Below are 57671 nucleotides of genomic sequence, written 5' to 3'. Positions count from 1 at the left end.
TCCAATTTCGATAGTCATGTTAAACTCCATTTCTTATATTTAGTATCAAATATTTATATAGATATAATTCCAATTAGTGATGTTGTAATATGTTGTAATTTTAGGATTATAAAATTGATGCAAAACTTAAAAAAATAAAAGAATGTTACTCATTTATATGAGATAGGAATTATAATAAAGTTATTATAAATTTAAAATTATAAAAATTGATGAAACACAATTAATAATAAAGTAGAGTATAATTAATACTCATAGTACACCTTTTGGTGAAATTTATGTGCGGGATAATAGGATGTATATTAAATAATGAAAAGGCTGCGCCTGTACTTTTAGAATGTGTAAAGAGGCTTGAATATAGAGGCTACGATTCTATAGGTATTGCAACATCTGGAAGCGATATAACTATTAAAAAAGACAAGGGAAAAATCGATGATGTCCAGGCAAATCTAAAGTTAACTGACCTTCCTGGAGAAATGGGAATAGCTCATGTCAGGTGGGCTACCCACGGGTTACCTACAAAAGAAAATGCCCACCCACATACTGACTGTAAAAATAGAATAGCTGTAGTCCACAATGGAATAATTGAAAATTACAAAGAATTAAAAAGCCAGTTAGAAAAAGAAGGACATATATTTAAGTCTGAAACCGATACTGAAGTTATACCACACCTTATAGAAAAATATATGGAACAGGGAAACAATTTAGAGGATGCAACAAGGCTTGCAATTGGAGATCTTAAAGGTTCATATGCTCTGGCAGCTATATCCCGTGATGAACCAAATAAAGTTGTAGGTGCAAGAAAAGAAAGTCCTCTTATAGTAGGAAAGGGCACAGGTGAGTACTTTATAGCATCAGACGTCCCTGCAATATTAAAACATACAAATAAAGTTATTTATCTTGAAGATAACGAAATGGTTATCTTAAGTGATGATGGGATTACAATAAAAGATCCTGAAGGCAAAGTAATTGAAAAAGAAATTTTCGTCATTGATTGGACCCCGGATATGGCTGAAAAAGGTGGTTACGATCACTTCATGTTGAAAGAAATTCACGAGCAACCAAAAGCAGTTAAAAATACTATTCGTGAAGCATCTGAAATTAAAAAAATTGTCCAGAGTTTCCCTAAATTTAATAGAATATGTTTTGTAGCTTGCGGAACATCATACCATGCATCTTTAATTGGTAAATATCTATTCGAAAATCTGGTTGGAATTTCAACAGATGTTACTTTAGCTTCTGAATTCGAATATTCTGCAGAAACACTGGATGAAAATACACTTGTAATCGTTATAACACAATCTGGAGAAACTGCAGATACACTTAAAGCTTTAAGACTTGTCAATCACAAAGCCAAAACACTTGCCATTGTAAATGTGGTCGGAAGTACAGTAACCAGAGAAGCAGAATATGTCGTATACACGAGAGCAGGTCCTGAAATTGGCGTAGCAGCAACTAAAACATATATAAGTCAACTCACATCCATCTATCTTCTTGCAATCTGCATGAGCGGGCGGATGGAACTTTTAGAAAAGTTAGAAAGTATTCCAGATCATATGGAATCAATACTTGAGAATGAAGACTTCATTAAGAAAATAGCATGCAAATATAAAGATGCTAGAGATTTCTTCTTTATCGGACGAGGATTTTCATATCCAACTGCTCTAGAAGGGGCTTTAAAGCTTAAAGAGATAACTTATATACATGCAGAAGGTTACGCTTCTGGTGAATTGAAACATGGCCCACTCGCACTTATTGATGATGGTGTTCCTGTTGTTGCAGTAGTACCTCCAGGTAAAAGCCATGATAAAACATTAAGTAATGTTGAAGAAGTAAATGCAAGAGGTGCTCGTGTTATTGGTCTTGGATCATCAAAAGACGAAGATTTAAGATCAGAGACCAGGGATATGATTGAATTTGACGATGGGATTGATGAGATATTTTCAGCTGTACCTTATGTCATTCCTCTACAACTTTTATCATATTACATCAGCGTGATGAAGGGTATAGACCCAGATAAGCCTAAAAACCTGGCTAAATGTGTGACAGTAGAATAATCTCTACTTTAAAATATCTTTTTTAATTAAAAATTAATTTCACTTTTTAATTCTTTTTAACTGCATTTTAAACCTTATTTTCACGTGTTTAAAATGCCTAATTCAAACTTTATAGAAAACACAGGGAAGTAAAATATTGATATTAAATCTTTATTAGGTAGATCAAATGTTATTAGATACTATTAAAGAAAATATAGCAGAGTTTATCCAAAATAGCGAACAGAATTTTGTTGAAAAGCTGGATATGATGCAGATATGGGATCAACCACTGATTGGTGTGGCAAGCGCATCTGATCCACTTTGGGAAAAATTAAAAGAACATGGTGTAATTGGACCAGAGCATTTAACACCCGAGGAATGGTTACCGGGAGCAAAATCTGTTATTTCTTATTTTTTACCTTTTACAGAACATATACGCAGTTCCAATAGACAAAAAGGTCTGCCATCTATAGAATGGCTTTATGGGCGCTGTGAAGGCGAAGTGGTTAACAATAATTTAAGGAAGTTAATCATTGAATTGATTGAATCAGCTGATGGAAAAGCAGTTGCTCCAGCCTTAGACAAACGTTTTAAAGTTGCTAATCATGTAAGTAACTGGTCAGAGCGTCATGCTGCTTTTATTGCAGGTCTTGGGACATTTAGTTTGAATTATTCTCTAATTACCAATTTGGGAGCAGCAGGCCGTTTTGGCAGCGTCATTACAGACATTGAATTTGAACCTAGCATCAGACCATATAAAGAAATAGATGAGTACTGTAGCAAATGTGGCGAGTGCATCCCTCGATGTCCCCCTACTGCCATCGATGAAAATGGTAAAGATGCCGAATCTTGTTCTAAATTCCTGGATAAGACCCTTAAATTAAATAAACCACGGTATGGATGTGGAAAATGCCAGACAGCAGTTCCCTGCGAATACCAGAATCCAACGCGGGTTTAATGAGGATATAATTTCTAAAAGATATAACCCCTATTTTTACTTTTAGGAGGAAAAAATTTAAATGTACGACGTAATGGTAATAGGTGCAGGCCCTGCTGGTTGTATGACAGCGAAAAGGTTGGCCGATGCAGATTATAATGTTCTGCTGGTTGAAAGAATGAAGATACCTCGAGAAAAATCATGTTCGGGCATCTTAATTAAGAAATCTATCAACCTAATTGAAAATGAATTCGGAAAAATACCTCATTCAGTTTTATGTAAACCTCATATAAGCAAAGGCATTATCATTACCAATGAAAAGAATCAAACATTTAAATTTGAAAGCGATGGTTTGAATGTATGGAGAAGTTTATTTGATGAATGGCTTGCTTTAAAGGCTCAAAGTGCAGGTGCTGAGCTTAGACAATCAACTTCGGCCCTTTCTTGCAAAGAGAAACATGACCACGTATCAGTAAAACTTCATGACAGCGAAATATATGAAGAAAGAGCCAGAATTATTGTAGCATGTGACGGGGCAGGCAGTATTGTTAAAAGGAATTTATTTAAAAAGTCAAAAAACTATGTTTTTACTTATCAAACATTTTGTAAAGGCACTATCGATTTAGACCCTGATTTTTTCCATGCTTTTCTGGATCCTCAACTTTCTCAATATGATGCATGGTTTAATGTCAAGGATGATTTTTTAATTTTTGGAGTAGGTATCAAAGAACCATCTACAATGAAAATGTACCATTCAAGATTTTTTTCATTCCTTAATTCAAAGTTTAATGTCAAAATAGAATCGTGCGTTAAAGACGAAGTTGGAATAATGCCCGGTGTTATGCCCGGATGTCCGCTTGATCTAGGAACAGGCAGAATTTTATTTGCCGGAGAAGCAGCAAATTTCCTTAATCCTATTGGAGAAGGAATATCAAGTGCATTAACCAGCGGATATGGTGCAGCAGAAGCTGTTAAATCTGTGTATAAAACTAATAATTTCAGTGTTAAATCTTTAATAAATACCTACAAATGCAACATATTACCTGAAAAAGAATACATGACACGGCAATGGACTATCCTGGCCGGCATGTCATCTAAATTTTCTTATATGAAATAAAAGATAATGAAAATAAATTTTATTTTAAAATAAGTTTATCTATTGGAAACTTGAACCCATTCCAAGATCCACTACGTAGTGTTCTTCTGCAAAATATCCTCTTTCTCCTAATTCCTTAATAAATTCCACCAGATTTTCAAGGTCATTTGCCTCGGCTGATTCAAGTTTAATATTATTTTCATCCACAGATAACTTTTTTTCAGGGGTTTTAAAGTCTCCAGCAACCTGTAACCATAAACTTTTGGGAACTCTCTCATTGAAAAGTTGTATATTACCCGCTCCATCTTTAGCTGCTTTTACATCAATATTTGAGCTTTTCAATTCTTCAAAATTTGCAATTTTTGTTTCTAAGCTTTTATGCATATCTTCCGCTTCTTTAACGCCTCTCTCCTTTAATTCTGTTGTGTAATTATTAATTAAACTTATAAGGTCATTTCGACTTTCTATTAATTCTTTTTCAGCATTATGCCTCTCAATTGCATAGCTAATAGCTCTAGAAAGCAATCTGGCACTCACCTCACCTTTCATCAGGTAATCCTGTGCGCCTTCCCTTACAGCCCTAACTGCAACTTCCTCATCATCTAAACCACTTAAAATAACAATTGGTAGTTCAGGTTCATATTCATGTGCTCTTTCAAATGTTTCAAGACCTATACTATCAGGTAAACTAAGGTCTAAAAGTAGAACATCAAATGAATCATCATCTAAAAGTTTAAGCCCTTCATCAAGTCTTTTAGCCCATGATACTTCATATTTTGTTGTTTTTATATCCTTAAACATCTCGCTTATAAATCTTGCATCCGCGTCGTTATCTTCTATTAACAACACTTTAACGAGTCTATCTGCCAATGTATTCACCTTTTCATTTCTTCATAAATTAAATCATCATTTATCGGAGCATTTAAAAATTTTACAATTTTTATTCTAGTACTATTTTGTATTTTCATATTATTCAAATTTACTAAATTTACTAATATGAATACAATACATTTAAAATCCCAAAAGAAACAAAATATTATGTCAGCTCTGGCTACCTTTTAGGTAAGCTGTTTAAGACATCTAGAGACAGCATCCTATTTTTATACTCAAGCAGTATGAGAGAGGAATCATCCCATTAAATGTTGCAGTTACATATTTTTCTTCCAGTTCAATTATCGCATCTACAGTACTGTTAATTGTGATGCCATTTTTAGTTACAGGGGTTTACTACAATCTGCGTAAATGATTTTAGTTAACTATTCTAATTTTAACCATTTGATTTTAACTCTCATGTCCCGAAGACTGTGTAAATAGCATATTAACTCTTAAATACTTCATATTAGCAAGTCCAACACTATCCTTTAACACAAAAGTATAATTCGTACACATGATCATAGATATGAATGTAAATTAGACTATTACTCTCCTGTAAATCGAATTTATTAAATCCAACTTTTTGATACAAATTTTAATTTAATTCGCCACGTTTAGATTAATTAGATAGTTTTATAAATCTCAAAATAAATTTAATATTAACAGTGTAAAAATATTCCAATGAGGAGTTTCTATGAATCCAAGAAAAGCAGGGAAGCTTTTTATAGTTTTAATGATATCTTTAATTGCATTTGGGTTTGGATCGTGCGCAAACGCGTTAAATTCAGGTAATGACGTCACATCAGGCATATTACCATCTATGATTGCTTCAAATAATAATGAACAAATCTCAACTATAGGTGATCCTTCCTTTGAACCAGCTCATCTCATGAAACAATATTACAATATCACTAATTCCACCAATTCAACTCCAGTAAATAATACCAGTAATTCAACCAATTCAACTAAAAATTCATCTAGAAATAACACATGGTGGAATTAATTAAACTTTAGATAGAATTTGTTTTAAATGCAATTATAATCTGTTAACCTCATCCAATGAGTTACAGACATTATTTAAATATTTTGATGCTAAATATACATTTTTAGAATTCACAGAATTTATAAATAATAAAGACCGATCTTTTTATGATCCCATTATTATAAGAATTCTATTTTTAATGCTCATGTCCAGGAGATTGTAAAATCAGAGATTTTGTATGGAGGTAACGCAAATTTCCGAACCGCAAATCTGAAAACCAGAGAAAAATGTTAGCAAAATCTCTCAAACCCTTCAAGTTTGGAGCTCTCAAAAATCTGTGATTTTTGACAGATTTTTGTAAGCCGATGAAAATCTACGATTTTTCAGGCAAGCAAAAATATAATTTTTGCTAGTTTCATATATGAATTAAACTATATTTATATCCAAAATACAATTTAACATGAAGTATATTTAATGCGCATGTCATAGACATGAGTATTTCTTAAATTGGTAGATAATCATGATAATTTTACGGCGTAATAAGAAAATTGTGGAGTTATTTCCCATTGGAAGCTCAAAAGGGGCGTTAAATTCAAGGAGAAAACCTCTTTTTTATGGATATATAAGGCTTAAACGAACCAACAACCAGATAAGGCCCTACAAATTTATAGTAAAAAAGGGAGATAAGGAGTCCCTTTTCCCTCCAAGTGAGGCTGTGAAAATTTTAAAAAAGCAGAACGTTTATTTAATCGATGGGGACGAAGAAATAGAGGAAATGCTGGATTCTCAGAGTATTGACTTCAAAAAGACACGGATCTGCAGGCACTGCACACTGGAAGGGTACATAACGGTAGTAAATCGAAATTCAGCATTTATATCAAATAAAGAATACATATGCAGATTATGTGCTGAAGAAGAAATTAAAAGAGAATTAAAGTATAAAGGACTTAGTTTAAGTGCTTTTAATAATTTTAAAAGAATGCTGGATGAAACTGGTGACCTTGATAAGGTTTTAAGTGTTTTCGATCCTAAATTCAACCCGGTAAAGAATCCAGACTTAACCTTATTTGATAAAATTACAGTCGGTAAAGACAACACTCCCCCTACAGAAATAGATAAAATAAACATCCCTGATGAACTTAAAAAAATACTGAAACTCCACGGCAAATACTTACTGCCAGTACAGTCTCTTGCTTTACAAAATGGACTTCTTAAAGGGGAAAACCTGCTTATTGTATCGGCGACTGCAAGCGGAAAGACTTTAATTGGTGAAATTGCAGGCGTACCAAATGCAATGAAAGGCAAAAAATTCATGTTTTTAACACCACTTGTAGCACTTGCAAACCAGAAATACAGAGATTTTAAGAAGAAATACAGCAAATTAGGGTTAAAAGTTGCGATAAAGGTAGGTATGAGCAGGATAAAAGCAAAAGAAGAGCTCACACTTCCAGATGACGATGTAAAAAATGCAGATATTGTTGTTGGTACTTATGAAGGTCTTGATTTTCTGCTGCGTTCTGGAAAAGCAGGGGATTTTGGGGAGCTCGGTACCGTTGTAATTGATGAAATACATATGCTTGACGATAAAGAACGTGGACCTCGGCTAAATGGACTTATAAAGCGTTTAAAATCCCTTTTTAAAGATATACAGATTATTGGGCTTTCTGCAACAGTTCAAAATCCTCAAGAAATTGCAAATGAATTCTTGATGAAGCTTGTTGAATACGACAGGCGTCCCGTTCCTTTAGAAAGACACCTGATATTTGCAAAGTCAGAATATGAAAAAACAGATATAATGACCAAACTTGCAAGGGCAGAATATAAAAATATCTCCAAAAAAGGATTCCATGGGCAAACCATCATATTTACAAATTCAAGGAGAAAAACACATTCCATTGCAGATTATCTGACAAAGAGGAATATTAAAGCAGCAGCATATCATGCAGGGCTTTCGTATTCAAAAAAGAGTAAGATAGAAAAAGATTTTGCAAATCAAAAGATTTCAACCATTGTAACAACCGCTGCACTTGCTGCAGGTGTGGATTTTCCAGCTTCGCAGGTCATATTTGAGGCACTACTAATGGGAAATAAATGGCTGTCCAATAATGAGTTTTCCCAGATGCTTGGAAGGGCAGGAAGGCCAACTTACCACGATATTGGAAAAGTATACCTGATACCAGAAGTGGGAAGGAAATATGGGGAAGAAACAGAAGATATGCAGGCTGTAAGCTTGCTTGAAAGTGATGTCGATCCTATATATGTGCAGTACGATGAAGACGATGTATTAGAACAATGCTTAGCAGATATATGCTCTGGAAGAGTACATACCTTTGAAGAACTTCAAAATGCCTACAAAAATTTTGATCTTCCCTTAGGTATAGAAGAAGCATATGATGTTATACATGATGCAGGCCTGGTAAAAGAAAAAGACAGTAAATTATCTTCAACAAATTATGGAAAAGCAGTTTCTGTATCTTTTATGGATCTAAAAGCTGCAGAATACATACGAAAAAGTATAAATCCCAAAAATCAGACAAAAAAGAAGAGAAAACATGTAGATCCCTTGGAAATTGCAGTTAAACTCGATCCTTTTGAAAATGCCTACATGTCAAACAGGTTAAACAGAAGATTAGGTAAAGCGCTTAACATCAATTTATCCGCCAGATTATTCGCTGATTCCACGCTGGACATACTTTCTTCTGGAGAAACATTATCAAAACTTGAACCCAGCCTTCAAGACGCTCTGATAAACATGCAAGTTGAATTCATGTCCTGCAAATGTCAGGACAGGCCGTTCTGCAACTGTTTCCAGGAAGAACTCTCCAGGAGAATTTTAAAACAGAGAATGCTCCATAAAGACCCTGTTGATATCAGCAAAAAACTCTTAAAGAAATACCAGATACATTCATATGCCGGAGATATATTTTCATGGCTTGATTCAGTGATAAGAACACTGGAAGCCATAAGAAGAATTGCAAATGCATTTAAAAATCATAAAGTAGCAAATGAGTGTTCGAGACTTATAAAAACTATTGAAAATTAATTTTCAGTAAGTTTAATTCTTTTAGAGTACACCCTAAACTCCATATCCATAATGCTGTGAAAAATCCCGGTTTCTCATTACTACAATTTAACATATTGTAGTTCATGCAAAGGACCAGGACTGAACTATCTTAAAATAAGTTAGTCATTTAACAGTCTTTTAATATCTCCTATTATATCTTCAACAGCAATATCAAGCAGCTGTTTACCTAATTCCATATCTATGCATACTCCCTCTTTTTCAACAGCTCTTGCACCATCGTTTATCCCTTCATTAATATCTCTTGCTTCTTCAAGACCAACCATGCCTACTTCAGGATATTTTTTAAAATCACAGTGTTCCTGTAATTTGGATTCATCGACAATTTTTAAAATATTTCCCATTGAAAGTTCACCTGTTCCTGCATGTGGACCTTCAATTTCCACTATTTTATTATTAAAAACTATTCTAAGTTTTAACTCTTTTTCAATCTCTCCAATATGATCCATTAATGGAACGTTGCCTCCATGACCATTAACCAGAACAACTTTTTTGATATTCAAGTATTTTTTTGCACTGGAGAGTGCAGTAAACAGTTGATCTTCTGCTAATTTTTGGGCATCTATGTGGATACCATGTTTAACGTAATCGTATTCTGTTGCTGCATGCAGTATCCCTAAGAATTTTGCACCGCTTATTAAAGATGCTTGAAGGGCAAGATATGCTGCAATTTTAGAATCAGTATCTATGGGAAGTGCAGCACCATGATTTTCAAGGTGAGACCCAACTGCAAGAACTCCAATTTCATGTACTTCTGGAGATATAACATTCCCTGATGAGTATCTAAGTTCCATAATTATTCACTTTTAAGGTTACATAACCGTTTATAATCTAAATGATCTATATAACTAGATTCCACAATTTGTCGCCAATATAATGGATCGCGCTTACTGCTTTTCCTTCATTTTTTTCCACCATTTCCTGGCCGGAAATAAGTGCTTTTCCTATTGCAAGAGGTTTCCTGTGTGTTTCCTCAATTATAATAACAAAATCTCCTTCCTTTATATCTGGATCAGCGCCGACAATGCCCGGACTCATTACATCTGCACCCTTTGCAACAAATTTGACAGCGCCCATATCCACTACGACATATTTTTTAGTGAGTTCAAGTTCTAGCGCTCCTTTAATTGTTGGAAAAGGGACTTCGTCGATCATCATGATTAACGGCTTGCCGTCAACCAGTATTATATCATAAAGATCACTTTCAAGAATTTCAACTTTACTTTTTGGAGAAATTAATGTGGAATAATCTCCAAGTTCCTTTGTTACTTTCTTTAATTTCTTTTTTTGAAGATAGTATCTTTTCCTGATTTTCAATTTTAAACACCTGATTAAATCTATTTATATCTTGATTTAAAATTATTTATAGTGAATGACGTAACTTTTTAAACTTATAAATTTTAGGTAATTATGTATTATAAATGCAAAACACATAAACAATTATCTTATTAACTAATTTACAAAAACTGTAAGTTTCCATACACAGAAAATCAAAGATTTTGTTGGCATGTAAAAAATCTTCCGATTTCTTACGGTTGCAAAATTTCATTTTGCAAACATCAAAAACAAAGCATTCAAATCTTCGATTCGATGCGTCAAAACAAAGATTTTGACAGTTTTTGATAGCTGATAAATCTTATTGATTTGTCGCCTGCAAAATCTCTCGAAATCTTCGATTTCAGAGCACGAATACTTCGTGTTCGTAAGCTCCGATTTTGCGGTTCAGGAAATTGAAAACTTGCAAATCTGAAAGTTTTTCAAACATCGAAAATCTATGATTTTCGAAAGTTTCCTTCAACGTGCCAAAACTTCGTTTTTGCAGTTGCGAAATGTAAAATTTCGCAAACATCAAAATTGTAAATTTTGACAGTATTTGAAAATTGAAAATCGAAGATTTTCAAACTCGCAAATTTTATTTGCGAGAATTTCAAATTTTCACTACATCAAAACATATAGTTCTGATATTAGTCAAAAATTTGTAGCCATTCGCTATAAATTGCAATGTTTAATTTTTAAACTGAAATGATTTAAATTCTTTAATTTTTAGAATTATCTTCCCTTAGACAATATAATCTAATATATTCTGAAAAATATTTTGAGTGGATTTACAATAACCTTAAAGTTAATAAGTTAGTTATCTTTAAATTTAATCTAAACATTATAATATTAACGATGATTAGATTCATCATGTGATTATAGAAGCCAGTATCTATTTTTAAAATACCATAATTTAAAATTATATAAAATTTAGATTTTGGCATGTGTAACTTCATTAAAATGGTATTCTATTTAAGACTTAAATACAATTAAATACCAAAAAATACATACTAACCATCACTACCATTCCATTTAATGGATATATGGTTTGTTTTAAAAAAATCTATTTCAAAAAATATTGAAGTAAAATGATGGATATTTTGTTGACTTATGACCAAATTCCATGTTATACTTTAAATTTGATGAAGGATACATTTAAATATAAATCACACCAACAATGAAGTTATAGGAAAGGTGATAATTGTGAGTGTACAAAAGAATGTGAATGTTTCAAGACCACTTGACGCGTTAGGTAAATCATTAAACTCCCAAGTATTAATCAAGCTTAAAGGCGGAAGAGAATTTAGAGGAGTTTTAAAAAGTTTTGACATGCACATGAACTTAGTATTAAATGATGCTGAAGAATTAGAAAACGGGGAATCATCCCGAAGATTAGGCGTCGTGCTTATAAGAGGAGACAACATAGTTTATATATCTCCCGGATAAATCTAAAATTTAGATAACAAACTACTTTTGATATCTAATTTTAAAGATCGAATTTTGATAAATATTAACATAATTAAGGAGGATTAATAAATGAAGGGAACGCCATCATTTGGTAAGCGTAACAAAAAAACCCACATAAGATGTAGAAGATGTGGTAAAAATTCCTATCATGCAAGGAAAAAATACTGTGCAGCATGTGGTTTCGGCAGATCCAGTAAAATCAGAAGCTACAACTGGCAGAATAAAAAAATTACAGGATATAGGTTGAAATAGATGGATATTAAAAATCCGATTGATGTACGGATAATTGTAGAAGGTGCATCAGATGTGGAAAGCGTATCTAAAGCTATGAGAAATATAGCTTTAGGGGCTGAATACCACATTACCATATCCTCTATAATTCCTACAACAAGCTCCGTAATAGCAAAAAAAGCTGTAAAAGGAGCAGATATTGTTTTAATTGCAACTGATGTTGATGCTCCAGGACGAGAACTTGCAGAAAAGTTCCAGAAAGTCCTGAAAGACGAAGTTGGACATATAGAACGGATGAAACTTCCGTTCGGCCATGACGTTGAGTATATGGATCCCTACCTTATACAAACTGAGATTAAAAATGCCATAATAAGGTCCGGATTAATTTCTATAGCTAATATTAAATTATTTAGAGAATTACAGGATAAATTAAAAGAATCTGAAAAAACTATTAAAGATTTATCCACAAAAAATAAAGATTTAGAAGCATTAAATAATGAACTTTCCACTGAAACTCAGAAGTTACAGAATTCAAATGATAAATCAAATGAAGAACTGGAAAGTTTAGAGGATAAATACAACTCACTGCAAATTGAATTTAATTCAATAAATCATGAGTACGGTGAAATTCAAAATAAAGAATTATTTGAAGCATTCTCTATCGACGAGTTATGGAAAGAAGTTTTTAATGAAAAGTTAGAAAATAAAGAACAGATTTATTTTATAAGTAATGAATTTAAGCCAGAAAATGTAATAGTCGGCCAGGACCGAATTGTTGCATTATCTAAGAAAGATGCTGTTGAATGGCTTAAAATAATCAGAGTAGTCCTAATTTTTTATGATTCTAAAATCGAAGAACTAAAAGAAGAGTTTGACAAAGGAAAGATTTAATTTGAAGTGTCTAAAAAAGATATGTTAAATCAAACCCTAAATAAATTTATTTTCACTTAAAGAATTATCTAGAGAAAATCAGGAGAATTAAAATTGCGAGATAAATGCGGTATTGTAGGGGCTTATTCTCACAAAAAATCAAATAATATCTCAAGACCTATCTACTATGGTCTTTATGCATTACAACATAGAGGGCAAGAATCAGCAGGTATATCAGTGCACAATGGAGAAAAAATGAGCACATATAGAGGCATGGGACTTGTCTGTGATGTATTTAACAATGGAAATATCGAGGGACTTGAAGGCTATGTCGGAATAGGGCATGTGAGATATTCAACTACAGGTAAATCAAGAATAGAAAATTCACAACCATTTTTCAGCGAGTTTGATATGGGAACCATTGCAGTTGCCCATAATGGAGATATTATCAATTCAATGGAACTGAGAAATGAATTAGAAGAGCAGGGCTACGAATTTAAATCCACCACTGATTCTGAAGTTTTATGCCACCTGCTTATTAAAAAATATCACAAAACTGGAGATATAATAAAAGCTGTTCAAGAAGTCTCTAAACGTTTGATAGGCTCTTATTCGCTGGTTATATTATTTAACAATGATCTGATCGTTGTAAGAGATCCAATTGGAATTAAACCTCTTTCACTAGGAAAAGTCGACGATACAACTCTCGTTGCATCTGAAACAGTTGCCTTTGATGTGGTAGGAGGAGAATACATCCGTTCTGTAAAACCCGGAGAAATACTGCTTATAAACGATGAAATAAAAAGTTTCAAAATGCCAAAAGCAGATTCATGCAAACAAGCTCACTGCATGTTTGAATATGTTTATTTTGCACGTCCAGACAGCATACTTGATGATAGGTATGTCTATGATGTAAGGCTAAAGATTGGGAAAGCACTTGCAAAGGAATTTCCTGCAGAAGCAGATGTTGTAATGCCAGTACCTGACTCAGCAATAACAGCAGCTATAGGATATTCCAGAGACTCAGGATTACCTTATGGTGAAGGACTTATAAAGAACCGTTATATAGGCAGAACTTTTATTATGCCAACTCAGGAAGAACGTGAAACTTCCGTAAGGTTAAAGATGAACCCTGTTAAAACAGAACTGGAAGGTAAAAAAATAGTTCTTATAGACGACAGTATTGTAAGAGGTACAACCTCTAAAGCTCTGGTTAATATATTAAGGGAAGCAGGAGTTAAAGAGATTCATTTAAGAGTAGGATGTCCACCTATAATTTCACCGTGCTATTATGGAATTGCAATGGCAACCAAAAGGGAATTAATAGCATCTGATAAAGAAGTTGAAGAAATAAGAAAAACTCTAGGTGTAGATTCTCTCGGTTATTTAAGTGTAGATGCACTTGTTGATTGTATTGGTATAAAAAGAGATCAGCTCTGTCTTGGATGTCTTACATGTGAATACCCAACAAAATTACCAGATAACATTGAAGAGTATGAAGCAAGGCGCTGTACCTGCTGAATTTATAACTTTTTAATATTTTAACTTAAATTTATTTTACTTTTTATGCATGAACTATTTTTTTAATATTGGAATCTAAAAATAAATTAATGAAAAAATACACTGGTGATTAAAATAGTAGAATTACTTTCACCTGCACGAGATTTCCAGGCACTGAACGCTGCAATTTCAAACGGCGCAGACTCTGTTTATGTCGGCATTGAAGGGTGCAACATGAGGGCAAATGTTAAAAATTTTACAATTCAGGACCTCAAAGAAGCAGTAGAAATGTGCCACGATGCAGATAAAAAGATATACCTCTGCACAAACACCATAATGAGAAATAAAGACATATCTCATTTAAAAGAGATTATACCTGCCATTTATTCTTATGAAGTAGACGCATTAATTATTTCAGATCTTGGTGCGCTTAAAGTTGCACGGGAAAATAACCTGGAAATACATATGAGTATACAGGCCAATGTTTCTAATTTTGAATCCCTTAATTTACTTGAAGAGCTTGGAGTTAAACGTGTTGTCCTTTCAAGGGAGTTATCACTTGAGGAAATTAGGGAAATTAAAGAAAACACTAATCTGGAGATAGAAACGTTTATACACGGGGCTATGTGCGTTGCGGTTTCTGGAAGATGTTTTTTAAGCTCTCATCTTTACGGCAAAAGCGCAAATTGTGGTGAATGCTTACAGCCCTGTAGAAAAGAATGGAAACTTACATCTGAAGATGTAGATGAGTTTAGACTTCTTCAAAATGAGAATGGAAGTCATATCTTAAGTCCCAAAGACCTCTGCACGATAGAACATATTCCCCAACTTGTTGAAGCAGGAATTGATGCATTTAAAATAGAAGGAAGAGCAAGACCTGCAGATTATGTTGCAGCAGTTACCAAAGCTTATAGAGAAGCTATCACCAGCTATGAAAGTGGTTCATGGAAATTTGATGAAAACTGGATTGAAGAACTTAAAAAGGTATTTAACAGAGGTTTCGATACAGGTTTTTACTTTAAAACTCCTTACAAAACCAGCCAGTATAATGAATCTACACATATTAAAAAAGATATTGGTTCAGTTGTCAATTACTACAAAAACGTCTCTGCAGCTGAAATCAGGCTCTGGGATGACCTGAAGGTTGGAGATGAAATCATAATAGAAGGAAAAACAACAGGATCTTTAATTCAAAAGGTTGAATCCATGCAGATTGATGGTCAAGACCTAACAGAAGTTCAGAAAGGTCAAAACGTAGGTATAAAAGTTAATGACAAAGTAAGGCCTAATGATCTGGTTTATAAAAGGATCAAAAGGCAGTAAATTTTAAAATTAAATACTTCAAAAGTGATTTTATATATCCATTTTATCATACATCATTTTAACTCTAAGCTTATTTTACTATACACATTTAAATAAAAATGAGCTTTATTTAATACTTATTTTAAAAATAAATAAAAAGGACATCTAAGTTCTGCATAGTTTCAACTAGATATCCACCAAATAATCTATTTAATTTACAGTATCTTTAATCAGAACTTTCAACGCTTCGCAGCCTGCGGATGTAAGTACGTGCCCATACATAGGCAACTATACCTCCCAAAATGTCCCCTGCAACGATTCCCCACCATACTCCATATTCCCCTAGACCAAAGAATATGGCGAATATGTAGGCAAATATTGCGATAAAAACCAGGTTTCTGAGCAATGTCAGCATGAGGGATGTCATTCCTTTACCGACGCCCTGGAAGGTTGAGCTGGACATCACTCCCGGCGGCATGAAAATGTAGAAGAAACACATCACCTGGAGGAACGCTGCAATTGTAGGTGCCAGAGAAGCACTTTGAGGAGTATACGTAAATATCATAGCAATATAAGGCGCGAATACAAATGTCAGGACACTTGTAGCTGCTGCTATAATAAGCCCCACCTTTATGGAGTACTTATGAGCTATAGAAATGTTTTCATACTTTCTGGCCCCGTATGAAACACCAGCAACTGTAATTACAGATGTCCCCACAGCAATTATAGGCATCGTGGCCATCATCACAACTCTCCAGCCTGCAGAATAAACTGCAACTGCATCAGTTCCAGCAACTACAACCAGCAAACCGTTTACTATACCTGCTAAAATTGACATTATAAGAAACTCAGCACTTGCAGGTAGACCAACGCCTAAAATACTTTTGGCGACTGTTTTATCCGGCATAAAGTCTTTAATTGAAAAGGAAACATAAGTATCCTTTTTTACGAAGAACCAGTAAAGCAGGACAACAGATACAAATCCCATAGATATAACTGTACCCCATGCAGCTCCTGAAATACCCAAACCTGCCCAGTAAATAAGTATAGGGTCAAGGATCATGTTCATAACTGAAGATATTATCATTGCATACATTGTCCTTTTGGCATCTCCCTCTGCACGGAGTACTCCATAGCCTACGCCTGTAAAGAGCATTAAAATGGTTCCTGCAAATGTGACCTGTCCAAACTGTACTGCAAGATCTATTGTATTTCCCGCCCCAAGAAGCAGGAGTATAGGTTTAAGGAATACGATAAGCAGCACAGTTAAAATAATTGAAATGCCTATTGTAATGAACAACGAGTGCAGTGTAGCGTTATTTGCGTATTTTTTGTTATCCGCCCCTATATAACGTGCTATTGCAGATGCTGCACCTGCACCAAGACCGTTGCTGAGACCAACAAGTACTAAATACAACGGCGTTACAAATCCAACTGCTGCTAGAGCATCTCCCCCAAGACCCGCAACCCAAATTGCGTTGACCAGGTTATAAAATGTCATTAGAAGCATTGAAATGATCATAGGACCTGAAAGTTTGATTATTGCCTTTCTTGGGTCTCCAGTTATCAAATTGACTCCTTTTGTCTTATCATCTCCAAGTGGAGAATTTAATGTTGATTGTGATTCATCTGTTTGCATTTATATTTTCACCAAAATTTACTTCTTATTACTAAAGACAAAAAAATTGGGACTTATAATGGAAAAGTACCCCCATATAAGCTTAATTTAATTTTTCTGCCTGTTTTTTCGTTTATTTTAATTTTTATTTTAATTTTTTACGTATATACGTTAAATTACCAGGTATATAACTTTTTTGAATTAAATTTAAATTAAAAATTCTTATTTTAAAAATTTAATCCTTAATAACCCCCATTACATAACCACAAATATGGGCAGTGCACAGGGCATCATGTTAAAATAAAGGAAATAGATTCCTACTAACTTAATAAATACTGAAAAAATATTTTCAGAGTTTAGATCTAATTTAAAAACATTTAAGCAAAATAAATTATTTCGCTTCATCAACTGCATTATCTTGAATTTCTTGAGCTGAAGATTCATGGTTTAAAGACGCTTCTTTAAGGAAGAATGCAATGACCAAACCTGCAAATGCAAGTGCTATCGATACTAAGAAAACATTCTGGATAGATATTGCTAGAGCCTCTTTTTGACCCAGATTTACCACAGCTGAACTTGCCAGAGTTGCATTTACGATATATCCAAATACCGGAATCGCCACTGTTGACCCAACGTTCCTGAAAAACTGCATGGAAGCTGTTACAATTCCAATTTCTCGTAAACTGAAAGAATTCTGAACACTTATTGTAAATACCGTGTACATCATTCCCGAACCTAAACCCAGAATTGTGGAATATGCAAGTAACGCATAAGGAGATGAATTCACGTCCAGTGTAGCCAGAAGTGCAATACCAATTCCAGTAATTACAAACTCTGCAATAGCAAGCTTTTTATATTTGCCAGTCCTTGAAATAATTTGCCCAGCAATATTAGATGCTATTGTAAGGCTTATTAACATAGGTATCATTAAAAACCCTGCATTTGTAGCACTCATCCCTAAAATATTCTGCGCAAATAAAGGGACATATATTATCCCTGCAAATATAAGTGCACTTGCTAAAAAGTTTTCTAGACTGGAAATAGTAAAGATTGAATTATTAAACAGTTTAAGAGGCAGAATAGGCTCGATCGCCCTCTTTTCAGCCCAGATGAATAGCACAAACATCACTGCTGAAAAGATTAATAGTCCCACTATTTCAGACATTGGATAACTATTTAAATCTCTTGCAAGCGTTAATGCCAGGAAAAGCCCAGTTAAAGCCAGAGTAAATGTTATAATTCCGGAATAATCAATTACTTTTTTAACACCGTCTAATTTAAAGTTAGGAAGAGAATACATAAGTATGCTTACAGCAGCTATTCCAACAGGAACATTTACAAAAAATATCCATCTCCATCCAACAGCGTCTGTAATTACTCCGCCAAGTATAGGTCCTAAAACACTTGAGATCCCAAATACCGAGGCGAGTATTCCCATATATTTACCTCTTTCTTTTGGGCTGAAAATTTCCCCAACCAGGATAAATGGGAGGGACAATAATATTCCACCCCCGATTCCTTGAAGGCCCCTAAACAGAATTAATTCAAATATATTGTTAGAAAGACCACACAGTATGGATGTTATAACAAACAGGATAATTCCAAATATTATAATTAACTTTCTGCCGTAAATATCTGATAATTTACCAAAAAGGATTATTGCAATGGTCGAAGACAGCATGTAAGACGTAAACGGCCATACATAATATTCCATCCCCTGCAGGTTGTTTATGACTTTAGGCATTGCAGTACTGATTATAGAATTATCAAGAGCAGCTACAAGGAGCCCTACCATCAAACCTGCCATAATCATGATTATTTTATCTTTACTAAGATCATAGCGAGTTTTATAATGATTCATAAATATCACTTATTGTATTTTTATAAATAACTTCCTTATATTCTCCAAAGACTCGTTAAGAATTTCAATTTCATTTTCATCTAAATTTGAAAGGTTTTCTTTGATGTTTACTTTAACAGAATCCTGGGCATGAATCATGAAGTCCCTGCCCTCTTCGGTTATCTCCACTTTAATTATTCGTCTATCTTCGCTGCTTCGCGACCTCTTTACATTTCCATCTTTAACCAGTTTATCAATTAAAGCTGTCATATTAGGTTTAGATATATAAAGCATTTTGCCAATTTCAGATATTGATAATGAAGATCCTGTATTAATTAATGTTCCTAAAACTTGATAATAGCCCAAAGGCTTATTATAATATTTTAAACGCTTTTCGTGGTTCATTGATGTTTTTATTTTCCTGTAAAACAGGGGATAATAAATCAATATATTATCCACTATCCTTTGAAATTCATTTTCTTGCATATTTCTCACTTGAATTTAGTTTATAGCTGATTTTCATTGTAAATAATGCTTGTTTCATTGAATTTGCACACAAGTCCCTCTCCGAAAAATGTTTGTTCCAGAATCCCACTCACGTTACCTTCCAGAATTTCAGAAACTCCATCTATTAATTCATATAAAACAGCTTTATCGAGGGGAGTTTCACCATGCCCCGGCAATATTCTGTCATACTCCTCTTCAAAGGAACATACATGTACAAGGCTGTCAAAATATGTGCTCAATTGGAGAGACGTATCAAGATGCATCAAAACTGGCGCAGTTTGTACAGAATCACCTGAAAACAGCAGCTCATTTTCCCCGTCCAGTAAACAGATGCTGCCCGGGGTATGTCCCGGAACTGCTATAACTTTCAGGTCCCTTTTACCTAACTCAAACACATCTCCTTCTTTAATTGTTGAAACATTGCCTAGCTCTGCGTTGATCCATTTCTCCTCAGAAAAATCTGCAGAAAGTTGGTCTTTAAAACGGTTTTCAATAAGCTGCCTGCGTGTCTGCTTATTATAAAATGCATTTAACAATCCCTTATCTTCATTTGAAATATAAAGATCGCTGAACTGGAATGCACCGCACACGTGATCAGGATGTCCATGGGTAATTACAACTTTTACTGGCAGTGATGTAATTGATTGGACCAGTTCAGCTAAATTGGCAAGCCCCCAGCATGTATCAATTAAAATAGCTTTCTCTTCACCTTCAACCAAATAACATGCCACCTGTGTTTTGTCATGAATGGCCCATGTTTTGTCTGCAACCTTTTTCACTTTAAACCAATCTTCCATGTTTTCCCCCATTTAGTTAATTTTTATAATAGTTATATTTTTAGAACTATTATAATAATATAATTATTAATATTTAAATGCTTCGAAATTCCAGGGCTTTTAAAAAGCTATCAAACTAAAACTTACCAAACTAAAAGTTTCATAAACACGATGTTTGAAAACTTGGAGAAAACAGGTAAATTCGTTTAAAATAAGAAATTTATACAAATAGCAACTTAAACGTGCAAAAAATTCATTTAAAAAGAAAAACAAAATAATTTCCTCTTATTTAAAATTAACAGGAAATATTTAGTTTAATAAAATTTTTTTTATTACATAGCACTTGCATTTTTAACTCCCAGAAATTTCCTGAATATCTGGGAAAGCGCAAACGAACACAGGAAGTACCATCCAAACCATGAAACTGCAAATGGTCCAAGTGGTACATGGACATAACTTAGCGGAATTGCATGCCATAGCGGAACTAAAAGCACATAATAAGCAAATGAAGGTAAGTTAACCGCAACCTGGTTCAATAACAGTGATTGGAACATCCAGTAATATATAACAAGTATTGGAACCCATGTCACTATCATTGGTTTAAATGACATGAACATCATCTCTTTTTGAAGACCCATGAACTCCATCTGCTTTTTTTGCATTTTCGCCAGTGCTTCTGGATCATTTGAATTTCTTGCCGCCACCATCTCCTGATTAAATTCTTTCATTTCTTTTTGAAGAAATGCAAGCCTGTCCTGATTTACGAGAAGCTTGGTTGCAACAGTGGTTATTAATGCAACCACGGCAGCTATTAAAAATATAGTCAATATCGGACCAAATGTATTAACAATTGGATTAAATACTGGATTTAATGCGTTGAAAACTGATTCAAATACCATCTAATTTCCTCGTTGTTTTAAGTTAGTCTATATAAAATTCTAAAGTTTATTTTTAAATTTAAATTCTAATAATGCATTACTTTTCAAAAATAGAATACATTTTATAGTTATTACTTTTAATTCGCCATATTTATACAGTTTAGTAAATAAACTATTTTACAATTTTCCACAATCTGAAAAATATTCATGTAACTAATTAAATGTTATAGTATATAAAGTCAGTGAACTTCATATACTCATTTTTAGTCCGTTCATGCACATGAATTAATGTTAAATTGTAATCTTTATGAGGGTATAACATGTAGTTCAAGATATTCACATGAAAATATCACATTACCTGCACATGGATATAGACATTATAAAAAATAAAATGGTTTATGAGGGTATTAACATGTAGTTCAAGATATTCACATGAAAACATTACATTACCTGCACATGGATATAGACATTATAAAAAATAAAATAGTCTTTTAATATATAAATGTAAAAATTTTCTAAGGGACCTAAAATTTATTATTATACTCAACTTCTTTAAAAACAATTCTAAATAATGTCCCATTATCTCTTTCAAGCTCCACTGTACCTCTTAATTGACTTGTTAAACTAATTACAAGTTGCATACCTAATGAATCGGTATGGCGAAAGTCTAAATTATCTGGAAAACCTATACCATTATCATAAACAGACATGGTGTAAATTTCATTTTCTTTAGTGATATTTACAGCTATTTTATCTCTTTCATCCAATGATTGGATGTTATCACGAGTTCTACTTGCCAGAAATCCATGTTTTATTGAATTTGTTACCAGTTCATTAACAATAAGTCCACACGGAATCGCTGTATTAATATCTAACAAAACATCACGGATACTTATATCAGGCTCTATGTTATCAACACCGTAGGAATGGAACAGGTCCATTACTAAACTTTTTACATAGTCCCCAAAGTCAATCCTTGCCAGATCTTCTGATTGGTAAAGTTTTTCGTGTATTATAGCCATAGATTTTACGCGGTTCTGGCTTTCCTTATAAATATCAAGCATTTCCTCATCGTTAATATAACGAGATTGGAGGTTTAGAAGGCTGCTTATTATCTGTAAATTATTTTTAACCCGGTGGTGAATTTCTTTTAAAAGTATTTCCTTCTCTTCAAGAGATTTTTTAAGCTTATTTTCTATTCGTTCACGTTCATCCATTTCTGCACGTAACTCATCATTAACTCGAGATAATGCTTTTGTTCTTTCTAAAACTTGCTGCTCTAGCTCAAAATGTGCCTTTTTCAGGGCATTCTGGGCTTTTTCACGTTCAATTTTTTCATGGCACTCCTTTAATGCCCTTTGCATGGCAGGTACTAATTTAGAAAGGTTATTTTTGAATATATAGTCTGTAGCCCCTTCTTTAAGCGCATTTACTGCAAACTCTTCACCTATTTTACCACTTACAAATAAAAAAGGAGTGTACGGGCATTCTGAATTTGCAATTTTTAAGGCCGAAAGACCGTCGAACTTAGGAAGGGAATGATCAGCCAGGATCAGATCAGGCTTTAGCACCTCAAGTTCACTTATAAAACTTTCTTTAGTTTCCACTCGCTTTGATAAAAATTTTATTCCTTCACGACGCAGCTCATACTCTATTAATTCTGCATCAAAGGCAACGTCCTCCAGGATCAGGATTTTAAGTTCTTCTTTCATGTTACTCTCTCTTATTCTGGTGGATTATTAAGTAACATCCAGTACAATCCAAGTGTTGAAACAGCTTCTGTAAATGCATCAAATTCAACGGGTTTACTAACGTAACTATTTACTCCAAGTTCATAACTTTCTACTATATCTCTATCTTCTTTAGAAGAAGTAAGGACAACTACAGGGATCATTTTAGTTCTTTCATCCGCTTTAATAGTCTGAAGAACTTCTAAACCATCTACTTTAGGCATTCTCAAGTCAAGTAATATCAATCTTGGAAGCCCTTTTTCTATATCCCTTTCAGAATATTCACCCTCACCAAATATAAAATCCAAAGCTTCAGCACCGTCTTTAGCCCACACTAACTTATTGGCAAGATTATTCCTTTTTAATGCTCTAATTGTAAGTTCAGCATCCGTTTCGTTATCCTCTACAAGAAGGATTTCAACTTCATTTAAATTCATTTAATATCTCCTTAACCAATTAACTTTAAATTATTCCATTTTATCAGGCAGCCGTCGAAAATGCACCGCATTTTCGGGCATCCAAAGTCTACGACTTTGGAAGCGTGAAATAAATAGTTGCTCCATTATCGATTTTTCCTTCTCCCCAGACACGTCCTCCATGTCTACGGATAATGCGCTGAACAATAGAAAGTCCTACACCAGTACCTTCAAATTCATCAACGCCGTGTAATCTCTGGAACAGACCAAACAGCTTATTTACATATTTCATATCAAAGCCGGCCCCGTTATCTCTAACATAATAAATGTTTTCATCTTTTCCTACTTTTGCACCCACTTCAATAACCGCTTTTTCCCTAATTCTTGTAAACTTAATAGAGTTAGAAATAAGATTAGTAAGAACCTGAGTAATTAGCGTCCTATCGCCATAAGCCTGCGGAAGAGATTTAATTTCTAGTTGAACATCTCTATTCTCCATCGAAGGTTTCAATTCTTTGAATATATTTTCTACAAGTGATTCCATGTCTATAGGAGATATTCTCATTTCTTGGCGGCTTGCACGGGATAAAAGAAGAATATCATCAATTAATTGGCCCATTTTCTGGGTATTTTCCCTGACAACGTTTAAAAGTCTTTTACCCTCATCATCAAGTTTGTCCTCATAGTCCTCAATTACAATACGGGAAAAACCATCTATTGCTCTAAGAGGAACTCTTAAATCATGTGAAACAGAATATGCAAATGCTTCTAATTCTTTATTAGCATCTTCAAGTTTTTCACTCTCTTTTTTTAAATTTTCATTCATTTCATTGAGAATTCTAACTTTCTCAATTCGCTCCCCTAAAAACGCTATTACAATAGCTATAAACATGATCATAACTAGCTGATAATAGCTATCAGAAAATGAAGCTCCAAAACGCTGGTAAAAAAGCTGAATAAATATTAATATAGCTGCTAAAAATATCGGTGCAAACCATGTCCTTTTTCTTCGCCATATGGATTTTGAAATAACTGGCATTGTATCTCCCTTATTTAATATAACTTCAAAAAAAGTATATTCCATTACGTATTATTAAATATATGCCTTGATAAGCAAAAAAAGATTAAAAGTAAGCAAGTAATACAAAAAAATAAATTTTTCAGCATTCATAAAAAATTATAAATCCAATTTCTATTAGCAAACTACTAAAAAACCATTTTTAGCCCATTATGCTTTCAATTTAACATCAGTACCTGCTACTTCATCCAAATATCTTAACTTTGAGTTTCCAGCTATATAATCTACTATAATATCCAAAATTAACGGAATTCCCAAAATTTTAGATATATTTCTTATAAAAGCTTTCTGGTAATTCATTTCACCATCATCTACAACAACTTCAATTTTCATCACACTTTTACCTGGTGTTGTACCTAATTTTCCTTCAAAGTACGTGAAATAAACCATAACAATCACTGCAGTTACAATAAGCCAGTAATTCAAAATTCCAAATGCATTTGTTACAGCAAGTAAAGGATATACAATACCACTAAAGACCCACGTAATAAGTATTACAATTAAAAAATCTATTATTAAAGCTGCAAAACGTTTGCCCCATAAATCCTGCATTCTGTTACCCCTCTTATCTTATAATATTAATCCATCTATTCTTTAGCTATAAATAATTTCCTCAAAAATCTGAGCACTAAAATCAGGTTCAAATTTTAAAAAAATAAGTTTAGCAGACCCTTGGTACAGGATCAGCTATTGGGGCTTCGAGAATTCTTTTTCCACCAAGTGAAGTCTCAATAATTACATGCTTATCATCTGTAACTTCACCAATAATCTGGGCATCTTTACCATATTTGGTACTTCTTATAGCTTCAAGAATTTCTTCAGCTTTATCAGCTTCAACACCCATTACTACCTTACCTTCATTTGCAACTTCATACGGGTCAATTCCAAGCATCTCAGATGCTGCTATAACCTGTTCTTTAACTGGAATTTTATCCTCATAAACCATCATTCCAACACCAGATTTGGATGCAAGTTCATTTAAAGCATTTGCAATTCCTCCTCTTGTTGGATCTTTCATTGCATTTACTCCACCAATTTCCAAAGCTTTTTCAATCATTTCCCAAACTGGTGCAACATCTGACTTTAAATCAGTTTCAAATCCAAACCCTTCACGGTAAGACATGAGCGCAATACCATGATCTCCAACACTTCCAGTTAATATAATTTTATTTCCAACTTCAAGGGAAGCATCACTTGTAATTTCACCTTTTTTAGCTATTCCAATCCCTGTTGTAGAAATAACTATTTTATCAAGTTTATCTTTCTCCATGACCTTTGTATCTCCAGTTACAAGTGCCACACCAGCTTCAGTACAGGCTTCACCCATTGACTTTATGATCTTTTCGAATTCTTCACTTGTAAATCCTTCACTTATGACCATTGCATTTGCAATCGCAAGAGGTTTTGCTCCCATTACAGATACATCATTTACAGTTCCTGTAATCGATAATTTTCCAATATCTCCTCCAGGGAAAAAGATTGGATCAACAGTGTGGCTATCTGTACTGATCACGATTTCATACTCGCCAAAGGGAATTGTAGCGCCATCATCAAGCTCTCCAAGTCCTATTCCGCCATTGACATTCTTGTTTTTAATGTTACTCAGTATAATATCTGATATTAGGCCCTGCATTATTTCTCCGCCAGCGCCGTGTGCCATGCTAATTTTCATAAGTTCACCCTTTGTTTTTGTTTATTATGTATTCCTGTTTTAGCTTAATCTTAAATCAAGTCCTTTTTAGGATTTTAATGAACAAATTAAAATCCATTACTAATAAATAGCATACTAAAATATATATGGCTTGTTATTATCCTACTGTTTAAAGAATTATTTTTTTTACTTAATGTGAGTTGAACTTTCAATATTTAAATATATTTCCTGAATATGTTCTAATGTAATCAAATGATTTAATTGTTACAAAAAGAAATGAATCATTTATTTTTTTTAAGGATAAACACCTAAAATGAAATAAAAATACTCTTTTTAGTCTAATTTACAAATTCATAAGAAGTTATCCTATAGATTTTGTGCAGAGTTCCTGTATTTGAACTGGAATATTTTTCAAAAGGTATATGATTTCCGTTAACCATTTATAACATAAAACATAACTATTTTAATCAACAAAATCTTATTTAGTATTTAAAGATGTATAGAAACATATTTAAATATATTCAGAGAAATATCTTGAAGTAGTTAATTTAAGGGATAGCTATAAATAAAGCGTCCTAGAATTAATATAATATACAACTATTCTAAAATAGTGCTTTTTTGAGAATGAAATATTCTTTAAACTGAATAAATTCTATTTAAATATATTCTCAAGTAACAAAATCAACCATAATTAATAAATGAGGTGAATATAATGGCAATTTGGCAAGGAGAATCATTAAGAACCCCAAGTGGAGCACGTGCTAAGCTTAACAAAAACAAAAGGAAATCTGAACTTGGAAAAGAAGCTGCAGAAACCAAAATAGGAGACAGAAAAGTCAAAAAAATCAGAACTAAAGGTGGAAACGAAAAAATCAGGCTCACAAACGAAAACAAAATCAACGTAGTGAACCCTGAAACAAACAAAGTAGAAGTTGCAGAAATATTAAACGTTGTCGAAAACAGCGCAAACACTCACTTTGTACGTAGGAACATTATAACAAAAGGTGCAGTAATTGAAACCAGTGCAGGAAAAGTCAAAGTTACCTCAAGACCTGGTCAGCACGGTGTTATAAACGGCGTATTAATTGAATAATTCAATTAATACCATCTATTTACACTCGAAAATCTGTCAAAATCCCTCAAAAATCATAGATTTTTGGGGCACGAAAAACGAAGTTTTTCGTTAGTTTCAATTTTGACGCATGCAAAAACGTAGTTTTTGCAGTTCAGGAAATCTAAGATTTCCTTCAAGAACAAAAATCGAAGATTTTTATTTGCTTTGATTTTCGGTTGCCCCAAACGCATAGCGTTTGAGGTTCTAATATAATTTGGTGTACCTATTGAACGAAGAAATTTTAGATAATGCTCAAAAGTTCCTTCAATCTGTAAACAAGGATTTACCAGAAGGAATGGAACTTGAATATGAAGGATTTTTCAAAAGAGGCTTTTTTGTCACTAAAAAAAGATACGCTCTTATTGAAGAAGACAATACCATAATTGTAAAAGGTTTAGAACTTGTAAGAAGAGATTGGGCACCAATAACTAAAAAAACCCAGCAAAAAGTTCTCGGTGCTATTTTAGAGGAAGCGTCACCTAAAAAAGCAGCGGAAATTATTAAAAGCGTTATTGAAGATATTAAAAAGGGAAATGTTGAATTAGAAGATTTAGTGATCCATACACAGCTTACTAAAGGTCCCTATGAATATACTCAAATGGCTCCTCATGTTTTAGCCGCGAGAAAATCCATAAAGAAAGGAAGAGATGTGGGCAGAGGTTCCATTATAAGATATGTTGTAGTAAAGGGAAGGGAACCTATAAGCAAACGAGCTGAACCTATAGAAGATGTGGATGTTTCAAAATATGATCCCAACTATTATATAGAAAATCAAGTGCTTCCAGCCGTTGGAAGAATAATAGAAGCTCTTGGATACTCTGAAGAAGAGATACTGCATAAAGAGAAGCAAAGCAGCCTCGACGCATTTTTCTAAGTTTATTTTTAATAAAAAGTTATAACTCCTTTTTAAATTTAAAAATTATATATTTTAATATATGTTACTGGATTTTAAGAGAATTTAATGAATATAAATAGATTTAAAAGTTTAAAATTAAATTTATTTCATTTTTCCTTAAGTATATATTAGTTGTAATTACAACTATATTCATTGTAGTTATGCAGGTGTTTAATAATGATAAAAGCAGTTTTTTTTGATATTGATGATACTTTATATGATACCTCTGGTTTTGCAAAGCTTGCAAGGAGAGCTGCACTTAACGTAATGGTAGATGCAGGCTTACCTCTTTCAACTGACGAAGCATATAAGGTTTTAAGGGAAATTATTGATGAATACGGCTCAAACTATGATAAACATTTCAATGTATTAACAAAAAGAATTTTTGGAGAAGAAAAACCGCTTCTTATTGCACTTGGAATGATTACTTATCACAATGTTAAATTTGCACTTTTAAGGCTGTTTCCACAGACAACATCCACTTTAATTTACCTGAAGAAGCAAGGTTATGATTTAGGAGTAATATCAAACGGAATTACCATTAAACAGTGGGAAAAATTGATAAGACTTGATTTACATCACTTTTTTGATCATGTCATAACCTCTGAAGAAGCAGGTGCAGAAAAGCCAGATAAACATATTTTTGAATGTGCACTTGAAAAAATGGGATGTGACGCGGGAAAATGTGTCATGATTGGTAACAAGTTCAGTGAAGACATATTAGGTGCTGTAAATGTTGGAATGTCTGCAATACTTGTTAATTCTGAATTAAAAGAGTCTGAAAAGGAATACATTAAAGAAAAGGGCATAAAAATAGATGTAATATCCCATATAGGCGAACTTAAAGATATTCTCTAATTATTAAAAATCAGGAAAATAAGAACGCGCTAAAATGCACATTAAATACTTTAAAAGTTTATAAAATAGTGACAATAATATACAAGTAATTTTTCAGTTATTTTTTCAAGGTGATTCAATGAATTATTATCATGATGATTTAATGGAACAGATATTTGAGATTCTTAAACAACCAAAATGTATTGAAGACCTTAAACTCTCAGAAGGCTTTGTTAAAAATTTAATTTTAAAAATCATATCAAGTTATGGAACTATTAAAACCAGCAGAATGAATGAAATAACCGGAATTCACTGGGACATTTTAGAAAAAAATCTCAGAGATCTGGAAGAAGATGGATTCTGTGCACCTACAGGTGGTGGATTTCTCTTTTCAAGCGTTGAGTATACTGTGACAAAAAAAGGACATGAAAAAGCCAGAAGGGCGCTAGAAGAAAACCCATACATAGGTATGGCACCTGTTTCATACGATGATTATTACAGTATGATGGAGGCTCAATTAAAAGGGCGCCATCCAATAATAATACCTGAAGAAGTCATTGAAGAAACTTTTGCAGATGTTGTAGGTGTAGAACATGCAAAAAGGGTACTGTTAGAATCCTGTACCATCGGCAAAGGTATTTTTGTCTACGGACCTCCAGGAACAGGAAAAACATTTACAGTAAGTAAAATGTCAGACCTTCTCCCCCCACTTGTGGTTCCAAAGTTCATAGAATTTGGTGGAGCAGTAGTCCAATTTTATGACCCAGATTTCCATAAAGCAACCCCCGAACAGCCAGAAGATCCGAGATGGGTCAAAATTCGCGCCCCATTCGTACTTACAGGGGCTGAACTTAGCTTAAACAAACTTGAAACCAACTACAATCCAGATAAAGGTGTCTATGAAACTTCACCAATAATAAAAGCAAATGGAGGAGTACTTCTAATAGACGACCTTGGAAGGCAGCGTGATGACCACGAACTCATTTTAAACAGGCTTATCGTGCCTATGGAAAATAAAAAAGATGTTATTTACGTAAGAGGAGTTCCAGTAGTCGTACACAGTCATTTCATACCTGCTTTTTCCACCAACCTTGATATAAGCATAATGGATGAAGCTCACTTAAGAAGGGCCCCCCTACACATTTTACTTTCAAATCCCCCTCTTGATGAGTTAGCCAAAGTTTTCAGGAAGAATCTAAATGATTTAGAAGAAACATGCAGTGAAGAAGCTGTAGAAAGGTTTCTAAAAGTTTACACTCCTATTTCTGAAGGTGGAGAAGGTTTAATGCCAAGTTTCGCTCATGCAAGAGATTTAGCTCAAATTGCACAATCAGTTCGTATAAACCGGAAAAAAGAGAGCATAGATCTAGATATTATGGAAGAAACACTCGGAAAACATATTCTTATTTACCTTCAAAGAATAAATATAGATGTTGCAGATATTGAGAAAAAAGTACGGTCATATCGTGTGAAAACAAATGATTTAGAAGCTGCAGCTAATGCCCTTGCTGACTATGGTGCATATACAATATCACAGGAAGCAGATGCTCTCCTTTTGGATGTAGAAGAAACTATAACACCCGTACAACTTGCAGATTATCTGCAAAAGAAAAATATTAATGTAGAAAGGGTTGATTTAATTACAGAGTCTGTAAGAGAACTGAGAAAAGCGCTTTTACAAAGCTAAACCTTTTCTCATTTATTGAAATCAAAACTTATTTTTATTAATTTAAACTTACTAGATACTACTAGATTAATTTCTAAACTCAACAAATAGTAGAATACTGTTTACAAATTAATTTATAGAATTCATAAAGCCAGATAATGCTTTAAAGCTTGAACCATACCATAATAACTAAAAAAATAAGGGTTTAAAGGAATGGACATACAGACAATAGGGCTAATTGCAAGCATTATTACCATAATAATGTTTATAAGCCCAGTTGACCAGATTAGAGATATTATAAAAGATAAAACATCCCATGGAGTTTCTCCAATCATATATGGAATGATGATAATAAACGGCATATGCTGGGTTACTTATGGCTTTGGAATAAACAATTCATTTATCATAGTTCCAAACGCAGTAGGAGCTGTTCTAGGAGCTGCAACACTATTTATAATATATAAATACCGATCTCATAAAGAATAACAAATTTAATCTCCAATAGTACCTGAAAAGTTGTTTTACATTTATTATTAATTAAAACTGGTTTTTTAAATATAAATCCCTTAAAAAAATGGATTTAATTCTAGTGTTAAAAAAAGCATTTAAAAAGCTATTTTACATTTATTACTAATTAAAATTAATTTTTAAATTTTGTAACTACCTAAAAATAATAGAATAACTGGAAAAAGTCAAAACTTAATCCAGTATAACTGGTAAATCTCTTAACCAGCCGATATCACTCTTATAAAGCATTCTTATATCTTTAATGCCAAGCCTTAACATTGCAAGCCTTTCGATCCCGATACCAAATGCTGCAACAGGTGTTTCAACTCCCAGAGGTTCTAAAACTTCTGGACGGAACATTCCCGATCCTCCCAGTTCTATCCATGTCTTTTTATCTGGAAGGTAAATCTCAGACTCAACCGATAGATATGTGTAAGGAAAATATGCAGGCCTGAACCTGGCTTTAAATCCTAATTTACGGTAAAATTCCTTTAAATAACCAAGTAAGTTTTTAAAGGTAAGATCTTCTGCAGCTACAATTCCTTCAACCTGGTGAAACTCAGGAAGGTGTTTATAGGTTATAGTTTCTCTTCTAAAGACCCTTCCAACTGAAAACATCTTGAGAGGGGGTTCGTGTTCTGCTAAATATCTTGTAGATAAACATGTTGTGTGGGTCCTGAGCACTGACTGTTTTGCGACATCAACATCCCATGAATAGCCCCATCCTTCAGAACCTGTCATTCCACCATTTTCATGGGCCCTGCGAACATTTTCTACAAGTTCATTTGAGGGGAGATTTACAGTTCTCGGCTCTTTGATATAAAAAGTGTCCTGCATTTCACGTGCTGCGTGATCTTGAGGCTGGAACAGGCAGTCAAAGTTCCAAAATGCTGATTCTAAAATTGAACCCTTGGATTCTGTAAATCCCATTTTAAGGAATATTTGCCTTATATCTTCAATTGTTCTCTGTAGAGGATGCATCTTTCCAGGGAAAAATTCAGGATATTCTGCGTGGACATCGTAACCTCTAAATTTCAGGTTTTTCCATGACCCTGTTTTTAACTGCTCATGGGTTAACTGGGTTGCCTCTTCCCTGATTTCTATTCCTATAGCAAGGAGTTCCTTTCCTTTTTCTGTTACTTTTAAGTTGTACTTGGGCTCTTTTTTTACATGAATTATCCCTTTTCTTTTCCTTAAAAGGTCAAACCCTTCTTTAATCAACTGAGTAGGGTTGAAAAGGAGCATTTTGTTTGCATCTAAAAGTTTATCCAGCAGCATTTCATCGGTATATTCCTTAGATACTGCTTCTTTTCCTTCTTCAGTTATTTTCACAGTTCCTTTGTCAATTACGGCCCATTTCTTTTTACGCAGCCATCCTATAGCCACTTTAACTTCAGAAGAATCTAAATCAGCCTTACTGCCTATATCCTTCATAGGAATAGACCCTTCCTCATTTAAGACCCTCAGTATTTTTCTCTCAGGTAAACCTTCTTCAGCGTATTCTTTTCCAGTGTCGCTTAAACTGATTATTTCATCAACATCTTTCTGTACTTCTATAAGCCCTTTAGATTCTAAAGAACCAGCTGCACTCATCACAGATTTAATATTTAAATCTTGAGTTTCAGCTATCTTTTCAGGTGCAGATTCATAATCTAATGATTCTAATCCCTTTAAAACCTTTTTTTCATATATATGTAATTCATCAATGATATTTTGAAGCATTCTACTTACTCCCTATAGTAATCAGCTACCTTCTGGTAGTATAACCTTCCACTTAATTTTTATGTTAAATGTGTTGAGCTTTTTCTAACAAACTAAAAACACAAATTTGTTAGTCCGCTGCCTCTTGAGGTACTATAATCTTTACCACTTAATTTATGGATTAAGAATGTTAAACATTTTCCAAAACGTTACATGAAAACAATAATTTATTATTCCGCTACTTCTTGAGTAATATAATCGTTACCATTTAATTTATGGATTAAATGTGTTAAATATTTTCTAAAACTTTAAATAAAAAAATGATGATTTGTTAAAATCCAAATTCATCCAGATATGCAACCATTATAGAAGCAGCGGTTATATCTGCAGTAGTTCCAGGATTAAGCTTATTTCTCATAAGCTGCTTATCTAATTCCCGGAGTAAAAGTTCCCCTTGAGGATTCAATATTCCCCCGCTTTGAAGTACTGAATCTGCATCTGCAGATACTAATTTTGCCATATCATCACCGTATTTTCTTGAAATTAAGGTATCTGGTTTTTTGGACAAAATAGTAAGGAATGTCTGAACTGTTGCTTTATTTATCCCATACTCCATTTTAGTGGTTCTAAATGTAGGAAAACCAATTCCAAATGTCACAGGCATCCTATTTGTAAGTTCATAGGATAATAAGTCCCATTTAGATGACATTTGAAGCACCTTGTACATGCTTATATCTTCATCTATAATTTTATCGCGCGCTTCTGCATCTGCAACATCCAGTTCTTCCTGTTCGCCCATTCCACCGGCATCTGCAAGATTTATGGCATCATATAAATTTATAGCATCTTGAGAAGTTGTTGCTTCCATTATTCTTCCCACATTTTTTCTTAAATCATTTAAATCATTACTCATCCCTGCAGATGCAGATAATGGAGTTAAAAGTAGAACTATTCCCAAATTGGTATTGTTCCCAATCCAGCGATCAGTTTCAATTACAGCTTCCTTTATAATTTTCCCCAATTTAATTTTATGTAAAGAATCATCATTCTGATATCTATTTCCAATTTCAGCGGCCTTTTTCATTAAACTCCCAATAACTACACCGCTTATCAGGAAATCTTCAAAGACCATGTCATCAAAGTCCTGTGTACGGTGGACATTTCCTGGTTTTGGGTGGCCGCTGACTTCAAGAACTGATGCAATCTGTGCTATTTTTCCGATTAACTCTGAATCCATGTTAACTCCTCAATTATCTTTGTTTATTATTCTGTTTTTTTATATTTTACCCTTTAAAAAGTCAGGTGCAAAATGAGAAATGATAAGATCTGCCCCTGCACGTTTAATAGATAGTAATGATTCATATATAATCTCTTCAGTAATATATCCTGCTTCCATACCTGCTTTAATCATTGAATATTCACCGCTTACCTGGTAAGCAGCAGTCGGCATTTTAAACTCTTCTTTAATGGTTTTTATTACATCAAGATAAGCTATAGCTGGTTTAACCATTAATATATCTGCACCTTCAACCATATCAAGTTCTGCTTCCCTTAAAGCCTCATCAATGTTTGCAGGGTTCATTTGATAGGTTTTTCTATCACCAAAAGATGGTGCAGAACTTACAGCTTCCCTAAACGGCGCATAAAATGCAGAAGCATATTTTGCAGCGTAAGACATTATAAGTGCATCATCATAGCCGTTTGCATCAAGAGTCTCCCTTATAGCATCGACCCTGCCGTCCATCATATCAGAAGGGGCCACCATGTCAGCACCTGCTTCAGCATGACTTAAAGCAATTTTAGATAAATACTCCAGGGTCTCATCATTTACTATTTCATCCTTCAGGATTATTCCACAGTGCCCATGGGAAGTGTACTGGCACATGCATACATCAGTTATAACTATTAAATCTGTCTCTTCCTTTAACCTGCGGACCGCCCTTTGAACAATTCCATCTTTCTCGTAAGCTGATGACCCTTTATCATCCTTTTTTTCAGGTATTCCAAAGATAAGAACTGATGATAAACCCAATTCTTCCAGTTTTTTTGCCTCTTCAATACCTGCATCCAGTGAATATCTGTACTGGCCAGGCATGGTGTCAATGTGCTCTTTTTCGTTATCTTTTAAATCTTCTTTAAAATACATTGGATAAATAAAATCTTCAGGGTTCAGTTTTGTCTCACTTAAAATATTCCTTATCTGAGGTGTTTTTCTCAGTCTTCGCATTCTTGTAATTGGAAATTGCATTTTAATCACTGTTATCATAAATTATAGTGAATAACTATATTTATTAAATCATTTAATTTTCAAAATAGATTTATATACTTTAAATGTCCATTAAGTGATTAATTCGGCTTAAATTTATCAGTCAAATAAGTTAGATTATCCACTACTTAAAAATATTTATTAGTTTCTATTATTTATGAATATGCAATATGGAATATAAATAAGATATAATAATTCTATATAACGGGTTCTTTAAAAATTGAGTAAATCCATACAACTAAATTACCCCAAATCAATAAAGTAAGTTACAAATAATTTTAACATTACTTAAATAATATGTTTTAAACGAAAATCAAGTGAAAAGAGTTTAAAAGCTAAACGGTTTTATAATGGGCGAAAATAACGAATTAAAATCAGTTAAAAATGCCGTGGGCACCAAAGACGGCAGATCCATACATGGAATGTTCGAATTTTTAACTGAGCTAGGCAAGGCTTTAATAGCAGCAGGGATTTCAGTAACAGCAGTGCAGTCAATTTTAGAGGATATTACAGAAGCATACAATGTTAAAGCCGAAATAATTGTTTTTCCTACCCTTTTAATTATAAAATTAGGTGATGAAGAATCAGCCCCCATAACTGCAGCTAATCAATTACCTGGTTCATTACCATTGCACCAGGTTTCAGAACTTTATGAACTGATATACAAGGCTGAAAAAGCCGAAATATCTCCACTTGAAGGGAAAAAACGTATTCGAGAGATACTTTCGCAAAAACACCGTTTTGGCCCAGCAGGCGTATTTATAGGTTATATTTTATTTGCCATAGGCTTAGGACTGCTTTTACAGCCTACACCACAGCAGTTAATTGCATCTGGAGGTGCGGGGGCAATTGTTGGGCTGCTGCTAATTTTAGGCAAAAATCGACCGCGTTTAGGGCTTATATTACCAGTAGTTGCTGCGCTGCTTGTTTCAATTTTTATATTCTGGGGAATTAAGCAGGGATTAATAGTAGGATCTATTGCAGTGCTGATTCCTGCCCTGGCCTATTTTTTACCGGGAGCCACATTTACAACAGGGATGTTTGAACTCGCATCAGGAAATATAATCTCCGGCTCAAGCAGAGTTATTTATGGAGTAGCAGTTCTATTCCTGCTTCTTTTTGGAGTTTTAATGGGAATGCAGATAATAGGCTTGCCTCAAGAAGAAGTTATAGCCACCGTCCCATTCAACATATGTCAGGGGTGGATATCATTCTTTGGAGTCCTGATTTTTGCCGTTGGAATGTACTTTTTCATGTCCATACGTAATAGAGACCTGCCGTGGATACTGCTGGTCCTATACATAGCTTTCTTTGGACAGCAGTTTGGAAACTATTTTATTGGCGGATTTTCAGGGGCTTTCTTAGGTTCACTTCTTATGACAATCAGCGGAACTCTTATAGGGCGCTCACCAATTAGAACTCCCAGCTTTGTATCGATACTGCCTGCTTTCTGGATTTTAGTGCCGGGTTCCATAGGTTTTATCAGTATAGCATCACTTGTAGGTCAAAATTACTTTTCGGCCGTTAACAACCTTACAGCAGTTGTAATGACCGTTGTTGCTATTTCACTGGGGTTACTGGTAGGGGCAGCCATTGTTGAGCCTTTAAAATTAGGGAAAATTAAACCTAAATCACTGTAATCATGTTGTGTTAACAACTTACTTACCGATAAATAGTTTTGATTCCAGTTATAAAATCTAATATAAACATATAAAAATAATTCCCTTTTAAGTGATTATATGGACATAAATACCAAAAGAATTAATGATATCCTGCAAATCTCTGTTAAAGGAAGGTTAGATGCATTTGGGGCGTTAGAATTAGATGATGCATTTAATAACGTCATTAAAAAGAACGATATCCATATACTTATTGATATGAAGGATGTCCATTATTTAAGCAGTGCTGGTATCAGAGTCCTTCTTCAGGTAAATAAAAAGCTCCAAAAAAGAGGTGGAGATCTCCATTTATGCCATGTAAATCAATACCCCTCAGAAGTACTGGAAATGACAGGGTTAGATAATGTATTTTTAATACATTCTGGAAAAGAAAACGCCGTATCACGCATTACTCAAGAAATGGATAAAACAGCAGAAATAAATTGGAACGATGCACCATCTTATACTCAAAATAATATTGAACTAACCGTTTATAAATCATCACAGAAATCTGCCATTTTGAAGGCTGTTGGAGACATATCTAAGGTTTTGTTTGCCCAATTAGAGCAGAAAGATATTTATTCTAGAAAATTCTCAGAAACTGAATATTCCATCGGTCTTGGTGCGTTAGGAGATGACATAAACGAATACATGCAAATTCTCGGCGAAATGATTACCATAGGCGGGACAATGGTCTGGCTCCCAACAGACGGGCATGATACCCCTGACTTTTTAACTCCGTATAAAGATACGGGAAATGTAACGATCCATACAGGGTTTAATGCAGCATTAGAAGGAGATTTTAATGATATAATGATTGTAAAAGGTAAAAATGAAGAAAGCTTTACTATAAGCACTCTTTATGCTGCTGTATTCAATATTGCACGTCAAACTCAGCCCAATTTCAATGGAGTTATAAGTACAGCCATGCAGGCGGATTTAGATGAATTTTACAGCTCAGGGGTTAAAATTGCGCCTGTTAAAAAATTTGCACCGGAAAATCACCAGATGATAACACACGAAGATAACTTTAAAGACTGGATGGATATAAACAGTGAGCCCAAACATCATTGGGAAACAATGATAAGCTTCGGTGTGGGTATGGACCTTAGTGGAAGCATATCAACCATAGAAAAAGAAGCTTTGCACACATTGTTCTATTTAAATCCTGCAAATACTGGAGATAACGAACTGATCTTACATAACCATGCTGTTATTTTTAAACATATCCCCCTTAAAAAAACATGCGATTTAGATAAAACAATTAAAAATATAGTAAATAAAGGAAAATTTATGGATATGCGCCATCTGCTGGACAATACAAAAATTAAGCAGGCTGTTATTGGTGTTTCATATATTACAGATATCGTTTTTGAGAATGAATAATTAAAATAGATAATGTCGCGCTAATTTTAATAATCCTACCACTTTTTTTATATTATAACTGAAAATTGTATTTCAGCATCCATATAGGTCCATAATTGGTAAAATATTTATAAATGTTTGCATTATTTATTAATAATAAGTATCAACTAATATAAAAAAATTTTAAAATGAAATCTGTACATTTTAAATGAATTAACAAATAACAGCATTTATAGGTGCTAAAAATGCCTTATTTAATCTGCAATGAGTGTGAAATTTATTATGAAATAGAACCCGATTTTGATCCCGAGGCTTTAAAAACCTGTGAAAAATGTGGTTTGCAGTTGAAGTACTATGAAAACTTCCATGATTACTATAACAATGAAAATATTAACCACAATGCTTATGAAGATGAAAAAAATTTCAATACTCACTCAAAATATGTCAAAATTACCACTGCAGGTTTTATACTTGCAATCATAGGGTTATTTATATTCATATTAGCTTATGTTTCTCCCATTTTTTGGATATCTCAAAGTACAAATAATTTTAAAAATCCAAACAATTTATTGAATTTATCTCTGCAGATAATATTTCTTTACATTACAGCTGTTTCTATTATGGCTGCAGGTGTTCTTACTTATTTATATGGTAAAAGAAATGGAAAGATAATGAAAACCCGTGTTAATAATGTAAATCAGCGGAGAATAACTGTAAAGAAAAATTCAACTCCAAATTATTTTAAAAATCTGCCTGAAGGTTATTTTATTTTAAATAAGCTGAAAATCCGGGATAAAAGAATAAAAATTAACCACGTTGTAGTTGGACCAACAGGTATCTTTTTAATCCATATCAATAATCTCCGCGGCCATTATGTCATTAATGAAAATAAATGGATGGATAATATTGGTAAAATAGTCTCAAAAACTATCCTAAATCCACAGCAGGTTAAACTGAATGCAATAGAATTAAAAAGGTTTTTAGATTCTAAAAATTTAAATATTGATTACATAATGCTTAATTCAATTGTTGCATTCCCCAATAATAATTTTACAGTTCGAAAGATGCCTAGAACTTATACTGTGATGAATACTAGAGAAATATCTAATTTTATTGCTAATTCAAAAGTAAAAATGGATTTAAGTACTATTACTGAAGCTGTAGTCTTACTGGAACATTACTGCAGCGATATAGCGCGTATTTGAATGAAAGGTTTCAATACTTCACTAAGGACTGTCCGGTAGGATGGTGAATTTTTTATTATTTTAATAAAATAAAAATTTTAATTTAGGATATTAAACAAATAACTATATTTTTCCAAATTATTTTTAATTCCTGCAAGTTTAGCGTGGCTTTTTTACAACCATTTCATTATTTTCAGATCCTATTAAACAGTTCGGACCTACCTGCCGGTAGGTAGCTTTATATACAATAAAATATATTACCATATTCATAAACTACCTACCGGTCGGACGTATAAATGATGTTTATACCAATTATTAGGGAAAGGATATGATTAAATGGCCGAAAATAAAGGCAATATAAATAAATTAGAAGAAAAAAATACAAAAGAAAGAATATTTGAATCTGCTATTGATTTATTTGCCCAAAAAGGGTTTGATGCAACATCTATGCGCGAAATAGCAGAAGCTGTAGGCATTAAAAAGGCATCGCTTTACAGCCACTACAAAAGCAAGAATGAAATAATGGATAATATTTTCGAATACTTTAAAAAAGAATTAATTAAAATGAGGCCTCCAGAAGCCCAGAATCTGGACAAAATAGATAAAGTAACGCCAGAAATTTTCCGTCAGAGGGCCAATCTTACACTGTACATTTTTAAAAATCCAGTAATGGAAAAAATATTCAGGATTATCTCCAGCGAGCAGTATAAAGATAAAAGAGCCAGAATGATTGTTTTAGAATGCTTGATTCATGAACCATACTCATTTTCAAGGGCAGTGTTGGAAATTATGGTTAAAAAAGGCATTATAAATAAAATAGACCCTGATATTAAAGCCATGGAATTTCAGTACACCATCTTCACATTATTTATGGAGTATCTACTTTTAAAAAGTGATAACTCCAATACAGGTAAAATAGGAGAGATGATTGAAAAACATCTGGATTATTTTGTAAAAAGCCTGGAGAAAAAGTGATAAAATGAGCATAGTAACTAAAATAAAGGACAAATACGCTGGTTACAGGCTTGCAAAAGTCAATAATCTTGAAAATAGTGTTAAAGAAATAGATGGATGCGTAACAGCATCAGCATCATCTCCAGAGAAGTTAATGCCGGATAAACTGAAAATAACACTAAAAACACTCCCAAGACAGCTTTCAATAGCAAAAAATATGGAAATGACAGTCAAATCCCTTAAAAATAATCCATATAATCCAAAAGTAGAAGCTGAAGCGGATTTTATTAAACAATTTGAAGATTATGCTGGATCAATTGGCGTAGACAGTATATGTTACACAAATGTGCCTTCCACGCTTATATTTAAAGATAAATCAATTCTTTTTGACAATGCGATTATTCTAATAATGGAAATGGACAAAAAAGCTGTAGATACTGCCCCAAGTCCTGAAACTCAGGAGATGAGCAATGTAACCTATGATGAGCTTGGTAAAAGGACCAATGAACTTGCGGGATTTTTAAGGGAAAATGGATTTGCCGCCCACGCCAGTCATCCTGCAGGAGGAGTTGTAATGTATCCACATTTAGCCCAAAAAGCAGGTTTAGGTTATAGAGGAACACATGGAATGATTATAACACCCAAGTTTGGTCCAAGACAGCGGCTGTCTGCTATATTTACAAGTATTCAAAATTTACCAGTAAATACAGATGATGATCACTCATGGATCCCTGAATTTTGTGCAAAATGCGGTAAATGTATTAAAAACTGCCCTGGAAACGCAATTATTCAAGAAAAATCTTCTGAAACTGGAATAACAAGAACAAAAGTTATAAATGATCTGTGCAGTGGCTGCACTATTTGTATGCGTGGTTGCAGTTTTAACAGAAGAGGATATATGCAAATTAAAGACACATATGAAAAATCAAAAGAGATAATAAGCTAATAAGACCAGAATATTACTTATAAATAGGGAGGGGATATTTTGAAAAAATATATCATTGCAGCTTTAGTTATTTTAGCAGTTGTAGCTGCATCAGGATGTACGTGGCAGGGTACAAATGGGTCTGGAAATGTAGTGAACCAGTCAAAAAACGTGAGCGGTTTTAACCAGGTTTCGGTTGACGGTGCAGGTACGGTGATTATAACTCAAGGGGACAAAGAATCCCTGACAGTTGAAGCAGAAGACAACATCATGCAGTATATTACAACCAACGTCAGCAATAACGTTCTAAATATACGTATCACCAATCCAGTTGTGCCCACCAAACCAATTAAATACTATTTAACAGTAAAAGACCTTAATTCCATCAGTTACTCTGGAGGGGGAAAAATCCAGTCCAACGGTTTAAACACCAATTCATTGACCATAAACATCAATGGGGCAGGTGAAGGTAGTCTAAGCAATTTAAACGTTAAAGCCCTTAAAATCATAATTTCAGGAGCCGGCAAATTAACCATGTCAGGCACTGCCAACAATCAGGATATTAGCATCTCTGGAGCAGGAGAATATAACGCAGGTGATTTAACCAGCAAAATAGCGACCATAACAATTAGCGGTGCAGGAAGAGGAACTGTTAAAGTATCTAACTCATTAAATGCAGTAGTTAATGGTGCAGGGCAGATATCTTACATCGGCAATCCCCAGGTAACCAAACAGCTGAACGGTGCTGGAAGTATAAAACAGGTTACAGGTTAACTCAGCGGAAAAAACAGTTTAAATCAATAAACTGTTTTTTTAATCTTTAATTAAAAACATTTGTTTAATAAAAATTTAAGCAATCAAAAAATTCTAACCTTTCATTAACTTTTCTAGAGGATTACCCCACCGTAAGGCTTTTTACCATACTTTAACATGTTTCACATATTTCTAGAAATTATCAGTTACTACAAAAAATATTTTGTCCTTCTTTTGACAGCCATACCACATATCCAACTTAAATAACTTGAAACAGATAATTAATATTTCATTAAATCTTTTAAAGGGTCATTTACACCATAAGGCTTTTTACTGTAATATCTTTTAGCATGTTCCACTATCAAAGCGTGATATTCCTGATAAAGAGGCATATCCTCAGGCAGGTTTGATTCAAACAGTTCTTTAAGTTCCATATATTTTATATCTTCACTGACAATTCCTAAATGAGAAAATATCCTTTTTGTATATGCATCAACTACGAATTGAGGTTGTTTATAAGCATAAAGAAGGATCGAATCTGCAGTTTCATTACCAATACCTTTAACTGCCAGTAATTCTTTTCTTGTTGGGACCTTCCCTTCGATTCCTATAAAAAATTTGGTTACTTCCCTGATATAGATCGCTTTTTGGTTTAAAAATCCTGCACAGCGGATGGCTGATTTTAAGGTTTCATCATCTAACTTTAACAATTTTTCAGGGCTAATTACATCTAATTCATCGAGGTTGAATAATGCCATTTCTGCAGACAACCAGGATGTATTCTGCGTCAAAATTGCACCAATGATTATCTCATAGACTTGATCTCGCTTCGTGGGCAATTCATAATTTTCAGGATGATAACCTCGGATAGCTCCAGTTTTGGTTGGATTTATTCCATCATGGTTTATTAAGGGCCACCAGCCCTGCGGGCCGTAAAGATCATAAAGTTTCCCATATATTTCAATTATCTTTTCCTGCATCTTCTCAACGCCAAGTTATATATTAATCTATTGAATGTAGTTTGACTGTAAACCTTAATTAAGTTCTATATTTACAATTCAAAAATACAAATATCATTACTTTAAGTATTTTAGTTAAATTTAAAGCTTATAAACTATTTCTATATTTCCAATTTAAAAATATCATTAACCAATTTGATTCATTTCAATTAATTTAAAATTCCAATAAAATAATCCCTACCCCTTAAATAAATATCATCTACAACCATTTTAAACGTATTTTAGTTAAATTTAAACTTATATAAACTACTTCCATACATCTCCCTAAAAAAAAATAGTGATAATTGAAAAAAATATCATTAAAAATCATTTTAAATGTGTATTAGTTAAATTTAAATCAAATATCATATTAAACTGTTAATTGAAACTTTATTTCTTGTAGAAATTTATCCAAAATGGAATCAATCAGGAGGAAAATAATTTATGCAATATCGAATGAGAAAACATCAGTTGAGCGAAGAAGAAATAACCAAACTCTTAACCAAACAACCAGTGGGCAACCTGGCAACCATAAATGAAAATGGATATCCCTATGTGGTCCCTGTACATTTCACTTACCATGAAGGTAAAATTTACATCCACGGACTGCCAAAAGGGCAGAAAATCAACAATATTCAGGCTAATGAAAAAGTGTGCTTTGAGACTTATTTCATGAAAGGTTTTATCCTCGATGAGAAACCATGTGATGTAAATACAGAATATGAAAGCGTTGTTATTATGGGAACCGCAGCAATTGTTGATAATTTCAATTTAAAAGAAGCTGTACTGAATAAGATTGTGAAAAAATATACTCCTCATTTAGAAGGAACCAAGATGCCAGATAATGTGATAAGAGGTACAGGCGTGATTGAAGTAACTATCGAAGAATGTACAGGCAAATATTATAAATAAACCCTGCTCCTTAATTTATTACAGTGTAATTTAAAATAAAATTACCATTTTTTTCAATTTTTAGGGGAGTACACCATGCCAATTAGCGTCGATGAAAAAGTCTTACCAGAAAAATCGTATTTAAGCAGGTACATGAGGTATGTTTTCTGTAATAAATTCAAACAAACCATAGATGATTACCATTATTTTCCATATAAAACTATGGACAGGTCTGAAAATGTTTTCAAGTTCAAAATGGAAAAAACGCCAGATTTATTCAAAACAATAAAATATAACATTAAAGGTAATCCCAAAACTTCCAAATTTGATGAATTTATGGTATCTTCAAAAACAACTTCTTTTATTGTTATAAAGGATGATAAAATCCATTATGAGAATTATTTTAATGGATACAACAGAGATTCCATAAGCAGGTTCTTTTCAGTTACTAAATCCATTACTTCTGCACTTACAGGAATTGCGATAGATGAAGGACTTATTAAAAGTGTCAATGAACCTATTGAGCAATATATTCCTGAATTTAGTGGGCAAAAAATAGGATCTTTAACCATCAAGAATTTATTAGAGATGGATTCAGGGATAAATTATAAAGAAGGAATTTTTCCATGGACAGATGCTGTTAAACAGTATTTCACTCCAGATGTAAAGAATTTAGTATTAAATTTAAATATTGGAGATAAAATAGGTGAGTTTTTCCATTATAACGATTATCATCTGCACGTACTGGCTATAATTTTAGAGCAAGTTACAAATAATTCAATTAAATCATTTCTTGAAGAAAAAATATGGAAACAAATTGGTACTGAATATTCTGCACTGCTCACTGTTGATTCCATGGTAAATGGATTTGAACACATGGAAAGTGGTCTGTGCGCAAGGGCAATTGACCTTGCAAAATTTGGCAGGCTGTTTCTTAACAAAGGTAACTGGGAAGGTAAACAAATTATTTCCCAAAAATGGGTTAATGAATCAACCAGTGCTGACAACACAAATAATTCTCCAGGATTTTTTAAGCATTATAACAAACATCCATGGGGATTATGGTTCAATTCAGGAAAAGCATACTATAAATACTTGTGGTGGGGATATAAAATAGATGATCAAGAATATGACTACTTTGCAATGGGAACAGGCGGCCAAATCCTTTATATAAGCCCTAGAAGAAATTCTATAGCAGTAAGACTTGGAAAGGAGTGGGGAATAAAAGGATGGTGGCCCACTATAATAAAAGAAATGATAGATATGGTTTAATGGTCTTTATAAAATGGTTTAATGGTCTTTATAAAAATTTTAAAGGCAGTGAATTTAAATATTAAAATTTTCTAAGTACATACCGGTTCTGCTTTACATGAACATTATTAATTTAGTAAAGGGGCATTTATTATGGAAGCAAAAGCCATGGAACAGATCATAAATGAATATATTAAAGCATATAATGAATTCGATGTGGAAAAAATGCTTAAAAATGTCCATAAAGATGTTGAATTTAAAAATATCACAAATGGAGTAATAAATGTTCAGCTTAAAGGCCTAAAAGCCTTAAAGGAGCAGGCAGAACAGGCCACGAATTTGTTTGATGAAAGAGAAATGAAAATTATTGAACATGTAATTAAAGGAAACACCGTAGAAACCAAAATCAAATTTGAAGGTACTTTCACAGTGGACGTTCCAGATGGCCCTAAAGCAGGGGAGCTTGTAAAAATTAATGGCAAATCTATTTTTCAGTTTGAAGAAGGCAAAATAATTTTAATTGAAGATATCAGTTAATAAATCAGCTGTTTATAACCCAGGATCATCTTGTAAAATGAATAATATACTCTGGAAAGATGAACTTGGATTTTCTACCAGATTTACACTTATATAATATTGGGGAAAGGAGAAACATATCATGGCAAAAACTGAAAAAAGAATTGAAAGTAAAACCTCAAGAACAGCAGAATATACATGTATGACAAGAGCAGCTTCATTTTACGAAAAAACACCGCAGTACAAAAGTAATGATAATATAGCTCCCAAATTACTTCCCAAATTTTTTATACCAGTTATAAAAATTGGAATGTTTAGAAAATTTTTTACAAACAGATTTCCAGCAGGCATGTATGAATATGTGATTTCAAGGACAAAATTTATTGATTCTGTTTTTCAAAAAGCAATTTACAACGAATTTGACCAAATATTGATATTTGGGGCAGGTTTCGATTCAAGGGGAATTAGATTTGCTGATTTAAACAAAAAAACCACTATTTTTGAACTGGACGCTCCAGTAACACAGAAAGCTAAAATTAACCAGCTTAAAAAAAGAGGGGTGGAAATAGACAGCGACATCACTTTTATTTCCATTGATTTTAATAAGGAATCACTTGAAGATAAGCTCATAGAATCAGGATTTTTTAAAAATAAAATGTCATTATTCATTTTAGAGGGGTTAACAATGTATTTAGATCCTGAAGCTATTGACAGTACATTCAAAGTAATAGATCAGTTTGCAGGGGCCGGCAGTGAAGTTGTTTTTGATTATGTATATTCTTCAGTTTTAAGGGGAAAAAATCTTTATTATGGAGAACCTGAAGTTTTAAATCAGTTAAAAAATACAAATGAACCCTGGTCTTTTGGAATAGAAAAAGGAAAATTAGAGTCTTTTTTAAAGGATAAAAATCTAAAATTGATCCAGAATCTAAACTCCGAAGATCTTGAAAACATGTTCTTTAAAGATGAACAAGGAAATACAATAGGCAGAGTAAACGGCACCCACTGCATAGTACATGCAAAAAAAGCCAAAGGTCTTTTTTGCGGTTGAAAATATAAAATTTTCAAACATGCAAAAAAAGCCAAAGGTCTTTTTTGCGGTTGAAAATATAAAATTTTCAAACATGCAAAAAAAGCCAAAAGTCTTTTTAAAAGATTTTCAAACATGTAAAAAAAAAATAAAAAAAATACAGTTTAAACTAAGAGGCATAGCATGAAGGAAAAACGCATGAAACAGATAATCGACGAATATATCAAAGCTTACAACGAGTTCAACGTGGATGAAATGCTTAGAAATGTCCACGAGGATGTTGAACTTAAAAGTACCACAAATGGAGAAGTAAATGTCCAGCTTAAGGGCATAACTACCTTAAAGAATCAGGCAGAACAATCATTGACCTTATTTAAAAAAAGAGAGATGAAAATAATTGAACAGTTAATTAATGGCAATACTGTAGAAAATAAAATTGCTTTTAAGGGAGTTATCGGCGTGGATTTCCCAGATGGCAGCGTAAAATCAGGTGAACTCGTTAAACTTGAAGGAAAATCTATTTTCCAGTTTGAAAAGGGTAAAATAATTTTAATTGAAGACGTAAGGTGAAAGTAAAATTATCCTTTTAACTTATTAAAATTTAATTAAATTTTCTAAATATTTAATTTATTTAATCAAATTATAAAATTGTCTTTAATTAGAGATGTAAGATAAAAAATTTCCTCTTTTTAACCTATTAAAATCTAATTGGCATTTCTAAATGTCTAATTTACTTAATTATATAATATATAACTCTAAAATTATCTTTGATCAGATATAATATAGAAATATCCTCTTTTTAACATATAATGAATTATGTTTTTCATTTAACTATTTTATACTATTTTTTTCTAGTTTTACAACAATTAGGTGTTTTATCACAATTCTTAAAATTCTGAAATTATTCACAAACACATTATAACTATCCTGTAGATATGTGTATAAATGATTAAACAGATTAAATAAAGGATTTATTCATTAAAAGTTAATTAATCAAAAGTTATTAGTTAAAAAAATAGAACTTGAGAAGAATTAAATAAGTTAGAATGCGATGTTTATGTTATCTAGCTTTGAAGTATTAACAAATAGATTATAACAAATTATATCTAAAAAGGGGTCAAAAAATGAAACGTTTACTTGTAGGAGGAGCTGGCGGAACTCCTTCCAATAATTTCATCCAATCAATTAAGGAATCATCAGAAAAAGTATTTATAATTGGAATGACCAGCGATCCTTATGATCTCTGCAAGGCAAATGTTGAAAAACGCCATTTAATTCCAAATGCTAGAGAAAAGGACTATTATTTAATTCTTGAAGAAATAATAAGCGAAAATGAACCTGAATTTATCCATGTACAAAATGACTTTGAAGTACTTGCAATATCTCGATTCAGGAACAAGCTGAAAAAAATGAATGTGATTACCTGTTTACCCAAACATGAATCAGTAGTAAACTGCATTGATAAATTAAAATCATGGGAAATATGGGAAAAATCTGAAATTGAAGTTCCTAAATCATTAATTATCAAAGATGAACACGATTTAAAAGAAGCTTTCAAAAATTTAGGGAATACAATCTGGATTAGATCGATTAAAGGAGCAGCAGGTAATGGTGCATTACCCACTTCAGATGTAGATTTTGCTAAAAGCTGGATCGATTATTTTGATGGATGGGGTAAATTTATGGCAGCGGAATATCTGAGCCCTACATCAGTTACATGGATGTCTCTATGGGATAAAGGAGAACTAATAGTTGCACAGGGAAGAAAACGGCTAAATTGGGCATTTAACGACCGAACCTTGTCGGGAGTTACAGGCATAACCGGCACTGGAGTTACAGTATCAGACCCATTAGTGGACAAAATAGCCCAAAAAGCTATTTTAAGCATAGATTCTAAGCCTCATGGTGTGTGGTCAGTAGATATGACTTATGATAGCAAAGGAATGCCAAATCCTACTGAAATAAATATAGGTAGATTTTTCACTACAAGTCTGTTTTTTACAAAATTAGGGCTTAACATGCCATATATCTATTTAAAATTAGCTTTTGGTGAAGAATTGCCCGAAATAAAGAAAAAAATAAACCCATTACCTCCTGACTACGCATGGATTCGAGGAATGGACACCAAACCAGTTTTAACAAATATGAAAAAGATAAGTGAATACAAAAAAGACCTGAAAAAGCGCAGGAGTCTGTATATTTAAATTAGTATTGCAAAACTTATCCATATATAGTGGTGATTGAAATACCTGGAACTATCTTTTTAGATTTAGACGGAACCTTGTTAGATACTTCTCCAAGGCATTACAAACTATATCAAGACATCCTTAATAAAAGAGGAGTATCAGAATCAAAAGTTTCCCCTGAAAAATTCTGGAACATGAAAAGAACAGGTATAAAAACACGTAATATTTTACCTGCATCCTTCTCAGAGGAAGCTGTAATTAGTTTTGAAGAGGAATGGCTGCAGAAAATAGAAAAAAAATCATATCTGCAGTACGATGAACCTTTTCCCAAAACAAAAAAGGTCTTATCATGTCTAAATAACGAATTTGATCTGGTTCTGGTTACATTAAGGAATAATAAAGAAAATCTTCACTGGGAACTCTCAAAATTAGGCTTACAAAGTTATTTTAAATCTATAATCTGCGGTAAAGGTCCTAAGAAGAAATTAGTTGAAGACTATTTAAGGGATAGTCCTTATGAGAAATGTATAATTATCGGTGATACTGAAGAAGATATAAAAACAGGCTTAGAATTAAAAATAACTACCGTTTCGGTTACATGGGGAATAAGATCCAGGGCATTTTTAGAAGATTTTAATCCAGACTTTTGTACAGACAGTTTTCAAGAAATAATTGACATCATTAATTTTTAATTGGATATATAAAATACCAGTTCAATGAGTTTTTAATATACTGAAAAAAATCTATGACTTTGATGTTTGAAAATCTAAAAAATCTTTGATTTTTTATGTAGAAAAATGCAAAGCATTTTTCTAACTTCGATTTTCAACCGTGAAAAATTTCATTTTTCACATGTTGAAGGAAATTTTTCATTTCTTGAACCGCAAAATCGGAGCAAGAGAAAAATGTTTAGAAAATCAAAGATTTTCAAACACCGAAAATTTACAATTTTCGCGAGCTGTCAAAAATTCGTAGAATTTTGTAAACTGTCAAAATCTACGATTTTTGACGTCCCCCAATTTTCAATTTCACGGACTTCGTTATAGTACTGTATGGCGAATTAAAAATAACATCCCAAATTATTTATTCAATTTTAAAGTCAAACATTATTTTCAAAATAACAATTACTAACTACAAATTAGAGAATAAATGGAAGATTACATCTAATACCATAATATTTACAATAAAATGAAATGACAATTAATCATCTATTGCTAGAAACTAGAAAATAAAGGCGAAGATGAGTATATCCTGTAAATTATTATAGTTATAAACATTATCAGAAGGGGTATTGAAACTATATTGAGGTTGCGCATTAAAATCCCCACTTTACGCCGGTTTGATATATCTCCCCTTACTATATTTCTAAGTGAAAGGAACAGTAATAAAAAAAGCACTGCTACAATACTGTAATCCATTATCTGGCTCATTGTTACATTGGTGGTTGTACCTGTGATGATTGATATCATGTTTTTTCCTCATTTTATACATTAAAACCTGCTATTTTCTCCTCAAATTAGGAAAAACGGCAGTATAATAAAAAGAACCACGTTGCAGATGCCGTGGGAAACGCTTATCCCTAGTATACTGCGCGTTTTTTGGAATATATACCCATAAAAGATTGAAACTCCAAAAATAAAGAGCAAATCCATGGGAGAGTTCCAGCTGATATTAAACCCTACAAAAAGCAAGGAAGTAAAAATGATCCCCCAAACTTTCCCCATAATATTTTCAGCATTTCTCTGGATAATTCCCCTAAATACCAATTCTTCCAGTAGTCCTGTGGATATTATCACAATTGAACCTGCAAAAATCACATTTACCGGGCTTAAATTTGATATAAGAGCAGTGGGCTGAAGTATCAAATACTCCACAAACCCAAAACCAAGACCCGTAAGACCTACCAGCAGCTGTAAAATTAAATTCCTTGAGTTAAGCCCGACAATTTTCCTGCTCAGGCACTGGCCCTGCATTAACATCCATACAGCAGCCAAAACAGGTACTGACATCAGAGCCAACCAGTAAAGAGGCTCCAACTCCATAACAGGTATACTCAAACTCATGATCCTTATTAAAGGCAGTAAAATCATGGCCTGTAAAAGGTATGAAAATTTAACTGACTTAGTCAGTGTAGAATTAATTACCAGACTTGAAATTAAAATTACATGTAAAATAATCCCCCAGGAGGTCATGTAGTAAGTAGTTACCAGTTCAGACAGTATAAGTATCAAACTATAAGAAATTAAAGTTAAAGACTGTGCCCTTGTAGGCCTAATACCCCCAATTTCATTTAGCAGCCTTTTAATATGTACCTGGTTTATAAAAAACTGGGCCACGTCTAATGGTAATTCATCGATCTTCTTATGGACATCCAGTGCATCTTCTATAGATCCTTCAGCCAGATAACAGCCCGAAATCCTGTTTAAAATATTCTTTTCCATTTCCCAATTCCCAATTACCTGAAAATTTTCTAAGGACTGTTGATAAAATTTACGTGCTTCAGAATACACTTTCGCACTTTTCCAAAGGTTACCCATAGATTCAAGAGTAAATGCTTCTCCCCATGTATCATCTTCATCATGAAAAAGTTTAAGGGCAAGATTATAATTCTCCATAGCTTTACCATGGTTCATGAGATCTCTATAAAGGTCCCCTATCCTTACCAGTACTTTAGCAGCCATATGGCCATTTTTAAGCTTTCCAAATTGTTCTAATAAATTATTATAATTTTCAAGTAACCTATATGAATTTTTATCATTGTTACCATCGCTCATTTTGTCCATCTTCCATTTCTCAAGTAGAAAATATATATAGAAAATCACCAGGGTCTATGTTTAAACCTAGTAATCCATTATATCTAATAAAAACTTCTTTAAATGGACTAACCACCTTTATGAATGGGTGTTTATGTGAAAATCTACTTCTTATTTTTAAATTAAACTCAAAATAGCATTTTATGATTAAATTGAGCGACAATCGGAATATTTTACAAATAACTGCAAATAACACCGGAATATTATTTTCTGCACAGATTACATCATTTACATTAGCCATTACTCTCTACAAATATCATTTAAGGCATGAATGTTTTGAGATTCTTTTATTTGTATCATTCCTGGATTCAGTTCTAAGTATCTTTGAAGATCCAGATTTAAACATTATTTTCATCCATAAATATGATTCATTTATGGATCCAAGAAAATTTTACGCCGTTTGATACCTGTGGGGAGTAGGAATGAACACTGCAAAACGAATTTTTAAAAATACAAGCATCCTTTTTATCGCTCAAGTTGTTAATTATATCCTGGCTTTCTTTTACACCATTTACCTGGCCCGTTATCTAGGGGTATCTGGTTTTGGTGTTTTAACATTTGGGATATCTTTTACCACAATTATGGGAGTAACAGCTGACTTAGGGCTTTCTATACTGGCAGTAAGAGAAATTGCAAGGGATAAATCTATTTCTTCAGGCTATACTGGAAATCTTATTGTAATCAAACTGGTTTTGAGTTCCATTACAATGGGCCTCATTGTGTTATTTATGAACTTATTTAACTACCCTTCCCAGACTATTCAGGTGGTTTATCTTCTGGCAATCTGGATGTTATTTACATCATTTACTCAGCTCTTTTATTCGGTATTCCAGGCATATGAAGAAATGGAATACCAGTCCCTGGGAACAATTTTATACAGTATCCTGCTGTTTTCAGGGGTAATTTATGGAATATTCAACAATTTCAGTATAGAGTGGTTTGCCCTAATTTATTTGATAGTAAGTGGAGTGACTCTGGCTTACACTGTTTTTATTCAGATTACAAGGTTTCCAAGGCCCAGTTTACAAGTAAACTGGAATTTTTGGAAGTCCAAACTGACCTTAGCCTTGCCTTTATCCATTGCTTCAATTTTCTCTACCATCGCTTTTAGGGTAGACACAGTTCTACTTTCATTATTTCAAGGTTACGTTGTGGTAGGATTGTATACAGCCCCATATAAAATAATAGAAGTCCTTCTTTTTATCCCCAGTGTTTACAGTGCGGTCATATTTCCTGTACTCTCCAGATTTCATGTTTCTTCAAAGGAATCCTTCCAATTAATTTACGTAAAATCTATCAAATATATGATTATTCTGGGCCTGCCCATTGCCGCTGGAATCACCATTCTATCTAAGGATATAATTCTGCTTCTTTATCAATCTGCATTTTCAGGGTCTGTAGTGGCGCTTCAGATTTTAATCTGGACTGTCCCACTTCTACTTTTAACTACAAGCTTTGGGATAATTTTAATATCCATGAATAAACAGGTTTTAGCCATCAGGCTTACGTTTATTTATATGATTTTTAATATAGGTGTTAATCTGGTGGTAATACCTCAATTCAGTTATTTAGGTGCTGCAGTTGTAACAGTACTTACAGAATTAGTAAACTTTACCATGCTTTTCTACTACCTGTCCAAGTTCATCTGCAGAGTACCTCTTCACAAACTAATTTGGAAACCAGCCGCAGCAACAGTTATTATGTCCTTATTCATGATTTCAGTACATTTAAATATATTCATCACAGTTTTACTCGCCACTGTCATATATCTTGCTCTTTTAATTCTCTTTAAAACATTTTCTAAAGGGGATTATGACATAATCAGAAAATTAGTAGAAAAGGGATAAAATGAATTTTAAAACTATTGAAGTGAAAAGAGAGAATGGAACACAGGACAGGAAATTTAAATTAGGTGTCATGAGAGAATATTTTAGAATCCCAAATAATGTTGCAGTAATCGCCACCATAAATGGAAATATCCCTGAAAATAATATTGTTCAGGTTTTAAAGAAAGTTGCTAAAATGCATCCACTTATAGGGGTTCGTGTAGTTATTGATAGCAGCCAAGATGCATGGTTTACAGAGGAATGCGATGCACCCTTACCACTTAAAGTTACCCTTAGAAAATCTAACAGGCAGTGGATAAATGTACTTGAGGATGAACAGGAAATACCCTTTGATTTTGAGAAAGGTCCTTTAATTAGATTTATACTTCTAAAATCAGATGAAATTTCTGATCTTATTGTTATCTGCCAGCATTCAATCTGTGATGGTCTTTCACTTGTCAACATTATCCATGATATTATGTTTCTATTAAGTAACCCTGAAATCAAAGTTAAAAGGATAGATCCCGTTTTACCAGTATCAACCAATTTCCCGGCAGCACCTCTACAAGTTAAATTAAAGTTATTGAAAAATAAGTTAATAATGGGCAGAATTAACAGGAAATGGGATAAACAGCAAGTATTATTCGATGATGAGGATTACCATAATATTCATAAGGCTTACACTCAAAAATATAAACATAGAATAATTGTAGAAGAATTATCCAGGTCACAAACGTCTGATCTGGTAGAATGGTGTCATAAAAATCATGTAACAGTTAATTCTGCATTATCTGTAGCATTTCTTGCTGGAAGACGTAGTATTCGTGGTGAATCCCATGATAACAACCACACAATACAAATTGCTGTAAATATAAGAGACCGATTTAAAAAACCAGTTAAACAAGTTTTTGGACTTTTAGCCAGTGGTATTAAATTTAAATTTGAATATTTACCAGAGAAAAGATTTTCAGATAACGTGAGTCTATTTCACCAAGAAGTGCTGCATGAATTAAATGGAAATAAAACTTTAGAACCTCTTCTTGGATATTATATCAGCCCTACACTTATAGACGGCATTAACTTTGCCACTTATGGTAAATGGGTATCTGATGAGTTCAGCAGGTACGAAAAACTATCAGGGTTTATTCAAAATAAAGCAAATACAGCAGTAGCTATATCAAACCAGATCATAGGTAACATGCCTGGACTGATGATATCTAATTTAGGCAACGTCAAAACTCAGAAAGAATACGGCTCTCTTAAATTGGACCAGTTGCATTTTGTTACTTCATCTTCTCCTTTTTTAGACCTTGTTATTAGTGTAGTAACAGTAAATGGGAAATTAACGCTGACCCTAAATTATATGGAAGGCAATAATTCAGACAAATCAGGTATAGAACTGGAAAAAATAATGCGTAAAAGTATTGAACATCTAACTGAAGCTGTAAAACAGAGATAAATCAGATTTAAATAAAAATAAAATAAATTTTTTAGTTAATATAATCTACGCGCATTTTACAGGTTATTTTACAATTTTTCCAGCTATTCTTTTTGGAATAGTCTTAACAGTAAGTAGCATAAAAGTTAATGGAGTAACTACTGGATAAATTATATTAAACTTGTTTAAAACATCATTTTGAGTGCCTATCATAAACGGAATTATGCATGTTTTGTAGAAAATATTTTTAAGGGATTTATATGACAGTTCGCCGCCGTATCTCCTAAAAAGATAAATACAAAGCACTAAAGAATCATGGTACCATCCTTCTATATCACTTATTTCTCCAAATGAAGCATTGTCTCCATGTAAGCGGTATTTTGAAAGAGTTTCTTCCATATAATAAAATTGATATTTATATGCCAAATCTGCGTAAAATTGGGTGTCGTTCAGGTATTTCAAATTTACACTGTATCTCATATCCTGAATATTTTCTCTTTTCATAATAATACCTGAACCAGAAAGCCATGAGTTAATAATCTCTTCAAAAACATATCCATGAGGAGTGGCGTTTTTATATTTCTCACTAGTTATCTCACCAGTAAAGTTTGAATTAGAGTCGATTATTGCAGAGTTACACCATACTACTAAATTTTCATCTGCCTCAAGGATTTTCAGCTGCTTTTCCAATTTTTCACTAGCCCACATATCATCTGAAGCTATTAATGCAATATATTTTCCCGTTGAATTTTTTATACCTTCATTTATGGTTTTTGCAATGCCCAAATTTTCACTATGGAATATTTTCTTAATTCTATTATCTTCTTGGGCGAATTCATCAATAATTTGCTGAGAATTATCCCTAGATCTATCATCTATAATAATTAGTTCCAGGTCCGTGAAAGTTTGCCCCAAAACGCTTTCAACTGCTTCAGGTATGAATTTTTCATGATTATAAGAAGGCATTATTACGCTGACAACTGGCAATTCCTGTTACCTCCTCTTTAGACAATTTGTAACTTTTAAAATTTCTTCGTAGTCCATCCATGGGTGCAAAGGCAGTGATAATATTTCACTGCATACCTGATCCGTAGCCTCTAAATTTAAACCATTCCACTTTGAATAAGCCTTCTGTTTATGAACAGGTACTGGATAATGTATTTGAGGATGTATATCATTTTTAAGGAGTTTCTTTTTTAAATGATCCCTGTTTTTACTTCTGATTACATAAAGATGGTAAGCATGTTTTGCAAATCGCTTTTCAACAGGTGTGATAATGTCAGAATCCTGCAGAAGTTCTGTGTATATCTCAGCATTCTTCCGCCTGCTTTCGATCCATCCGTCCAGGTGTTTTAACTTAGTTTGAAGAATAACAGCCTGTAATTCATCTAACCTGCTGTTAATTCCAACAAAATCATGGTGATACTTTTCTGATTGGCCGTAATTTCTCATTTGAACCATTTTCTCTTTAAGTTCTTCGTTATCAGTGACTACTGCACCACCATCCCCATATGCACCTAAGTTTTTGGTAGGATAAAAACTAAAACATCCCATATCACATATACTGCCTACTTTTTTCCCATTATATTCTGCACCATGTGCCTGACATGCATCTTCTATTACATAAAGACCGTAATTTTTCTTTAGTTTGCAGATAGGATCCATATCTGCAGGATGTCCGTATAAATGTACAGGAAGAATGGCTTTAGTTTTTTCCGTTATCTTTTCTTCTATTTTTGATACATCCATACAGTATGTATCTGGATTTATATCAACAAAAACAGGTTTAGCACCATTTCTAATTATGGCATCAACTGTTGAAATGAAGGTATGTGAAACTGTAATCACCTCATCGCCTTTACCTATTCCAATGGATTTAAGTGCAAGGAAAAGAGCGTCAGAACCAGAATTTACACCTACAGCATAATTATTACCAGTATATTTGGAAAAATCTTCTTCAAATTTTTTTACCTCTTCTCCCAGCACATAAAAGCCGGATTTAATAACTCTCTGAATATTAAAATTCAATTCTTCACTTATAGAAAGATATTCTTTTTTTAAATCAGCGAACAAAACCATATTTACATCCCCACATCTATTAAATCAATGAAAATATCTATTCTAACCATAAGAAACATCAAAAAGCTCATCAAGATCAATTTCAATTCATAAGAGTCATAAACAACAGATCTTGCCCCAAATCTCTCTTTAAAATCAATTAAACCACGGTTTAAATAATGACCATTATTTTCTGTGGATATACCAAAATCAAAATATTTTTTTTGGCAGTACTGGTTGATTATCTTATCATAGATGAAACTAGATGCATATAACTGCATTCCCCTCTCAGTAGCTCCCTGGTACTGCGCATGGACAACATTTTCACTCTCATAAATTAACAGTCCATCCACTATTTCGCCGTTGTGCTCAACTGCAAAGAGCTTTATATTATCTGGAAACTTACCTGCCAGATATTCAATTTCTTCTGCAGTATGAGTAGGATTTTTACCGTACTTCTTTAGCAATTGTTCTTCTTTCAGACCCATAAAAGTATCAAAATCATAACTTCTTTTTAAGTTTAGACCCTTATTTTCGGCTTTTTTCCTGTTTCGCTTCATATTTTTACTAAATGGTATCTTAACATCCATTTTGATGGTTGATGAAACTTCCCTCTTTACTAAAGTAGCATTGTTAATAAAAAGAGCATACAAAT

Annotated in this window: 54 protein-coding genes (2 of these 54 running past the window's edge); 31 read left to right on the top strand and 23 right to left on the bottom strand. The window is 33.2% G+C overall.

Annotated elements, in window-relative coordinates; genetic code table 11:
* Positions 1-18, bottom strand: partial view of a phosphoribosylaminoimidazolesuccinocarboxamide synthase gene (gene purC, locus EJ01_RS13835; RefSeq protein WP_048080607.1) — the beginning only. The gene continues 729 nt to the left of window position 1, outside the view; 18 of the gene's 747 nt are visible here — the first part of the coding sequence; it begins with the start codon at positions 16-18; its stop codon lies beyond the left edge, outside the window.
* A 257-nt stretch (positions 19-275) separates the two neighbouring features.
* On the opposite strand from purC, the gene glmS reads away from it, so the two are divergent.
* From glmS to EJ01_RS13820, 3 genes are all read left to right on the top strand, one after another.
* Positions 276-2054: a glutamine--fructose-6-phosphate transaminase (isomerizing) gene (glmS, locus tag EJ01_RS13830; protein ID WP_048080608.1), complete on the top strand. Its 1779-nt coding sequence runs from the start codon at positions 276-278 to the stop codon at positions 2052-2054.
* A gap of 166 nt (positions 2055-2220) precedes the next feature.
* Positions 2221-2991, top strand: a complete 771-nt coding sequence (locus EJ01_RS13825) for an epoxyqueuosine reductase (protein WP_048080609.1) — start codon at positions 2221-2223, stop codon at positions 2989-2991.
* 61 nt (positions 2992-3052) lie between these two features.
* Positions 3053-4087, top strand: a complete 1035-nt coding sequence (locus EJ01_RS13820; protein ID WP_048080610.1) for an NAD(P)/FAD-dependent oxidoreductase — start codon at positions 3053-3055, stop codon at positions 4085-4087.
* A gap of 39 nt (positions 4088-4126) precedes the next feature.
* Here EJ01_RS13820 and EJ01_RS16740 read toward each other — a convergent pair whose 3' ends face one another.
* Positions 4127-4936 carry a response regulator gene (locus EJ01_RS16740; protein WP_052376214.1) on the bottom strand — a complete coding sequence of 270 codons (810 nt, stop codon included), beginning with the start codon at positions 4934-4936 and terminating at the stop codon, positions 4127-4129.
* A gap of 697 nt (positions 4937-5633) precedes the next feature.
* On the opposite strand from EJ01_RS16740, the gene EJ01_RS13810 reads away from it, so the two are divergent.
* The gene (locus EJ01_RS13810; protein ID WP_048080611.1) at positions 5634-5942 is read left to right on the top strand and encodes a hypothetical protein; all 309 of its coding nucleotides are present in this window, start codon (positions 5634-5636) and stop codon (positions 5940-5942) included.
* A gap of 499 nt (positions 5943-6441) precedes the next feature.
* Positions 6442-8964 (top strand): DUF5814 domain-containing protein, encoded by a 2523-nt coding sequence (locus EJ01_RS13805; protein ID WP_048080612.1) that lies wholly within the window; start codon positions 6442-6444, stop codon positions 8962-8964.
* 140 nt (positions 8965-9104) lie between these two features.
* Here the strand turns inward: EJ01_RS13805 and arfB are convergent, their stop codons facing one another.
* Positions 9105-9800, bottom strand: a complete 696-nt coding sequence (arfB, locus tag EJ01_RS13800) for a 2-amino-5-formylamino-6-ribosylaminopyrimidin-4(3H)-one 5'-monophosphate deformylase (protein WP_048080613.1) — start codon at positions 9798-9800, stop codon at positions 9105-9107.
* A gap of 43 nt (positions 9801-9843) precedes the next feature.
* Positions 9844-10320: a DUF1947 domain-containing protein gene (locus tag EJ01_RS13795; RefSeq protein ID WP_048080614.1), complete on the bottom strand. Its 477-nt coding sequence runs from the start codon at positions 10318-10320 to the stop codon at positions 9844-9846.
* A 1203-nt stretch (positions 10321-11523) separates the two neighbouring features.
* Here EJ01_RS13795 and EJ01_RS13790 point away from each other — a divergent pair.
* From EJ01_RS13790 to EJ01_RS13770, 5 genes are all read left to right on the top strand, one after another.
* The gene (locus EJ01_RS13790; RefSeq protein WP_048080615.1) at positions 11524-11766 is read left to right on the top strand and encodes an LSm family protein; all 243 of its coding nucleotides are present in this window, start codon (positions 11524-11526) and stop codon (positions 11764-11766) included.
* A gap of 90 nt (positions 11767-11856) precedes the next feature.
* A complete protein-coding gene (locus EJ01_RS13785; protein ID WP_048080616.1) occupies positions 11857-12039 on the top strand; it encodes a 50S ribosomal protein L37e in 183 nt (60 codons plus the stop codon).
* Positions 12040-12909, top strand: a complete 870-nt coding sequence (locus tag EJ01_RS13780; protein WP_048080617.1) for a toprim domain-containing protein — start codon at positions 12040-12042, stop codon at positions 12907-12909.
* A 93-nt stretch (positions 12910-13002) separates the two neighbouring features.
* Positions 13003-14409 carry an amidophosphoribosyltransferase gene (purF, locus tag EJ01_RS13775; RefSeq protein ID WP_048080618.1) on the top strand — a complete coding sequence of 469 codons (1407 nt, stop codon included), beginning with the start codon at positions 13003-13005 and terminating at the stop codon, positions 14407-14409.
* A 114-nt stretch (positions 14410-14523) separates the two neighbouring features.
* Positions 14524-15711 carry a U32 family peptidase gene (locus EJ01_RS13770; RefSeq protein ID WP_048081027.1) on the top strand — a complete coding sequence of 396 codons (1188 nt, stop codon included), beginning with the start codon at positions 14524-14526 and terminating at the stop codon, positions 15709-15711.
* A gap of 205 nt (positions 15712-15916) precedes the next feature.
* Here EJ01_RS13770 and EJ01_RS13765 read toward each other — a convergent pair whose 3' ends face one another.
* The 10 genes from EJ01_RS13765 to hypE all read right to left on the bottom strand — a co-directional run bounded on the left by EJ01_RS13765 (position 15917) and on the right by hypE (position 26205).
* Positions 15917-17329 (bottom strand): MATE family efflux transporter, encoded by a 1413-nt coding sequence (locus tag EJ01_RS13765; RefSeq protein ID WP_048080619.1) that lies wholly within the window; start codon positions 17327-17329, stop codon positions 15917-15919.
* A 370-nt stretch (positions 17330-17699) separates the two neighbouring features.
* Complete coding sequence (locus EJ01_RS13760) at positions 17700-19169, bottom strand: MDR family MFS transporter (protein ID WP_048080620.1); 1470 nt, start codon at positions 19167-19169, stop codon at positions 17700-17702.
* Positions 19170-19178: 9 nt separating this feature from the next.
* Positions 19179-19634: a MarR family winged helix-turn-helix transcriptional regulator gene (locus tag EJ01_RS13755; protein WP_048080621.1), complete on the bottom strand. Its 456-nt coding sequence runs from the start codon at positions 19632-19634 to the stop codon at positions 19179-19181.
* 20 nt (positions 19635-19654) lie between these two features.
* Entirely contained in the window at positions 19655-20452 is a 798-nt protein-coding gene (locus EJ01_RS13750) for an MBL fold metallo-hydrolase (RefSeq protein ID WP_052376211.1), read from the bottom strand.
* Positions 20453-20763: 311 nt separating this feature from the next.
* Positions 20764-21330 carry a DUF106 domain-containing protein gene (locus EJ01_RS13745; RefSeq protein WP_048080622.1) on the bottom strand — a complete coding sequence of 189 codons (567 nt, stop codon included), beginning with the start codon at positions 21328-21330 and terminating at the stop codon, positions 20764-20766.
* Positions 21331-21833: 503 nt separating this feature from the next.
* Positions 21834-23021, bottom strand: coding sequence for a histidine kinase dimerization/phosphoacceptor domain -containing protein (locus tag EJ01_RS13740; RefSeq protein WP_052376209.1), 1188 nt, complete (start codon positions 23019-23021; stop codon positions 21834-21836).
* A gap of 11 nt (positions 23022-23032) precedes the next feature.
* A complete protein-coding gene (locus EJ01_RS13735) occupies positions 23033-23476 on the bottom strand; it encodes a response regulator (RefSeq protein WP_048080623.1) in 444 nt (147 codons plus the stop codon).
* An 88-nt stretch (positions 23477-23564) separates the two neighbouring features.
* Positions 23565-24494 carry a sensor histidine kinase gene (locus tag EJ01_RS13730; protein ID WP_052376207.1) on the bottom strand — a complete coding sequence of 310 codons (930 nt, stop codon included), beginning with the start codon at positions 24492-24494 and terminating at the stop codon, positions 23565-23567.
* A gap of 189 nt (positions 24495-24683) precedes the next feature.
* On the bottom strand, positions 24684-25085 hold the full coding sequence (locus EJ01_RS13725; RefSeq protein ID WP_048080624.1) for an RDD family protein: 402 nt from the start codon (positions 25083-25085) through the stop codon (positions 24684-24686).
* Positions 25086-25194: 109 nt separating this feature from the next.
* Positions 25195-26205 carry a hydrogenase expression/formation protein HypE gene (gene hypE, locus EJ01_RS13720; RefSeq protein WP_048080625.1) on the bottom strand — a complete coding sequence of 337 codons (1011 nt, stop codon included), beginning with the start codon at positions 26203-26205 and terminating at the stop codon, positions 25195-25197.
* 691 nt (positions 26206-26896) lie between these two features.
* On the opposite strand from hypE, the gene EJ01_RS13715 reads away from it, so the two are divergent.
* The 5 genes from EJ01_RS13715 to EJ01_RS13695 all read left to right on the top strand — a co-directional run bounded on the left by EJ01_RS13715 (position 26897) and on the right by EJ01_RS13695 (position 31182).
* A complete protein-coding gene (locus EJ01_RS13715) occupies positions 26897-27277 on the top strand; it encodes a 30S ribosomal protein S8e (RefSeq protein ID WP_048080626.1) in 381 nt (126 codons plus the stop codon).
* A gap of 247 nt (positions 27278-27524) precedes the next feature.
* Entirely contained in the window at positions 27525-28172 is a 648-nt protein-coding gene (locus tag EJ01_RS13710; protein WP_084689229.1) for a DNA polymerase domain-containing protein, read from the top strand.
* Positions 28173-28370: 198 nt separating this feature from the next.
* Positions 28371-29051: a TIGR02253 family HAD-type hydrolase gene (locus EJ01_RS13705; RefSeq protein WP_048080628.1), complete on the top strand. Its 681-nt coding sequence runs from the start codon at positions 28371-28373 to the stop codon at positions 29049-29051.
* Between the two features lie 118 nt (positions 29052-29169).
* Positions 29170-30717 carry an ATP-binding protein gene (locus EJ01_RS13700; protein ID WP_048080629.1) on the top strand — a complete coding sequence of 516 codons (1548 nt, stop codon included), beginning with the start codon at positions 29170-29172 and terminating at the stop codon, positions 30715-30717.
* Between the two features lie 192 nt (positions 30718-30909).
* Positions 30910-31182 (top strand): SemiSWEET family transporter, encoded by a 273-nt coding sequence (locus EJ01_RS13695; protein ID WP_048080630.1) that lies wholly within the window; start codon positions 30910-30912, stop codon positions 31180-31182.
* 213 nt (positions 31183-31395) lie between these two features.
* Here the strand turns inward: EJ01_RS13695 and pheS are convergent, their stop codons facing one another.
* From pheS to hemB, 3 genes are all read right to left on the bottom strand, one after another.
* Entirely contained in the window at positions 31396-32925 is a 1530-nt protein-coding gene (pheS, locus tag EJ01_RS13690; protein ID WP_048080631.1) for a phenylalanine--tRNA ligase subunit alpha, read from the bottom strand.
* Between the two features lie 310 nt (positions 32926-33235).
* Positions 33236-34141, bottom strand: coding sequence for a triphosphoribosyl-dephospho-CoA synthase (locus EJ01_RS13685; RefSeq protein ID WP_048080632.1), 906 nt, complete (start codon positions 34139-34141; stop codon positions 33236-33238).
* A gap of 39 nt (positions 34142-34180) precedes the next feature.
* On the bottom strand, positions 34181-35152 hold the full coding sequence (gene hemB / locus EJ01_RS13680; RefSeq protein WP_048080633.1) for a porphobilinogen synthase: 972 nt from the start codon (positions 35150-35152) through the stop codon (positions 34181-34183).
* A gap of 368 nt (positions 35153-35520) precedes the next feature.
* On the opposite strand from hemB, the gene EJ01_RS13675 reads away from it, so the two are divergent.
* The 6 genes from EJ01_RS13675 (at position 35521) to EJ01_RS13650 (ending at position 42030) form a co-directional block, all read left to right on the top strand.
* On the top strand, positions 35521-36810 hold the full coding sequence (locus EJ01_RS13675; protein ID WP_084689228.1) for a threonine/serine exporter family protein: 1290 nt from the start codon (positions 35521-35523) through the stop codon (positions 36808-36810).
* A 99-nt stretch (positions 36811-36909) separates the two neighbouring features.
* Entirely contained in the window at positions 36910-38214 is a 1305-nt protein-coding gene (locus EJ01_RS13670) for an STAS domain-containing protein (protein WP_052376205.1), read from the top strand.
* A 224-nt stretch (positions 38215-38438) separates the two neighbouring features.
* A complete protein-coding gene (locus EJ01_RS13665; RefSeq protein ID WP_048080634.1) occupies positions 38439-39398 on the top strand; it encodes a nuclease-related domain-containing protein in 960 nt (319 codons plus the stop codon).
* Positions 39399-39713: 315 nt separating this feature from the next.
* Positions 39714-40352, top strand: coding sequence for a TetR/AcrR family transcriptional regulator (locus tag EJ01_RS13660; RefSeq protein ID WP_048080635.1), 639 nt, complete (start codon positions 39714-39716; stop codon positions 40350-40352).
* A gap of 4 nt (positions 40353-40356) precedes the next feature.
* On the top strand, positions 40357-41277 hold the full coding sequence (locus EJ01_RS13655; RefSeq protein WP_048080636.1) for a 4Fe-4S dicluster domain-containing protein: 921 nt from the start codon (positions 40357-40359) through the stop codon (positions 41275-41277).
* Between the two features lie 39 nt (positions 41278-41316).
* Complete coding sequence (locus EJ01_RS13650; RefSeq protein WP_048080637.1) at positions 41317-42030, top strand: head GIN domain-containing protein; 714 nt, start codon at positions 41317-41319, stop codon at positions 42028-42030.
* A 260-nt stretch (positions 42031-42290) separates the two neighbouring features.
* Here EJ01_RS13650 and EJ01_RS13645 read toward each other — a convergent pair whose 3' ends face one another.
* Entirely contained in the window at positions 42291-42989 is a 699-nt protein-coding gene (locus EJ01_RS13645) for an endonuclease III domain-containing protein (protein WP_048080638.1), read from the bottom strand.
* 462 nt (positions 42990-43451) lie between these two features.
* On the opposite strand from EJ01_RS13645, the gene EJ01_RS13640 reads away from it, so the two are divergent.
* The 7 genes from EJ01_RS13640 to EJ01_RS13605 all read left to right on the top strand — a co-directional run bounded on the left by EJ01_RS13640 (position 43452) and on the right by EJ01_RS13605 (position 49573).
* Positions 43452-43919 (top strand): pyridoxamine 5'-phosphate oxidase family protein, encoded by a 468-nt coding sequence (locus tag EJ01_RS13640; RefSeq protein WP_048080639.1) that lies wholly within the window; start codon positions 43452-43454, stop codon positions 43917-43919.
* Positions 43920-43994: 75 nt separating this feature from the next.
* A complete protein-coding gene (locus tag EJ01_RS13635) occupies positions 43995-45170 on the top strand; it encodes a serine hydrolase domain-containing protein (protein ID WP_048080640.1) in 1176 nt (391 codons plus the stop codon).
* 132 nt (positions 45171-45302) lie between these two features.
* Positions 45303-45686, top strand: coding sequence for a nuclear transport factor 2 family protein (locus EJ01_RS13630; protein WP_048080641.1), 384 nt, complete (start codon positions 45303-45305; stop codon positions 45684-45686).
* 121 nt (positions 45687-45807) lie between these two features.
* Positions 45808-46716 (top strand): class I SAM-dependent methyltransferase, encoded by a 909-nt coding sequence (locus EJ01_RS13625; protein ID WP_048080642.1) that lies wholly within the window; start codon positions 45808-45810, stop codon positions 46714-46716.
* 162 nt (positions 46717-46878) lie between these two features.
* Positions 46879-47265 (top strand): nuclear transport factor 2 family protein, encoded by a 387-nt coding sequence (locus EJ01_RS13615; RefSeq protein WP_048080644.1) that lies wholly within the window; start codon positions 46879-46881, stop codon positions 47263-47265.
* 554 nt (positions 47266-47819) lie between these two features.
* Positions 47820-48899, top strand: coding sequence for an ATP-grasp domain-containing protein (locus EJ01_RS13610; protein WP_048080645.1), 1080 nt, complete (start codon positions 47820-47822; stop codon positions 48897-48899).
* Between the two features lie 32 nt (positions 48900-48931).
* Positions 48932-49573, top strand: a complete 642-nt coding sequence (locus EJ01_RS13605) for an HAD family hydrolase (protein WP_048192892.1) — start codon at positions 48932-48934, stop codon at positions 49571-49573.
* Positions 49574-50095: 522 nt separating this feature from the next.
* On the opposite strand, the gene EJ01_RS13600 is transcribed toward EJ01_RS13605, so the two are convergent.
* Both EJ01_RS13600 and EJ01_RS16735 read right to left on the bottom strand, forming a co-directional pair.
* A complete protein-coding gene (locus EJ01_RS13600) occupies positions 50096-50350 on the bottom strand; it encodes a hypothetical protein (RefSeq protein WP_048080647.1) in 255 nt (84 codons plus the stop codon).
* 42 nt (positions 50351-50392) lie between these two features.
* Positions 50393-51655 carry a CPBP family glutamic-type intramembrane protease gene (locus tag EJ01_RS16735; protein WP_169740466.1) on the bottom strand — a complete coding sequence of 421 codons (1263 nt, stop codon included), beginning with the start codon at positions 51653-51655 and terminating at the stop codon, positions 50393-50395.
* A gap of 191 nt (positions 51656-51846) precedes the next feature.
* On the opposite strand from EJ01_RS16735, the gene EJ01_RS17380 reads away from it, so the two are divergent.
* The 3 genes from EJ01_RS17380 to EJ01_RS13580 are packed head-to-tail and all read left to right on the top strand — an operon-like array spanning position 51847 to position 54979.
* Positions 51847-52098: a hypothetical protein gene (locus tag EJ01_RS17380; protein WP_157197545.1), complete on the top strand. Its 252-nt coding sequence runs from the start codon at positions 51847-51849 to the stop codon at positions 52096-52098.
* Between the two features lie 18 nt (positions 52099-52116).
* Entirely contained in the window at positions 52117-53541 is a 1425-nt protein-coding gene (locus EJ01_RS13585; RefSeq protein WP_048080649.1) for a flippase, read from the top strand.
* 1 nt (position 53542) lies between these two features.
* Positions 53543-54979: a hypothetical protein gene (locus tag EJ01_RS13580; protein WP_048080650.1), complete on the top strand. Its 1437-nt coding sequence runs from the start codon at positions 53543-53545 to the stop codon at positions 54977-54979.
* A 63-nt stretch (positions 54980-55042) separates the two neighbouring features.
* Here the strand turns inward: EJ01_RS13580 and EJ01_RS16730 are convergent, their stop codons facing one another.
* The 3 genes in view from EJ01_RS16730 to EJ01_RS13565 are tightly spaced (at most 6 nt apart) and all read right to left on the bottom strand, a layout consistent with a single transcriptional unit that may run on beyond the window.
* Positions 55043-55945 (bottom strand): glycosyltransferase family 2 protein, encoded by a 903-nt coding sequence (locus EJ01_RS16730; protein WP_052376201.1) that lies wholly within the window; start codon positions 55943-55945, stop codon positions 55043-55045.
* 6 nt (positions 55946-55951) lie between these two features.
* Complete coding sequence (locus EJ01_RS13570) at positions 55952-57037, bottom strand: DegT/DnrJ/EryC1/StrS family aminotransferase (RefSeq protein WP_048080651.1); 1086 nt, start codon at positions 57035-57037, stop codon at positions 55952-55954.
* Positions 57038-57039: 2 nt separating this feature from the next.
* On the bottom strand, positions 57040-57671 hold the 3' portion of the coding sequence (locus EJ01_RS13565) for a GNAT family N-acetyltransferase (RefSeq protein ID WP_084689225.1). 373 nt of this gene lie beyond the right edge of the window; 632 of the gene's 1005 nt are visible here — the last part of the coding sequence; its start codon lies off the right edge, out of view; the stop codon is at positions 57040-57042.

The sequence above is a fragment of the Methanobacterium veterum genome (genome assembly GCF_000745485.1).
GTDB lineage: Archaea > Methanobacteriota > Methanobacteria > Methanobacteriales > Methanobacteriaceae > Methanobacterium_D > Methanobacterium_D veterum.
Note: the sequence above shows the minus strand (reverse complement) of the source record. Positions and strands in the feature narration are given on the sequence as shown.

What these genes read in the sequence shown, in the direction of transcription:
- EJ01_RS16735 (WP_169740466.1), bottom strand. Translation starts at nt 51,655, where the DNA reads ATGAGCGATGGTAACAATGATAAAAATTCATATAGGTTACTTGAAAAT.
- EJ01_RS13755 (WP_048080621.1), bottom strand. Translation starts at nt 19,634, where the DNA reads ATGCAAGAAAATGAATTTCAAAGGATAGTGGATAATATATTGATTTAT.
- EJ01_RS13705 (WP_048080628.1), top strand. Translation starts at nt 28,371, where the DNA reads ATGATAAAAGCAGTTTTTTTTGATATTGATGATACTTTATATGATACC.
- EJ01_RS13735 (WP_048080623.1), bottom strand. Translation starts at nt 23,476, where the DNA reads ATGAATTTAAATGAAGTTGAAATCCTTCTTGTAGAGGATAACGAAACG.
- EJ01_RS13725 (WP_048080624.1), bottom strand. Translation starts at nt 25,085, where the DNA reads ATGCAGGATTTATGGGGCAAACGTTTTGCAGCTTTAATAATAGATTTT.
- EJ01_RS13750 (WP_052376211.1), bottom strand. Translation starts at nt 20,452, where the DNA reads ATGGAAGATTGGTTTAAAGTGAAAAAGGTTGCAGACAAAACATGGGCC.
- EJ01_RS13585 (WP_048080649.1), top strand. Translation starts at nt 52,117, where the DNA reads ATGAACACTGCAAAACGAATTTTTAAAAATACAAGCATCCTTTTTATC.
- EJ01_RS13685 (WP_048080632.1), bottom strand. Translation starts at nt 34,141, where the DNA reads ATGGATTCAGAGTTAATCGGAAAAATAGCACAGATTGCATCAGTTCTT.
- EJ01_RS13600 (WP_048080647.1), bottom strand. Translation starts at nt 50,350, where the DNA reads ATGATATCAATCATCACAGGTACAACCACCAATGTAACAATGAGCCAG.
- pheS (WP_048080631.1), bottom strand. Translation starts at nt 32,925, where the DNA reads ATGCTTCAAAATATCATTGATGAATTACATATATATGAAAAAAAGGTT.
- EJ01_RS13780 (WP_048080617.1), top strand. Translation starts at nt 12,040, where the DNA reads ATGGATATTAAAAATCCGATTGATGTACGGATAATTGTAGAAGGTGCA.
- EJ01_RS13615 (WP_048080644.1), top strand. Translation starts at nt 46,879, where the DNA reads ATGAAGGAAAAACGCATGAAACAGATAATCGACGAATATATCAAAGCT.
- EJ01_RS13660 (WP_048080635.1), top strand. Translation starts at nt 39,714, where the DNA reads ATGGCCGAAAATAAAGGCAATATAAATAAATTAGAAGAAAAAAATACA.
- EJ01_RS13635 (WP_048080640.1), top strand. Translation starts at nt 43,995, where the DNA reads ATGCCAATTAGCGTCGATGAAAAAGTCTTACCAGAAAAATCGTATTTA.
- EJ01_RS13675 (WP_084689228.1), top strand. Translation starts at nt 35,521, where the DNA reads ATGGGCGAAAATAACGAATTAAAATCAGTTAAAAATGCCGTGGGCACC.
- EJ01_RS13730 (WP_052376207.1), bottom strand. Translation starts at nt 24,494, where the DNA reads ATGCCAGTTATTTCAAAATCCATATGGCGAAGAAAAAGGACATGGTTT.
- hypE (WP_048080625.1), bottom strand. Translation starts at nt 26,205, where the DNA reads ATGAAAATTAGCATGGCACACGGCGCTGGCGGAGAAATAATGCAGGGC.
- EJ01_RS13695 (WP_048080630.1), top strand. Translation starts at nt 30,910, where the DNA reads ATGGACATACAGACAATAGGGCTAATTGCAAGCATTATTACCATAATA.
- EJ01_RS13820 (WP_048080610.1), top strand. Translation starts at nt 3,053, where the DNA reads ATGTACGACGTAATGGTAATAGGTGCAGGCCCTGCTGGTTGTATGACA.
- EJ01_RS13810 (WP_048080611.1), top strand. Translation starts at nt 5,634, where the DNA reads ATGAATCCAAGAAAAGCAGGGAAGCTTTTTATAGTTTTAATGATATCT.
- hemB (WP_048080633.1), bottom strand. Translation starts at nt 35,152, where the DNA reads ATGCAATTTCCAATTACAAGAATGCGAAGACTGAGAAAAACACCTCAG.
- EJ01_RS13580 (WP_048080650.1), top strand. Translation starts at nt 53,543, where the DNA reads ATGAATTTTAAAACTATTGAAGTGAAAAGAGAGAATGGAACACAGGAC.
- EJ01_RS13610 (WP_048080645.1), top strand. Translation starts at nt 47,820, where the DNA reads ATGAAACGTTTACTTGTAGGAGGAGCTGGCGGAACTCCTTCCAATAAT.
- glmS (WP_048080608.1), top strand. Translation starts at nt 276, where the DNA reads ATGTGCGGGATAATAGGATGTATATTAAATAATGAAAAGGCTGCGCCT.
- EJ01_RS13700 (WP_048080629.1), top strand. Translation starts at nt 29,170, where the DNA reads ATGAATTATTATCATGATGATTTAATGGAACAGATATTTGAGATTCTT.
- EJ01_RS13825 (WP_048080609.1), top strand. Translation starts at nt 2,221, where the DNA reads ATGTTATTAGATACTATTAAAGAAAATATAGCAGAGTTTATCCAAAAT.
- EJ01_RS13570 (WP_048080651.1), bottom strand. Translation starts at nt 57,037, where the DNA reads ATGGTTTTGTTCGCTGATTTAAAAAAAGAATATCTTTCTATAAGTGAA.
- EJ01_RS13785 (WP_048080616.1), top strand. Translation starts at nt 11,857, where the DNA reads ATGAAGGGAACGCCATCATTTGGTAAGCGTAACAAAAAAACCCACATA.
- EJ01_RS13760 (WP_048080620.1), bottom strand. Translation starts at nt 19,169, where the DNA reads ATGAATCATTATAAAACTCGCTATGATCTTAGTAAAGATAAAATAATC.
- EJ01_RS13655 (WP_048080636.1), top strand. Translation starts at nt 40,357, where the DNA reads ATGAGCATAGTAACTAAAATAAAGGACAAATACGCTGGTTACAGGCTT.
- EJ01_RS13665 (WP_048080634.1), top strand. Translation starts at nt 38,439, where the DNA reads ATGCCTTATTTAATCTGCAATGAGTGTGAAATTTATTATGAAATAGAA.
- EJ01_RS13670 (WP_052376205.1), top strand. Translation starts at nt 36,910, where the DNA reads ATGGACATAAATACCAAAAGAATTAATGATATCCTGCAAATCTCTGTT.
- EJ01_RS13645 (WP_048080638.1), bottom strand. Translation starts at nt 42,989, where the DNA reads ATGCAGGAAAAGATAATTGAAATATATGGGAAACTTTATGATCTTTAC.
- EJ01_RS13640 (WP_048080639.1), top strand. Translation starts at nt 43,452, where the DNA reads ATGCAATATCGAATGAGAAAACATCAGTTGAGCGAAGAAGAAATAACC.
- EJ01_RS13625 (WP_048080642.1), top strand. Translation starts at nt 45,808, where the DNA reads ATGGCAAAAACTGAAAAAAGAATTGAAAGTAAAACCTCAAGAACAGCA.
- EJ01_RS13745 (WP_048080622.1), bottom strand. Translation starts at nt 21,330, where the DNA reads ATGGTATTTGAATCAGTTTTCAACGCATTAAATCCAGTATTTAATCCA.
- EJ01_RS13630 (WP_048080641.1), top strand. Translation starts at nt 45,303, where the DNA reads ATGGAAGCAAAAGCCATGGAACAGATCATAAATGAATATATTAAAGCA.
- EJ01_RS13765 (WP_048080619.1), bottom strand. Translation starts at nt 17,329, where the DNA reads ATGCAAACAGATGAATCACAATCAACATTAAATTCTCCACTTGGAGAT.
- EJ01_RS13805 (WP_048080612.1), top strand. Translation starts at nt 6,442, where the DNA reads ATGATAATTTTACGGCGTAATAAGAAAATTGTGGAGTTATTTCCCATT.
- EJ01_RS13715 (WP_048080626.1), top strand. Translation starts at nt 26,897, where the DNA reads ATGGCAATTTGGCAAGGAGAATCATTAAGAACCCCAAGTGGAGCACGT.
- EJ01_RS13740 (WP_052376209.1), bottom strand. Translation starts at nt 23,021, where the DNA reads ATGAAAGAAGAACTTAAAATCCTGATCCTGGAGGACGTTGCCTTTGAT.